Annotated in this window: 51 protein-coding genes (2 of these 51 only partly in view); 16 read left to right on the top strand and 35 right to left on the bottom strand. The window is 73.7% G+C overall.

Translation table 11 applies throughout. The features are described 5' to 3' along the window. The 3 genes in view from pqqB to ACWDD9_RS16560 are tightly spaced (at most 52 nt apart) and all read right to left on the bottom strand, a layout consistent with a single transcriptional unit that may run on beyond the window. Window positions 1-149, bottom strand: the 5' portion of a protein-coding gene (gene pqqB, locus ACWDD9_RS16570; RefSeq protein ID WP_117486598.1) for a pyrroloquinoline quinone biosynthesis protein PqqB. 664 nt of this gene lie to the left of the window's left edge; only the first 149 of its 813 coding nucleotides appear in the window; its start codon is at window positions 147-149; its stop codon lies beyond the left edge, outside the window. A gap of 52 nt (window positions 150-201) precedes the next feature. Beyond that, complete coding sequence (locus ACWDD9_RS16565) at window positions 202-363, bottom strand: pyrroloquinoline quinone precursor peptide PqqA (protein ID WP_107418802.1); 162 nt, start codon at window positions 361-363, stop codon at window positions 202-204. 26 nt (window positions 364-389) lie between these two features. Then, window positions 390-1,847 (bottom strand): glucose/sorbosone family PQQ-dependent dehydrogenase, encoded by a 1,458-nt coding sequence (locus tag ACWDD9_RS16560; protein WP_049654681.1) that lies wholly within the window; start codon window positions 1,845-1,847, stop codon window positions 390-392. Between the two features lie 426 nt (window positions 1,848-2,273). Here ACWDD9_RS16560 and ACWDD9_RS16555 point away from each other — a divergent pair, with 426 nt between their 5' ends. After that, window positions 2,274-2,555 (top strand): hypothetical protein, encoded by a 282-nt coding sequence (locus tag ACWDD9_RS16555; protein WP_449811907.1) that lies wholly within the window; start codon window positions 2,274-2,276, stop codon window positions 2,553-2,555. Window positions 2,556-2,600: 45 nt separating this feature from the next. Here ACWDD9_RS16555 and ACWDD9_RS16550 read toward each other — a convergent pair whose 3' ends face one another. From ACWDD9_RS16550 to ACWDD9_RS16540, 3 genes are all read right to left on the bottom strand, one after another. Beyond that, window positions 2,601-2,948, bottom strand: coding sequence for a peptidoglycan-binding domain-containing protein (locus ACWDD9_RS16550; protein WP_449811906.1), 348 nt, complete (start codon window positions 2,946-2,948; stop codon window positions 2,601-2,603). 366 nt (window positions 2,949-3,314) lie between these two features. Then, on the bottom strand, window positions 3,315-3,884 hold the full coding sequence (locus tag ACWDD9_RS16545; RefSeq protein ID WP_375877002.1) for a hypothetical protein: 570 nt from the start codon (window positions 3,882-3,884) through the stop codon (window positions 3,315-3,317). A gap of 112 nt (window positions 3,885-3,996) precedes the next feature. Further along, the gene (locus tag ACWDD9_RS16540; protein WP_049654693.1) at window positions 3,997-4,227 is read right to left on the bottom strand and encodes a hypothetical protein; all 231 of its coding nucleotides are present in this window, start codon (window positions 4,225-4,227) and stop codon (window positions 3,997-3,999) included. Between the two features lie 126 nt (window positions 4,228-4,353). Here ACWDD9_RS16540 and ACWDD9_RS16535 point away from each other — a divergent pair, with 126 nt between their 5' ends. Beyond that, window positions 4,354-4,965 carry a hypothetical protein gene (locus ACWDD9_RS16535; protein WP_375877003.1) on the top strand — a complete coding sequence of 204 codons (612 nt, stop codon included), beginning with the start codon at window positions 4,354-4,356 and terminating at the stop codon, window positions 4,963-4,965. On the opposite strand, the gene ACWDD9_RS16530 is transcribed toward ACWDD9_RS16535, so the two are convergent. The 3 genes from ACWDD9_RS16530 to ACWDD9_RS16520 all read right to left on the bottom strand — a co-directional run bounded on the left by ACWDD9_RS16530 (window position 4,956) and on the right by ACWDD9_RS16520 (window position 9,986). Next, window positions 4,956-7,250: an acyltransferase family protein gene (locus tag ACWDD9_RS16530; RefSeq protein ID WP_449811905.1), complete on the bottom strand. Its 2,295-nt coding sequence runs from the start codon at window positions 7,248-7,250 to the stop codon at window positions 4,956-4,958. The two genes, ACWDD9_RS16535 and ACWDD9_RS16530, sit on opposite strands and share 10 nt — an antisense overlap. 136 nt (window positions 7,251-7,386) lie before the next feature. Continuing rightward, window positions 7,387-9,126 carry a glycosyltransferase family 2 protein gene (locus ACWDD9_RS16525; protein WP_449811904.1) on the bottom strand — a complete coding sequence of 580 codons (1,740 nt, stop codon included), beginning with the start codon at window positions 9,124-9,126 and terminating at the stop codon, window positions 7,387-7,389. A gap of 281 nt (window positions 9,127-9,407) precedes the next feature. Further along, window positions 9,408-9,986 (bottom strand): GNAT family N-acetyltransferase, encoded by a 579-nt coding sequence (locus tag ACWDD9_RS16520; RefSeq protein WP_375877005.1) that lies wholly within the window; start codon window positions 9,984-9,986, stop codon window positions 9,408-9,410. Window positions 9,987-10,343: 357 nt separating this feature from the next. Between ACWDD9_RS16520 and ACWDD9_RS16515 the strand changes: the two genes are divergently transcribed. Beyond that, the gene (locus ACWDD9_RS16515) at window positions 10,344-11,240 is read left to right on the top strand and encodes a lysozyme (protein ID WP_449811903.1); all 897 of its coding nucleotides are present in this window, start codon (window positions 10,344-10,346) and stop codon (window positions 11,238-11,240) included. Window positions 11,241-11,307: 67 nt separating this feature from the next. Here ACWDD9_RS16515 and ACWDD9_RS16510 read toward each other — a convergent pair whose 3' ends face one another. Continuing rightward, window positions 11,308-13,143, bottom strand: a complete 1,836-nt coding sequence (locus ACWDD9_RS16510) for a M1 family aminopeptidase (RefSeq protein WP_449811902.1) — start codon at window positions 13,141-13,143, stop codon at window positions 11,308-11,310. 110 nt (window positions 13,144-13,253) lie between these two features. After that, the gene (locus ACWDD9_RS16505) at window positions 13,254-13,883 is read right to left on the bottom strand and encodes a maleylpyruvate isomerase N-terminal domain-containing protein (protein WP_449811901.1); all 630 of its coding nucleotides are present in this window, start codon (window positions 13,881-13,883) and stop codon (window positions 13,254-13,256) included. Between the two features lie 342 nt (window positions 13,884-14,225). Here ACWDD9_RS16505 and ACWDD9_RS16500 point away from each other — a divergent pair, with 342 nt between their 5' ends. The 3 genes from ACWDD9_RS16500 to ACWDD9_RS16490 all read left to right on the top strand — a co-directional run bounded on the left by ACWDD9_RS16500 (window position 14,226) and on the right by ACWDD9_RS16490 (window position 16,460). Then, entirely contained in the window at window positions 14,226-14,948 is a 723-nt protein-coding gene (locus tag ACWDD9_RS16500; RefSeq protein WP_117486606.1) for a TetR/AcrR family transcriptional regulator, read from the top strand. Between the two features lie 94 nt (window positions 14,949-15,042). Then, the gene (locus ACWDD9_RS16495; protein WP_049658719.1) at window positions 15,043-15,372 is read left to right on the top strand and encodes a hypothetical protein; all 330 of its coding nucleotides are present in this window, start codon (window positions 15,043-15,045) and stop codon (window positions 15,370-15,372) included. Window positions 15,373-15,386: 14 nt separating this feature from the next. Next, entirely contained in the window at window positions 15,387-16,460 is a 1,074-nt protein-coding gene (locus tag ACWDD9_RS16490) for a M14 family metallopeptidase (RefSeq protein ID WP_449811900.1), read from the top strand. Window positions 16,461-16,552: 92 nt separating this feature from the next. Here ACWDD9_RS16490 and ACWDD9_RS16485 read toward each other — a convergent pair whose 3' ends face one another. The 4 genes from ACWDD9_RS16485 to ACWDD9_RS16470 all read right to left on the bottom strand — a co-directional run bounded on the left by ACWDD9_RS16485 (window position 16,553) and on the right by ACWDD9_RS16470 (window position 20,001). Then, window positions 16,553-17,932: a hypothetical protein gene (locus ACWDD9_RS16485; protein ID WP_449811899.1), complete on the bottom strand. Its 1,380-nt coding sequence runs from the start codon at window positions 17,930-17,932 to the stop codon at window positions 16,553-16,555. A gap of 6 nt (window positions 17,933-17,938) precedes the next feature. Next, window positions 17,939-18,709 (bottom strand): hypothetical protein, encoded by a 771-nt coding sequence (locus ACWDD9_RS16480; protein WP_074003672.1) that lies wholly within the window; start codon window positions 18,707-18,709, stop codon window positions 17,939-17,941. 18 nt (window positions 18,710-18,727) lie between these two features. After that, window positions 18,728-19,009, bottom strand: a complete 282-nt coding sequence (locus tag ACWDD9_RS16475) for a hypothetical protein (RefSeq protein ID WP_049658726.1) — start codon at window positions 19,007-19,009, stop codon at window positions 18,728-18,730. 365 nt (window positions 19,010-19,374) lie between these two features. Then, window positions 19,375-20,001 (bottom strand): TetR/AcrR family transcriptional regulator, encoded by a 627-nt coding sequence (locus ACWDD9_RS16470; RefSeq protein WP_449811898.1) that lies wholly within the window; start codon window positions 19,999-20,001, stop codon window positions 19,375-19,377. Window positions 20,002-20,193: 192 nt separating this feature from the next. Here ACWDD9_RS16470 and ACWDD9_RS16465 point away from each other — a divergent pair, with 192 nt between their 5' ends. After that, a complete protein-coding gene (locus ACWDD9_RS16465) occupies window positions 20,194-20,952 on the top strand; it encodes an SDR family oxidoreductase (protein WP_049660627.1) in 759 nt (252 codons plus the stop codon). An 8-nt stretch (window positions 20,953-20,960) separates the two neighbouring features. On the opposite strand, the gene ACWDD9_RS16460 is transcribed toward ACWDD9_RS16465, so the two are convergent. Beyond that, window positions 20,961-21,782, bottom strand: coding sequence for an NAD(P)H-binding protein (locus ACWDD9_RS16460; protein WP_449811897.1), 822 nt, complete (start codon window positions 21,780-21,782; stop codon window positions 20,961-20,963). Window positions 21,783-21,879: 97 nt separating this feature from the next. Here ACWDD9_RS16460 and ACWDD9_RS16455 point away from each other — a divergent pair, with 97 nt between their 5' ends. Further along, complete coding sequence (locus tag ACWDD9_RS16455) at window positions 21,880-22,293, top strand: winged helix-turn-helix transcriptional regulator (protein ID WP_074003676.1); 414 nt, start codon at window positions 21,880-21,882, stop codon at window positions 22,291-22,293. A 33-nt stretch (window positions 22,294-22,326) separates the two neighbouring features. Here ACWDD9_RS16455 and ACWDD9_RS16450 read toward each other — a convergent pair whose 3' ends face one another. The 4 genes from ACWDD9_RS16450 to ACWDD9_RS16435 all read right to left on the bottom strand — a co-directional run bounded on the left by ACWDD9_RS16450 (window position 22,327) and on the right by ACWDD9_RS16435 (window position 26,372). Beyond that, the gene (locus ACWDD9_RS16450) at window positions 22,327-23,610 is read right to left on the bottom strand and encodes an alpha/beta hydrolase family protein (RefSeq protein ID WP_449811896.1); all 1,284 of its coding nucleotides are present in this window, start codon (window positions 23,608-23,610) and stop codon (window positions 22,327-22,329) included. Window positions 23,611-23,730: 120 nt separating this feature from the next. Next, window positions 23,731-24,945 carry an acyl-CoA dehydrogenase family protein gene (locus ACWDD9_RS16445; RefSeq protein ID WP_449811895.1) on the bottom strand — a complete coding sequence of 405 codons (1,215 nt, stop codon included), beginning with the start codon at window positions 24,943-24,945 and terminating at the stop codon, window positions 23,731-23,733. A gap of 6 nt (window positions 24,946-24,951) precedes the next feature. After that, a complete protein-coding gene (locus ACWDD9_RS16440; protein ID WP_449811894.1) occupies window positions 24,952-25,980 on the bottom strand; it encodes a phosphotransferase family protein in 1,029 nt (342 codons plus the stop codon). Window positions 25,981-26,150: 170 nt separating this feature from the next. Continuing rightward, window positions 26,151-26,372, bottom strand: coding sequence for a hypothetical protein (locus ACWDD9_RS16435; RefSeq protein ID WP_387824120.1), 222 nt, complete (start codon window positions 26,370-26,372; stop codon window positions 26,151-26,153). A 466-nt stretch (window positions 26,373-26,838) separates the two neighbouring features. Here ACWDD9_RS16435 and ACWDD9_RS16430 point away from each other — a divergent pair, with 466 nt between their 5' ends. Then, window positions 26,839-28,062: a polysaccharide deacetylase family protein gene (locus ACWDD9_RS16430; protein ID WP_416874138.1), complete on the top strand. Its 1,224-nt coding sequence runs from the start codon at window positions 26,839-26,841 to the stop codon at window positions 28,060-28,062. An 80-nt stretch (window positions 28,063-28,142) separates the two neighbouring features. Here the strand turns inward: ACWDD9_RS16430 and ACWDD9_RS16425 are convergent, their stop codons facing one another. Next, window positions 28,143-28,955: an isocitrate lyase/PEP mutase family protein gene (locus ACWDD9_RS16425; protein WP_449811893.1), complete on the bottom strand. Its 813-nt coding sequence runs from the start codon at window positions 28,953-28,955 to the stop codon at window positions 28,143-28,145. Window positions 28,956-29,099: 144 nt separating this feature from the next. After that, complete coding sequence (locus ACWDD9_RS16420) at window positions 29,100-29,843, bottom strand: hypothetical protein (protein ID WP_449811892.1); 744 nt, start codon at window positions 29,841-29,843, stop codon at window positions 29,100-29,102. Between the two features lie 234 nt (window positions 29,844-30,077). Between ACWDD9_RS16420 and ACWDD9_RS16415 the strand changes: the two genes are divergently transcribed. Next, complete coding sequence (locus tag ACWDD9_RS16415) at window positions 30,078-31,082, top strand: LuxR family transcriptional regulator (RefSeq protein ID WP_049651889.1); 1,005 nt, start codon at window positions 30,078-30,080, stop codon at window positions 31,080-31,082. Window positions 31,083-31,169: 87 nt separating this feature from the next. On the opposite strand, the gene ACWDD9_RS16410 is transcribed toward ACWDD9_RS16415, so the two are convergent. Next, on the bottom strand, window positions 31,170-34,238 hold the full coding sequence (locus tag ACWDD9_RS16410; RefSeq protein WP_449811891.1) for a hypothetical protein: 3,069 nt from the start codon (window positions 34,236-34,238) through the stop codon (window positions 31,170-31,172). A 247-nt stretch (window positions 34,239-34,485) separates the two neighbouring features. Continuing rightward, window positions 34,486-35,694 (bottom strand): RICIN domain-containing protein, encoded by a 1,209-nt coding sequence (locus tag ACWDD9_RS16405; RefSeq protein ID WP_449811890.1) that lies wholly within the window; start codon window positions 35,692-35,694, stop codon window positions 34,486-34,488. 403 nt (window positions 35,695-36,097) lie between these two features. Here ACWDD9_RS16405 and ACWDD9_RS16400 point away from each other — a divergent pair, with 403 nt between their 5' ends. Continuing rightward, on the top strand, window positions 36,098-36,568 hold the full coding sequence (locus ACWDD9_RS16400) for a hypothetical protein (RefSeq protein WP_380781786.1): 471 nt from the start codon (window positions 36,098-36,100) through the stop codon (window positions 36,566-36,568). A 90-nt stretch (window positions 36,569-36,658) separates the two neighbouring features. Here ACWDD9_RS16400 and ACWDD9_RS16395 read toward each other — a convergent pair whose 3' ends face one another. Next, entirely contained in the window at window positions 36,659-36,880 is a 222-nt protein-coding gene (locus tag ACWDD9_RS16395) for a GNAT family N-acetyltransferase (protein WP_387824270.1), read from the bottom strand. 16 nt (window positions 36,881-36,896) lie between these two features. On the opposite strand from ACWDD9_RS16395, the gene ACWDD9_RS16390 reads away from it, so the two are divergent. Continuing rightward, window positions 36,897-37,349, top strand: coding sequence for a TetR family transcriptional regulator (locus ACWDD9_RS16390; RefSeq protein ID WP_449811916.1), 453 nt, complete (start codon window positions 36,897-36,899; stop codon window positions 37,347-37,349). Window positions 37,350-37,627: 278 nt separating this feature from the next. On the opposite strand, the gene ACWDD9_RS16385 is transcribed toward ACWDD9_RS16390, so the two are convergent. Next, window positions 37,628-40,615: an ATP-binding protein gene (locus tag ACWDD9_RS16385; RefSeq protein WP_449811889.1), complete on the bottom strand. Its 2,988-nt coding sequence runs from the start codon at window positions 40,613-40,615 to the stop codon at window positions 37,628-37,630. A 192-nt stretch (window positions 40,616-40,807) separates the two neighbouring features. After that, complete coding sequence (locus ACWDD9_RS16380; protein ID WP_449811888.1) at window positions 40,808-42,958, bottom strand: transglycosylase domain-containing protein; 2,151 nt, start codon at window positions 42,956-42,958, stop codon at window positions 40,808-40,810. Window positions 42,959-43,184: 226 nt separating this feature from the next. On the opposite strand from ACWDD9_RS16380, the gene ACWDD9_RS16375 reads away from it, so the two are divergent. Both ACWDD9_RS16375 and ACWDD9_RS16370 read left to right on the top strand, forming a co-directional pair. After that, window positions 43,185-44,312: a hypothetical protein gene (locus ACWDD9_RS16375; protein ID WP_074003687.1), complete on the top strand. Its 1,128-nt coding sequence runs from the start codon at window positions 43,185-43,187 to the stop codon at window positions 44,310-44,312. Between the two features lie 267 nt (window positions 44,313-44,579). Further along, complete coding sequence (locus ACWDD9_RS16370) at window positions 44,580-45,116, top strand: GNAT family N-acetyltransferase (RefSeq protein ID WP_074003688.1); 537 nt, start codon at window positions 44,580-44,582, stop codon at window positions 45,114-45,116. A gap of 89 nt (window positions 45,117-45,205) precedes the next feature. Here the strand turns inward: ACWDD9_RS16370 and ACWDD9_RS16365 are convergent, their stop codons facing one another. The 4 genes from ACWDD9_RS16365 to ACWDD9_RS16350 form a co-directional block, all read right to left on the bottom strand. Next, on the bottom strand, window positions 45,206-46,105 hold the full coding sequence (locus tag ACWDD9_RS16365; protein WP_049650681.1) for a Gfo/Idh/MocA family protein: 900 nt from the start codon (window positions 46,103-46,105) through the stop codon (window positions 45,206-45,208). 107 nt (window positions 46,106-46,212) lie between these two features. Then, window positions 46,213-46,884, bottom strand: coding sequence for an O-methyltransferase (locus tag ACWDD9_RS16360; protein WP_449811887.1), 672 nt, complete (start codon window positions 46,882-46,884; stop codon window positions 46,213-46,215). 114 nt (window positions 46,885-46,998) lie between these two features. Then, on the bottom strand, window positions 46,999-47,664 hold the full coding sequence (locus ACWDD9_RS16355) for a DedA family protein (RefSeq protein WP_049650679.1): 666 nt from the start codon (window positions 47,662-47,664) through the stop codon (window positions 46,999-47,001). A 202-nt stretch (window positions 47,665-47,866) separates the two neighbouring features. Beyond that, complete coding sequence (locus ACWDD9_RS16350) at window positions 47,867-48,682, bottom strand: class I SAM-dependent methyltransferase (protein WP_074003691.1); 816 nt, start codon at window positions 48,680-48,682, stop codon at window positions 47,867-47,869. A 339-nt stretch (window positions 48,683-49,021) separates the two neighbouring features. Here ACWDD9_RS16350 and ACWDD9_RS16345 point away from each other — a divergent pair, with 339 nt between their 5' ends. Next, complete coding sequence (locus ACWDD9_RS16345) at window positions 49,022-49,162, top strand: hypothetical protein (protein WP_375873678.1); 141 nt, start codon at window positions 49,022-49,024, stop codon at window positions 49,160-49,162. A gap of 61 nt (window positions 49,163-49,223) precedes the next feature. Here ACWDD9_RS16345 and ACWDD9_RS16340 read toward each other — a convergent pair whose 3' ends face one another. The 4 genes from ACWDD9_RS16340 to ACWDD9_RS16325 form a co-directional block, all read right to left on the bottom strand. Then, window positions 49,224-49,763: a hypothetical protein gene (locus ACWDD9_RS16340; protein WP_449811915.1), complete on the bottom strand. Its 540-nt coding sequence runs from the start codon at window positions 49,761-49,763 to the stop codon at window positions 49,224-49,226. A 104-nt stretch (window positions 49,764-49,867) separates the two neighbouring features. Beyond that, the gene (locus ACWDD9_RS16335; RefSeq protein WP_449811914.1) at window positions 49,868-50,662 is read right to left on the bottom strand and encodes a spermidine synthase; all 795 of its coding nucleotides are present in this window, start codon (window positions 50,660-50,662) and stop codon (window positions 49,868-49,870) included. An 89-nt stretch (window positions 50,663-50,751) separates the two neighbouring features. Continuing rightward, entirely contained in the window at window positions 50,752-51,723 is a 972-nt protein-coding gene (locus ACWDD9_RS16330) for an alpha/beta hydrolase (RefSeq protein WP_375873677.1), read from the bottom strand. 109 nt (window positions 51,724-51,832) lie between these two features. Continuing rightward, entirely contained in the window at window positions 51,833-53,674 is a 1,842-nt protein-coding gene (locus ACWDD9_RS16325; protein WP_449811886.1) for an NB-ARC domain-containing protein, read from the bottom strand. A gap of 96 nt (window positions 53,675-53,770) precedes the next feature. Between ACWDD9_RS16325 and ACWDD9_RS16320 the strand changes: the two genes are divergently transcribed. Continuing rightward, window positions 53,771-55,001: the 5' portion of a selenium-binding protein SBP56-related protein gene (locus ACWDD9_RS16320; RefSeq protein ID WP_375873675.1), read on the top strand. 173 nt of this gene lie beyond the right edge of the window; the window shows 1,231 of its 1,404 coding nt (coding positions 1-1,231); it begins with the start codon at window positions 53,771-53,773; its stop codon lies beyond the right edge, outside the window.

The raw sequence follows: 55,001 nt of genomic DNA, 5'->3' as shown, positions 1-55,001 counted from the left end.
TACACCCGGCCGGGCTCGGTCTCCACGGCGACGGACGCGTGCAGCCGCCGGCGCGACGGAACCGCGCGTGCCCCGGCACAGCCGGGGCACGCACAGTTCCACTGCGGGACACCGCCGCCGGCTGCCGTACCGAGTACGTGCAGTCGCACAGCGCTTCCTCCCTCTTCGAGTGGTGGTCCTACCAGTGCGGTGCGGTGGCCGCTACCGCTTGGCGAGGTAGTACGCCGAGACCTCCAGAGACGCCTCCACCACCTGGTAGCTCGGCTTGCGCCAACGGGCGCCTTCCGTCGGGGTGTTCGGCCGGTCGGTGGTGCGCTCCCGGGACTGCCGGGCACGCCTGGGCTGTTCCTCGTGACGGGTCATGACTGTCTCACCTCCGTGTCGGGGCTTCACTGCGTCGTGTTGTGGTCGTAGGGGACGGCGAGGATCGCGCCCGGATTCGCCAGGTGGGTGGTCGGGGTACCGCCGTCGCCGCGGACCATGTGCTGGCCTTCGCTGTCGGTGGCGATGTACAGCGTCTTGCCGTCCGGGCTGAGGGCGACGTCGCGGTAGCGGTTGACGGTCCGGAAGAGCTCCTCGTACTTCTTGCCGTCCTTGGAGAGCCGGAAGACGGTGCCGTTCTTCAGCGAGGTGACGAGGACGTCGTCCCCGTACACCTTGAGGCTGCCGGGCGCCATGGTCGGCCAGCACATGTAGGCGGAGGCGGCGTCGGGGCAGACCGGCGTGGTGCCGAAGTTGTGCCCGCTCTCGACGGTCGTCCCGTACGTGCTGAGCGGGGAGACCATGTCCTTGGTGAAGTCCGTCTCCTTCGTCGTCGGCACCTCGGCCGGCGGCGTGTTCGGGTCCGGGTTGTAGGTGAGCTTCTCGCAACCGCCCTTGGCCTGCGACCAGTTGGAGTAGACGTACGCCTTGTCGTCCTTCCACCCGGCGACGTTGGGCCAGCCGTAGTTGCCGCCCTTCGTGATGAGGTTGAACTCGTCGTCGGTGAGCGGGCCGTTCTCGGCCGTGTAGAGGTCCTTGCCGCCGAAGTCCATGCCGTCCGGGTTGCGCATGCCGTAGGCGTAGATGTGGCTGCGGGCGCCGTTCAGCTCGGGGTTGTCGTCGGGGACGGAGCCGTCCGGGTTGATGCGGAGCACCTTGCCCTGGTACAGCGACCAGTCCGAGGCGGCGACCTGGGCGGCGGTCGGTAGGTCCTGCGCGTGGTTCGGCAGACAGTAGTCGGCCATGTAGTTGTGGCCCTGGTCGCCGATCGAGTAGTAGAGCTTGCCGTCCTGTCCGTACCGGATCCGGGCCGACTGGTGCTGGTTGTGCCCCGGCAGCCCCGTCAGGATGGGCTGTTCGTCGGAGAGCACGCCGTCCTTCGCGGTGTAGCGGACGATCTTCGTGGCCGAGTCGTTGCCGTTCTTGTAGGTGTAGGCGAGGTAGAGGTAGTCGCTGCCCTTGCCCTTGCCGAAGTCCGGGTGCAACGCGAAGCCCAGGACGCCGTCCTGTCCGTCCTGACTGTGGAAGGCCTTTCCCGTGAGGTCGAGGGCGGTGCTCTTGGCGCCGCTCTGCGGGTCGACCCGGGTGATCTTGAGCCCGGACTTCTCGCTGACCCAGAGCCGGCCGTCGGGGGCGTAGGCGAGCTCGAACGGGTCTCCCAGCCCGTCCGTCACCACCTTCACCTGCGTCTGCGGCGCCTGGGCGGCCTGGGACTGGGGTGCCTGGGACTGCACGGGCTCGGCGGTGACGACGGCGGGCTTCTGCGCGGCGGTGCTGCCGCCGGACGCCGCTCCCCCGTTGTCGGAGCACGACGTGATCAGCGCGGCGGCGGGGATCAGGGCCAGTGCGACCGGGAGCTTTCTCATGATGCCTCCCACTCGTCATGACGACGAGTGTCTGGTTTCCGAATGACCGGATTCGGCGATTCCGTACGGGACCGGACCCGCACAGTGCGGGCGCCCGGCGAGCGGGCCATCGCCGACGGTGGGGGGCGCCACCGGCGGCGTACGGCCGCCCGGCGTCCCGATCCTCACCGTAGGTCGGGCCCCCCGGATCCGCACCCCTCGTTGACCCGGTCGCGTGGCCCGGGGGGCGGGGTCCTGCTCGACAGCAGCGCGGCGAAAAGGCCGCGATGGCGCGGGCCAGGATCACCGCGTGGCGGCGCGGGCGCTTCGCATCCATCCGATCGCACCCCGGTCGTCGCAGCTGCGCCTGCCCCTCCCGTCCACGGCTTCCCCTGGCATCATGGACGGGAACTGACTCTCAGTCAGCTCCCCATCACAGGAGGCGGGATGGCGTTCCGGTTCCACTTCACCGGCGAGGACCTGGCGCGCACCAGGGTCGCGGGGGCGATGGCGGCGATGGTGGAGCTGAACGTGGCGGTGCGCGTCCTGCGGGAGGGCTGTACGACCGGGGACGTCGCCGCCGCCGTCCGCATCTCCGCGGCGAGCGCCGGCGAGCACACGACGGTACTGCGGGCGGCCGAGCTGGTCACCACCCTGCGGGACCGCAACACGGCGATCCACACCGCCACCGCGGCCGGGCTGACGCTCCTCGCCGCCGCTACGGGCTGAGGCCCAGCCCCGTGCGGGCGGGGCCGGGCCTCAGTCGACCGAGCGTCAGCAGGCGAAACCGGAGCGCGCGGTCCACTTGTCGAGCTGCGCCCAGGTCCTGGGGCCGACCAGGCCGTCCTTCGGGAGGCCGACACAGCCCTGGAACCTCTTCACCTCGCTCAGTGTGCCGCTGCCGAAGATGCCGTCGCGGGTCAGGTTGCTGCTCTTCATCGAGTTGTAGAGCTCGCACTGCAGCTGCTTGACGGCCGTCGAGTTGTCGCCGTACGACAGGAACGGCTCGCTGCTGGTGTAGTTGCACCGCACGGATGCCTGCGCGGAGGCGGCGGGCGCGGCGGCGACGCCGATGGAGAGCGCGAGTGCGGCGACGCCGAGGGCGGCGGTGATCCTCTTCATGGGACTGTCCCCTTTCAGGGGTCGTCGGGAAGGCGGGTGCACGGTGGCGGCACCCGGAAGGACGCCGGTCCGGTACGGTGCGGGACCGGCCGGAGACCATCCCCCGCGGTCTCCGACCGGTGTTCCCCGGCCCGGCACAGCCATCGTGCCGACGGCCCCGGGGCGGTGTCGCCTCGCTTCGGCCTCACCCGAATCACGGACAATCGGGGCTTCCTCCGCACACGGCGCGAATGCCGCTCGCCGTGGCCCCGGAGGATCGAGGCCGTGGTCGCCGCCGACGAACGGGCCAACGGGCCCGTCGAGTCGGTACCTACCGAAAGGGCCGCGGGCACAGCCCGGTTCGCCCGTAGGGGGCGGGGCCGAGGCTCACGCCCCCGTGCTGGACGGCGAGTTGACCCGCTGCGGCGCCGCGTCCGGGCGGCCGGTCTCCTCGGCCTCCCGGACGACCACCGCGTCCCCGGCGGCGGCCGCGCTCGCGAAGAAGTCCCGCAGCTCGCGCAGGTCGTGGACGACGAGCGCCGCCCAGGTCTCGGACCAGGGCGTCGGGTAGCCGAGGTGCGCGGCCGTGCGGGCGAGCACGCTGTTCTGCTGGCGGACGAGTTCGCCGAGCGCCGAGCCGCGCAGGAAGGCGGAGGCCGCCACGACCTGTTCGGGGCGCAGCACCGGCATGGCGCCGCACGGCAGTGCCCCGTCCGGTTCGTGCCGCCCGCCGCCGTAGACGGGCAGTCGGGCGGCCGGGTCGGGGTGCAGCCCGTTCTCGGTGAGCGCGAGTTCCATCAGGACGGCGGTGCGCCGCACACCGAGGGCGAGCCCGGCGGCGGCCAGCCGGTCGTACCGGAGGTCGCGGTCGCGGGGCACGAGTTCGCCGAGTTCCTCCGGCGAGCAGGTGTCCACGGCCTGACCCGGCAGGCGGCGCCAGAAGTGATCCACACTCACCCGCCCAGCGTAACGAAGTCGCGGGGTGCCGATCCCGCGCCGAGCCGTTCAGACCTCGTCAAACCGGGGTTCGGGCCCCGTCAGGCCGCGTTCGGGCCCAGTCGGACCGCGTTCAGGCCTCGCCGGCGTGCCAGGCCGGCCATTCCCAGGGGCGGTCGGCCCAGTGGACCCGTTGGGGGTCGCGCGGGTCGAGGTCGGGGAAGAGCTGGTGGACGCGCGGCTCGAACTCCTCCGGTGCGAGCGGCTCCCAGCCGTGGCCCTCGAAGCGGACGAGGCGGTAGCGGCTGTCGGTGCGGAACTCGGCCACCTCGACCAGGGGGGTGGCCGTGCTGTTGGTCTCCATGCCCCCCAGCATGTGGCGCGGTGGCAATCAACGCCCGTCCAGACCCCTCTTCCGGGTCATGTCCCGGCGTCGGCGCGCTCGTTGAGCACAGCAAGGTTCTAGGGGGGCCGCTGGAAGGACGAGCACATGACTGGGCAGCCCACCGGAGGGCAGTGGCAGTGGCCGCAGAACGCTTGGCAGCCGCCGCCGGTTCCGACAGATCCGCTACCGCCGTGGTCCACCGCCACACCGCCGAGGCGCCTGTCGCGCAAGGCCTGGACGGCCGCGATGGTCGGCACGGGCGCCGTGCTGGCGTCCGTCCTGGCGATGTGCGGGCCGGGGTCGGGTGACGAGCTCAGCGTGGCGGCGCTGCCGGACGCCTCACCCACCGCCTCGGACTCGACGGCGGCGCGGCTGCTGCCGGTCTCCCCGTCGCCGGTCACGCCGGCGCCGTCCCCGCTGCCGCCGCCCACCCCGGGCGCGGCGGTCCCGGTGACCGGGCCGGGCACGGCGACGGCCGCGCCCGGTGCCGGGGGCAGCGCGACGCCCGACGCCCAGCACGCCTCGGCGAGTGCGCGCCCCAAGCCGGGGCACAGCCCGCACACCAGCACGCCGGCCCGTGGCCCGTCGGGCGCGCCCGCCCCGGCGAGTACCGGGGCGGGCGGCGGCCAGAACACCATCTGCGACCAGGCCGAGCGGGCGGGCCACTGGCCGCCCGGCTCGGACCAGGCCCGGGTCTGCCACAGCCTCTACGGCTGAACCGGCTGACCCGGCAGCTCCGGCTGAATCTGCTGGACCGGCCGGTCCGACGTCGGCCCGGGAGCCGCAGACGCGGCCGGAGCGCCCGGACCCGCCGGAGCCGCGGACGCCCCCGGGGCGCCCAGCAGCCCCCTGTCCAGCCGGGGCGCCAGCACCCGCGCCAGGGTGTCGGTGATGTGACCGGTGTCCCGGTACAGCACCACGCCCTCCAGCACGGCCGGGCAGGAGGGCCCGGTGCCGGGGCAGAGCAGCGGGCCGAGGTCGAGGGTCCGTACCCCGTACCGGGCGGCGAGCCCGCCGTCCAGTACGGGGTCGGGCTCGAAGGCGGTGTCGCGCGGGAAGAAGCAGGCGTCGGAGCGCCCGTCGGAGGCGGCCAGGCAGGTCGGGATGTCCTTGCCGGGCATCGGGGTGTCGCCGAGGTAGGCGAGCGGGGCGCCGAGCGCGGTGAGCCGGTCCAGGGTGCGGGTCCAGCCCTCGGTGCGCTCCTCCGGGCTGCCGTAGCGGTTGAGGCCCGCCATCAGGACCAGCCGCGGCTTGGGCCCGGAGGCCAGCCGGGTGAGGGTGTTCTCGCGCCAGCGGTCGCACTCCTCGAAGGTCCGGCCGAGCACGTTGTTGCGCACGGTGAGGGTGGCCAGCGGGCAGCCGGGCTTGACCAGCACCTCCAGGGCCCAGTGCCGCTGCTCGGCGAGGGCGAGGCCGGCGGAGATCCACTGCCCGGCGTGCGAGTCGCCGAGCAGCACGATCCGGTCGGGGCTGTCCTCGGCGCCGAAGAGGCAGCGCGGGCTGCTGTCGGCGTTGAGCGGGATCTCGCAGCCCTTGCCGGGCGGGAAGTCCTCCCGGGCCCGGGCCAGCGAGGGTGTCAGGGTGAGCACCCGGGTGCCGGGGGCGAGCAGGCCCGGGCCGTCGGCGGCTCCGGCGGGCGCCGCGACGGGCCCGGAGGAGGGGTCGCCGAGGGCCCGTACGGTGCCGCCGCCGAGGGTGAGCGCGGCGATCAGCGGGATGACCAGGGCGCTGGCGCCGACGGCGAGCCCGCGCCGGGGTGCCGGGCTGCTGCCGTACCGCAGCGGCTGTTCGACCAGCCGCAGGGTGAGCCAGGCGGGCAGCGCGCTGGCGGCGGTGAGCGCGAGCAGGGTGGTCCAGGGCAGGGCGCCGTACCGGGCCTGGGCGATGGTCAGCACCGGCCAGTGCCACAGGTACCAGGCGTACGAGAGCCGTCCGGCGGCGCGCAGCGGGCGGGTGGCGAGCAGCCGCCCGGCGTCGGCGGCGCCGGGGCCGCCGTGCCCGGCGCCGTGTCCGGCGAGCAGGACGGCGGCGGTGCCGAGAACGGGCAGCAGCGCGGCGGCACCGGGGAAGGGGGTTTCGCGGTCGTACAGGACCACCGGTGCGAGCACGGCCGCGAGGCCGAGCCAGCCGACCACCCGCAGCGACCACACCACCGGGCGCCGCTCGGCGCGGGAGAGCAGGGCCGGGCCGGCCAGCGCCGCGCAGGCGCCGGCCGCGAACTCCCAGAGCCGGCTGCCGGTGGAGAAGTAGGCGAGCGGCGCGGAGGTGGCCGTCCAGCGCAGGCAGAGCGCCAGGGAGACGCCGCCGACGGCCACCGTGGCGAGGGTGATCGCGAGGGTGCGGCGGCGCCCGTGCAGGTAGCGGGCGAGGCCGAGCAGCAGCACGCCCCAGAGCAGGTAGAACTGGTTCTCCACGCCCAGCGACCAGAAGTGCTGCAGCGGGCTGGGGTCGTGTTCGGCGGCCAGGTAGTCGGTCCGCTGGCCGACGAAGCGCCAGTTGGCGAACTGTCCGGCGGAGGCGATCAGGTCGCGGGCGAGGTCGGTGCCGCGCAGCGGGTCGAGCAGGGCGCCGCCGGCGACGGCGGTGGCGACGAGCACGGTGGCGGCGGCGGGCAGGATCCGCCGGGCGCGGCGGGCGGCGAAGTCCCACAGGCCGAGCGGGCGGCCGACGAGCAGGCCGGTGATCAGGAAGCCGGAGATGACGAAGAAGACGTCGACGCCGACGAAGCCGCCGGTCAGGCCGGGGACGGCGGAGTGGAAGGCGAGGACGGAGAGCACGGCGACGCCGCGCAGCCCCTCGATGTCGGGGCGGAAGGCGGTGCGCCGGCGGGCCTGCCCGCTCTCGGCGACGGTGGCGCGCTGCGGGGCGGCGAGTTCCCGGTCGACCCGGACGACGCCGGGCAGCAGGTCGACGCCTGGGCCGGACGCGGCGGAGGTCGGAACGGAGGGCTGGACGTCAGCGGAAGAGGAGGACGACGACGGTGGTGGTACGGCCGTTGACACGGCGGTGCTCCTTGCAGGGCTGGCAGCGGTTTGTCGGGCCCGCCGGGCCGATGGGGCGGCCGGGCGGTGTCCGCGCCGGTGGGGCGACGCGCAAGGAAACGCAACAGGCAGGTGTTGCAGTGGAAGTGACGGTCCGTCAGAAGATCAGCGGGTCGGCCCAGCCGGAGGCCAGCAGCCCGCACAGCAGCAGCGCGGCGGTGACGGCGACGGCCTCGGCCCGTCCGAACCCGAGGTCGGAGCGGCCCGGTGCGGGCGCGGCGACCTCACCGACGGCGGCGCCCTTGCCCCCGTTGGTCCCGTTCAGCAGCGGCCACAGCTCCCGGATCAGCGGGACCATGGTGTAGGTGGTGAGCGCGAGCAGTCCGGCGAGCGCCCAGTACGGCCGCCAGCCGTACAGCAGCGCGGCCCGGACCAGCCCGGCGGCGCCCGCGAGGACGACGAGCCCGAGCCAGGCGACCCCGATCCGGGCGACGGTGCGGGCGAGCGTGCTGCCGCCGGAGACGGCGCCGGTGGGCACCCAGTCGGCGGAGCGGCGGCGCAGCGCGTGCGCGATGGCGACCACGTGGCAGAGCCCGCCGAGGAGTTGGACCCGGGTGACCTCGAAGCGCCAGCGGGTCCGGGACATCGCGGGCAGCAGCACCAGGGCGACCCAGATCGGCGGCAGGAACGGCAGCACCTGCCAGGGCTGGATCTCCTCGGGCCGGAAGAACAGCATGATCAGGGCGGGCAGCGGTACGGCGAAGACGTTCACCGCGCTGGTGACGTAGCCGAGGATGCCGTTCCAGAAGCAGAGCCGGGCGGACTTCGGCAGCGGGCCGCGGCGGAAGTCCGGGTCGCGGACGAGCGCCAGGGAGCCGAGGCACCAGCGGTACTGCTGGCTGATGAAGGCGGGCAGGCCGGTGGGCGACATGCCCTTGGCGACCAGCGCGGGGACGTAGCGGGTGGACCATCCGGCGCGGGCGAGGGCCAGGCCGGTGTAGAGGTCCTCGCTGTGGTCGATCTCGGCGAAGCCGCCGATCCGCTGCAGCGCGGCGCGGCGGTACAGGGCGTTGGTGCCGCAGCAGACGGTGCCGTCCTGCGCGTCCCGGGAGGGCTGGATCCAGCGGTAGAAGATCTCCTGGGTCGCTCCCGCGGCGCGTTCGAGCCAGGACATGTCGGCGTCCGTGTCGAAGCACTGCGGGCTCTGCACGATGCCGACCCCGGGGTTGTCGAGGTAGGGCACCAGGTGGTGCAGGAAGTCGGGGCGGGGGCAGAAGTCGGCGTCCAGGACGGCGACGATCTCGCCGGTGCCCTCGGCCAGGCCGTGGTTGAGGTTGCCGGCCTTCTTGAACCGGCCCCGGTCGGGGCGGGCGTGGTAGCGGAAGCCGTAGGACTCGGCGAGTTCGCGCACCTCGGGGCGGCCGGCGTCGTCGAGGACCAGGACGGTCAGCTCACCGGGCCACTGGACGGCCGCGGTGTACCGGTAGGCGTTGTCCAGGACGGCCAGCGGTTCGCCGGCGGTCGGCAGCAGCAGGTCCACGCTCGGGGCGCGGGCGGGGCTCCAGGCGCGCAGCAGCAGGTCGTGCGAGTCGCGGGTGAAGCGCCGGGCGCGCTGGCCGTCGGTGAGCGAGAGCAGCCAGGTGGCCGCGTTGAGCACGGTGAGCACCAGGAAGGGCCAGAGCAGCGGCTTGCTGAGGGCGAACAGGCCGAGCGTGGCGGTGGCTCCCGCGTAGGAGAGGGTGGCGCAGAGCAGCACCCAGCGGCGCTGCGGGCCGAAGTACCAGTAGAGCTCCTCGTCGTCGGGCGGACTGGGCAGCCGGTGGCCGTCGGGGTCCGCGGGTGTCCGGCGCGGACCGGTGTCGGGTGCGGGCATGGCGGTGCCATGGAGAACGGGCATGCGGAAATGGCCCCCCTGGGCAGCGGACGGAACGTGGCCGTTCGCGCTCAGCCTCTCACATTGGCCTAGACCAATAATGAACGAGGTATGACATCTCCGCATCGCCCCAGCTCAGCGAGTTGACGGCGGATCACCTGCGGAAACCCGGTCCAGCGGAACTGAACCGAACCCCGAGGGCGGGCCGTTTCCGAGGCCGTCAACCACCGGTACGACTACTGGTACGACCGCCCGGACGACCCGGCCCCGGCCTCCGCACAGCCGTCAACTTCCGTACACGGACGTCAATTCCCCGCGGACTCCGCCTTCAACTCCTTGACGAGGTGCGCGAACCGGAGGTCCGGCCGCCGCGGGATGCCGAAGCGCTCGTCGCCGTACGGGAACGGGCTGAACTCGCCGGTGCGCCGGAAGCCGCGCCGCTCGTACCAGGCGATCAGCTCGGCGCGCTGCTCGATCACCGTCATCTCCATCGCGCCGACGCCCCACTCCTCGCCCGCCACCCGCTCCGCCTCGGCCAGCACGGCCCGGCCGATGCCGCCGCCCTGGAGCCCGGGACGCACCGAGAACATGCCGAAGTAGGCCAGCCCGCCGCGCCGCTCCAGCTGGCAGCAGGCGACCAGCTCGCCGTCCCGCTCGGCGAGCAGCACCACGCCGTCGGGGTGGCCCACGGCCTCGGCGACGGCCTCCGGGTTGGTGCGCCGGCCGCCCAGCAGGTCCGCCTCCGTGGTCCACCCGGCCCGGCTGGAATCGCCCCGGTAGGCGGACTCGACCAGCGCGACCAGCGCCGGGACGTCGGCGGGCGTGGCGGGCCGGAACACGGGCTCCCCGGCGGGCCGGGCGAAGTCGGTGGCGGTCTCGATCATGGGTGGTCTCTCCTCACGTGCAGGGGGCCGCCCGTGGTGGCCGGCCCGCGGGCATCGTGCCACAGCGCCCCCGCCGCACCCGGCGCCGCCTCCGCTGCCCGCCCCTCCCCCGGCCCCCTCCGCCGGCTCCTCCGTCGCCCCCGCCGCCGATCCCTCCCCGGGGCCGGCCGCACCGGCAGAACCGGCAACGCCGGTTGCCGGTCATGGCGTTCCGACCGAGGTGACGTGCGTTCACCATGTGAAAAAAGATGCCTGGTGGCGGTGCCAGGTACATGGCTACTCTGCGGTACGGCCGGTCAGACCCCGGCCGAACCGGGTCATTTCGACCTTCCCCACGCTCGGACCAGAGGAGTGCTCATGCCCCGCTCTTCCCGCTCCGCCCGCACCACAGCCACCGCAGCAGCCGCCAGACCGGCCCGCCGCCGACTGCCCGCACTGGCCGCCCTCGCCGCCGCGACCGCCCTGGTCGCCGGCGCCGCCGCCCCCGCGTACGCGGCCGACCCCGCCCCGGTCGCCCCCCTCGCCGAGGGCCGTCCCGGCTTCCACCCCGAGCAGGACTTCGCCGGCTCCACCGTCGCCGCCCGCGAGGGGCGAAGCACCGCCGCCCCGTTCGCCTCCCTCGCCGCCACCCAGACCCCGGGCCTGGACGTCTCCGGCTACCAGGGCAACGTCAACTGGTCCTCGGTGGCGGCCAACGGCGCCAAGTTCGCCTACGTCAAGGCGACCGAGGGCACCGGCTACACCAACCCGTCCTTCGCCCAGCAGTACAACGGCTCGTACAACGCCGGCCTGGTCCGCGGCGCCTACCACTTCGCGCTGCCGAACGCCTCCTCCGGCGCCACCCAGGCCAACTACTTCGTCAGCCACGGCGGCGGCTGGTCCGCCGACGGCAAGACCCTGCCGCCCGCACTGGACATCGAGTACAACCCCTACGGCGCCACCTGCTACGGCCTCAGCCAGAGCGCCATGGTCAGCTGGATCCGCGACTTCAGCAACACCGTGCACTCCCGCACCGGCCGCTACCCCACCATCTACACCACCACCAACTGGTGGAGCCAGTGCACCGGCGACAACGGCGGCTTCGGCACCACCAATCCGCTCTGGATAGCCCGCTACGCCTCCTCCGTCGGCACCCTGCCGAACGGCTGGGGCTACCAGACCTTCTGGCAGTTCGCCGACTCCGGCACCTTCCCCGGTGACCAGAACTACTTCAACGGCGCGGCCGACCGCCTCCGCGCCCTCGCCCTGGGCTGACCCCGCGCAAGAACGTCGCCCCCGGCCTGGACCGGGGGCGACGTCCGGGATGTACGGATGTCCGGGCTCAGCCGTCGATGCGGTGCTGGCTCCAGAAGGAGCTCAGGTCCACCGTGGTGGCGGCCTGGGCCGCGGCCTTGAACTCCGCGGTGGTGGAGACGCCGTACCAGTGCGCCTGCGCGTAGTTCCGCAGCAGCGTGGTCATCGCGCTGTCGCCGATCGTCCGGCGCAGGTCGTGCAGGGCGCACTTGCCGTAGCCGTAGACGACCGTCGAGTAGCGCGAGGAGTTGGCGTCCCAGTACGCCATCGAGTTGGTGATCCGCTCCGCCGAGGACGCCCAGGAGACGCTGTTCCAGCAGCCGTTGCCAGTCTTGCCGAGGGCGAGGTCGGTGGCGTAGTCGGTGAAGGCCTCGTCCAGCCAGGGGCCGTTGTACTCGTCGTCGCCGACGATGCCGTACCACCACTGGTGGCCGATCTCATGGGTGAGCGCCGTGGTGCTGACCAGGTCGAGGACGAAGCCCGGGTACTCCATGCCGCCGAACCAGAAGTTGTTGTCGAGCACCGCGTCCAACTCGCCGTACGGGTAGGCGCCGAAGCGCTGGGCGTGGGCGTCGACCGCCGAGGTCGCGGTGGAGAGCATCGACTGGGAGTCGGCCGCGCTGATCCCCGCCACCGAGTAGACGTTGACCTTCACCCCGGCGGCGGAGGTGCCGGAGATCTTCGTGAACGGCCCGGCGCCCCAGGCGAAGTCGCGCACCTTGCTCGCGGTCGCCTTGGTGACGGTCCGCCCGGCCGTGCCGGGGGTGTCCACCGAGGTGCCGGTCGCGGGCACCAGCAGACCGCTCGGGTGGTCCAGGGTGACGGCGAAGTCCGCGGCCACCGAGTAGAAGGACTCGCCGTTGTTGGTGTACGGGTCGAGGTGCCAGCCGACCGCGTCCCGTATCGCCAGGACGGGCAGGGCGTTGCCGAGGAAGTTGTACGCGCCGTCGTGGCCGAAGCGGTCCGCGCCGCTCGGCACGGTGATGCCGAGGTCGAAGGCGACGGTGCCGCTCTGGCCCTGGGCGAGCGGGGCCGGCAGGGTGATCTTGAGCGCGGTGCAGTTCACCGTGAGCGGTGAGGGCGTGCCGCCGGTCACGTTGGTCACCGTGATCGGGGTGCTGGGGCAGCTGCCGTGGGCGTTGTCCCACAGCCGCAGGTACACCTCGTTCAGCGGGTCGGGCGAGGCGTTGGTGAAGGTCACGCTCTCGTGCCCGGTCCAACTGCCGCCGGAGGAGTCGCTGGTGAGGCCGACGGTGTACGTCGGCGCGACCGGGGTGCGGGTCGGGTCGCCGGGCTGGGGCGACGTGCCGCCGCCGGAGACGTCCAGGGTGACGTCGTCCAGCACGAAGCTGGTCTGCAGGCTGGCGTCCTCGACGCCGGTGAAGGCGAGCGTCACGGACTGGCCGGCGAAGGCGGAGACGTCGAGCGTCTTGTGCACGTACCCGGCCTTCGCGTCCAGGTTGGAGTAGGTGGCCAGGGTGGTGGAGCCGAGTTTGACGGTCAGCTTGTCGTACGCGGTGCTGCCGGTCGTCTCGGCGGTGTCGACGTGCAGCCAGAACCCGAGCGTCGCGGTGCCGCACCCGGCGGGGAGGGTGACGGACTGCGAGAGCGTGTCGGTGTGGCTGGAGCCGTAGCCGTCGAGCCAGGCGTAGGAGCTGCCGGAGTGGGCGCTCTGGCCGGTGTCGGCGGTGATCGCGCCGCTCGGCGCCGACCAGGACGAACCACCGGACTCGAAACCGCCGTTGGCCACCACCTGGGCGGGTGTGCAGTCCGCGGCGCTCGCCACATTGGGGGTGGCGAGCGCCGCGAGGCCGGTCGCCGCGAACAGGGCGGCGCCGGTCAGGGCAGGCAGGAGTCTTCTCATCGGAGCCTCTCGTGGGGAGCGGGCCGGGAGCAGCAGCGTGACAGCAAACCCGCACCTTTGAAAGGCTCATGACATGAGACGCATACGCCTCACCCCACCCGACGGAAGCCCTACCGCAGCACCGGGAGCACCGCCTCGGCGCTACGGCCGGTCGCCGCCTCGATGAAGGCCACCGGGTCGGCCACCTCCGCCAGCAGGGCACGGGTGAAGTGCAGCGCCCCCTCGGCGGGCGGCGGGCCGCCGACGGCCGCGATCAGGTCGAGCAGGTGGACGGTCGCCTCCATCAGCGCCACCTCGCCGAGCGCGCCGACCGTCACGCTGCCGAGCAGCGGGTGCGCCACCGTGGCCCCCGGCGGCAGGTCCGCGAGGCCGGCCAGCGCCGCCGGGCCCTCGACGCCGAACCGGGCGATCAGCACGGCGGGTTCGGCCACCTCGGCGGTCCGCTTCGCCGCCTCGGCGACCTGCCCGGCGGCGGTGTGGGCGATGCCGCCCGGCCGGTTGTAGGCCCGCAGGATGCCGGCCCCGTCGGCCACCTCGGCCAGCGTGTCCAGGACGGCCGCGCGCAGCCCGGTGAACATCTCCGGCACCGGTGCCACGTGCGCGAACAGCTCCCGTACGGTCCACTCGGGCAGCCGGGTGGGCCGGTCCCAGTCCTCGGCGGCCAGGGCCGCGCCCCGCTCCGCCCAGGAGGTCCAGGCCTCCGCCAACAGCACGCGCACGGGATCGTTCTGACTGTTCATCGGCTCTCCTCGGGACGGTGATCACGGGATCGCCCCACGCTATCCCGGGCCCGCGGAAAGCCGTTTGCCACCCCCGCCCCGGGCCGTCACCATCGACCCATGACCGTCTCCGCCACACCCCGGTCGCCGCCCCCACCACCCCCCGCCCGGTCATCTGACCAGCGGGATCGGCAGCACCGCCGCCGCGCGGCCGCGTGCCCGTTTACGTCCTATTCCTCCCTTGTATCCTGGTTCTGTATCCGCTGAGTGACATCCGCCGAAGACCCAGCCCGGCAGCGGGCCCCGCGCCCAAGCCGAGCCGACCGCCCGACGACGCCGCCACCGACCCGGAGGAGTGCGGAGATGGCCGAGCAGGACGCCCCCGAGAGGCGGGGCCGGCTGAGCCGCCCGCTGGTACTGGGCGCCGCCGTGGCCCTGGTCGACCGCGAGGGCCTGGCCGCGCTGACCATGCGCAGGCTGGCCGCCGATCTCGGCGTGGAGTCGATGGCCCTGTACCGCTATACCCCGGGCAAGGAGGCACTGATCGACGGCCTGGTCGAGGCCTACTTCGACGAGATCAACGCCCGGCTGCGGGCCGGCGCCGCCCGCGGCCCGCACGAGGACGGCTGGCGCGCCGAACTGCGCCGGATCGCCCGGGCGTTCGCCGCCACCGCGCACGCCCACCCCGAGATCCTGCCGCTGGTCGCGACCCGCCCGCTGGCCGTCCCGGTGGCCCGCCGCCCGGCCTCGGTGCTGGAGCTCACCGAGCACATCCTGGCCGTGCTCGGCCGGGCCGGCTTCGACGACGCCGGCGCGCTGACCGTCTACCGCACCTTCGTCGCCTGGAACCTCGGCTGCCTGCTGGTGGACAAGCGCCAGGTGGTCGACAACCCGAACGAGCCGGACCCGGCCCTGCGGCTCGGCCTGCACCGGCTGCCCGCCGCCGACTACCCCAGGCTGCGCGCCCTGGTGCCCCGGTTCTCCGACTTCGACGACGAGGCCGAGATGCTGAGCGGCCTGGACAGCCTGCTCGACGGGATGCCCGAGCCGCCCCTTGACGGCTTCTACGGCGGCGACGCATCCTGAGGATACGAGGTACACGTCGGACATATCCGCTCGAATCCGGCACCGCTGAGCCGGCCGTGGGCCGCGCTCCCCCGGCGCCCGAGAAGAGGTCGCCATGTCCGCCGTTCCCACCCGACCGCCCCGACCCGACATCCTGCGACTCCGCGTCACCGCCAGGGACCCGGAGGTCCTGCGCGCCCTGCTGCGCGAGGCCCGCCCCGACACCGGTGGCCGCCCGCACGTCGAACCGGACGGCAGCGTCGGCATCGACGTCTACGCCCCGGAGGACCGGATCGCCGCCCTCGAACGCGAGGGCGTCACCGTCACTCGGATCGGCAACGCCAGCGAGGCCGGCCGCGCCGCCCAGGCCGAGGTCGGCACCGGCGACCGGTTCGCCGCCGCCGACGCCGTCCCGCACGGCCTCGCCGCCAAGCCCGCCGGCTGACCCGGGAGGTCGTCATGCCGTACCTGAACATCACCGAGGTCGAGTCCGCCGTGGCCAGCCTGGCCTCCGCCTACCCCGGCACGTCCGAACTGCTCACCCTGCCCGAGCCCTCCATCGAGGGCCGCACCGCCCACGCCCTCAAGATCGGTGCACCGGCCCCGGTCCCCAAGAGCTGCGTGATGATGATCGGCGGTGTGCACGCCCGTGAATGGGGCAGCTGCGAGATCCTCGTCCACCTCGCCGCCGACCTGCTGGAGGCCCAGCGCGACGGCACCGGCCTCGGCTACGGCGGCACCGTCTTCACCGCCGACCAGGTCCGCAACCTGCTCCAGCGGCTGGACCTGGTGTTCTTCCCGCTGGTCAACCCGGACGGCCGACTGTTCAGCCAGACCGCCGCCCCGATGTGGCGCAAGAACCGCAACCCGGCCAACGCCGGCGGCAGCACGAACCCCGACTGCGTCGGTGTCGACCTCAACCGCAACTACGACTTCCTCTTCGACTTCGCCACCGCCTTCGCCCCGACCGCCACCCCGCAGGTGTCGGCCGACCCGTGCGACCAGCAGGTCTACGAGGGCCCGAGCGCCTTCTCCGAGCCCGAGACCCGCAACGTCCGCTGGCTGCTGGACCAGTTCCCGCGGACCGGGTGGTTCGTCGACGTGCACAGCTACTCCCAGGACATGCTCTACAACTGGGGCGACGACGAGAACCAGTCGGTCACCCCCGCCATGAACTTCCGCAACAGCCAGTACGACGGCAAGCGCGGCCTGCCCGGCGACGTCGCGTACGCGGAGTACATCCCCAAGACCGACGCCGACACCGCCGTGCTGCTCGCCGAGGCCTTCTGCCAGGGCCTGCACGGCGTGCGCGGCCTGGCGTACAAGCCGCTGAGCGGCTTCCACCTGTACCCGACCAGCGGCACCAGCGACGACTACGTCTTCGCCCGCCACTTCGTCGACCCCGAGCAGGGGAAGGTGCTCGGCTTCACCGTCGAGTGGGGCACGCAGTTCCACCCGCCGTGGGCCGAGATGCAGCGGATCGTCCTCGACGTGGACGCCGGGCTGGTGCGGTTCTGCCTGGCCACCGCCTGAACCCCTGCCCCGAAAGCCACAGTGCCCGACAGCAGGGCGCCCGCCACGACCGGTCGTGGCGGGCGCCTTGGGATGCGGGGGTGCGCGGGTGCTCAGGCGGCCCGGTGGAAGAAGAACGGGTCGATGGACGGCGGCACCCGGGTGACCCCGTCCGAGCTGAGCAGCTGGTGGGTGGTGAAGTTGGCGTTGCGCTGGTAGGTCACACCCACCGGGAAGTTGGCCCGGTCGGGGGTGTTGTTGCCGGCGAAGACGCCGTAGAAGTCCCTTCCGACCGTGACCATCCGGAGGTAGTCGCCGAGGTACGGCAGCTGCGTCCCGGCCGGCGGCACGTCGCCCGGGGCCTGGTGCAGCACATGGCTCTCCGTCGTCCCGAAGCCGTCGCTGGTCAGCTCCAGCACCGTCGACCACTGGTTGTGGACCAGCTGCTGGTAGACCAGCCCGACCAGGCCGTCGGAGTTGACCGCCAGCGACGGGTTCTTGCCGTTGACCACGTCCGGGCGGGCCGCGGCCCAGGTCTGGCCCCGGTCCGCCGAGTGACGGCTGTGCAGCACGTAGTCGGTGGGGGCGGTTCCGCCGAGGTTGTCGCAGTAGGCGATCCAGACGCTGTTGGAGTCGGTGGGGTCCACGGCGACGGCCAGGTCCGCACCGGTGCGCTCCTGGCCCAGCGACCGCTGGTGCGGGTTGAACCGGGCCTTGCGGCCGGTGACCACGCGCTGGCCGACGTCGCCGACGGCCGAGTCGAGGAGGTCCTCGAAGGGGTTCGGTCCGACGCCGCCCTTGTCGTCACGGGTCATCACGACGTCGAAGGTGATCAGGGCCCCCGCGCCGGTGGCGGTCACGCTCAGGAAGGCGACGTAGATCGTGCCGTCCGGGTGCGCGGCGATCCGCACCGGCGGCCCGTCGAAGAGCGTGCCGGTGTGCCGGTCGAGCTTGACGGGCGCGAAACCGGCCGGAGCGGGCCCGGTGCCGGCGTCGTTCGAGACGTCCACGGTGGCGGTGCCGCCGGGCTGGGCGACGTCGTTGCTGCCGATGTACACCCGGTCGCCGCTGCCACCGTTCGCCGCGACGGTGGTGGCGACGACCCAGGGCTGGTCCTCCCCGCTCCGGTCGACGAGCACGGCCATCGGCGTGCTCGCGGTGATGTCCGGTGCGCGCAGGATCTGCAGGTCGCCGCTCTGGCCGTTGAGGATGCCGGTGTAGAGCCGGCCCCCCGCCCCGCCGAAGCCGACGCTGATGTCCCCGGTGCCGAGCGCCCCGTTGCCCGGGACGACGCTGTTCAGCACCCAGGTGTCCCCACCGTCCGTCGAGACGTAGACGGGGGCGAGCGGCCCGTTCATCGGGTCGGGGGTGAAGGCGGTCGCGACCATCTCCAGCGGGTTCTCCGGGTCGACCGCGAGGTTGGGCTCACTGTCCAGGTTGGTGTCGCCGCTCAGCGCCTTCGGGGTGATGTTGACGACCTTGATGGTGGGCATGTCGGCTCACCTCCGTTCCCGCAGCACGGCGAGCCTCTGCGCCGGCTGGTAGTCCTCGGGGTGGAGCAGCCGGTACGGCGCCCGCGCGGCGAGCTCGCCCCCGGTGGCGTGCAGCAGCCACAGGCCCAGCTGCCCGGGCGTCGGTTTGGGCACCGCGCGCCAGCGGATGTCCCCGCTCGCCGGGTAGAGCACGGTGGTCGGTCCGGGGGCGGCGCCGCCGGACTCGACGAGCGAGACGTCGAGTGTGGCCCGCCACCAGTGCGGGTCGTGCTCGGAGTACTCGGCCAGGCCGAGGTCCTCCAGGCCGACCACGGTGGCGACCACGACGGCGTCCGCCTCGGCGGCGTGCGCGGCCAGGTCCTGGTCGCGGATCTCCCGCTGCACCGAGGAGAAGGGGAGTTCGTCGGCCGTGGTGGCGGCCAGCGAGACGTGCTGCCGGACGGCGTCGGCCGGCAGCCGGCCGACCTCGGCCACGCCCAGGCCCTCCCCGTAGACCATCCCCCTGGTGAAGAAGGCCGCCGTGTCGCCGACCTTCAACAGCTCGGCGTCGGTGGCCAGTTGGACGGTGACCTCGCTGCCGCCGAGCTGCCGGAAGGCCGCGGGTGCGTGCAGCACCTGGTCCACCCGGACCACGGCGGTCCGTTCGTTCCTGGCCTCGGCCGGCAGGGCGGCGAGCGAGGTGCCGCCGACCCTGGTGACGGTGCCGAGGAAGCTCAGCGGCGCACTCCGGACGAGGTCGGTCAGCCGGGGTGCGGCGGCTGGTGCGGTGTCGGTCATGACGGTCCTCCGATCCGCTCACCGCGCGGCACGGACCGGGGCCGGGTGCGCCCGGCGCCACTCGGTCCGCGCGCCGAGCGCGCACCCGGCGGTGACGGCGGCCGCGAGCGCGACCACCAGCCACTCCGCGGCGCCGCTGCCGGCGTCCGGGTCGAGGCCGAGCAGCGTCTCGATCCACTGCGGCCACACCAGGGTGAGCAGGAACAGGAGCCCGGACAGCGCGCCGAGGGCCGTCTCCAGCCAGAATCGCGGGCGCACCGGGCTCGGTCGTCGATGGGCGGGGGCTTGTTGGGAAGGCATTGCCGCGCCTCCCCTCTCCCTCCACCCGGGCCGCGCCCGGCGCGCCACGCGCGCCGTCCCGGTGCCGCCGGGCCGCACGGGCCCGCGACACGGCCGGCCGGACCGGCCCGGGTCGGGGTCTGCTCCCGTCGGCGCCGCCGGTCGGGGGCGTGGCCGCCGCGGGAGGGTGCTGCTGGGGGCGCGGCGCGGGGCCGCGCGGGGGGCCGTCTCTCGGGGCCGGGTGGCACCGAACATCGTCGGCGCCGTACGTCTACGAGGCACACGTACGAGGGACACGTACTGCGTATACGAGTCTGCTCGCCTCGTCGCAGCAGGTCAAGGGACCCGGAGCGGTCCGGGCGGCACGGGCGGCACGGGGCGCCGGCTCAGACCCGGGCGCCGAGCATCCGCAGGACCAGCTCCGCGTAGCGGCGCCCGAGCTCCTCCGGCGTCTCGGAGGAGTTGTCGGTGTACCAGCGGGAGACGTCGATGCCCAGCGAGGTGACCGCGCGGGCCGCCGTCCGCACCTCCGCCACCTGGAACTCCCCCGCCGCCACGCCCGCCTCGATCAGCGCGCTGACCTCGCGCTCGATGTCCAGCCGCAGCGCCGCGACCACCGCGTAGGCGTCCTCGGGCAGCGCGTGCAGCTCGTAGTTGACCACCCGGCCGACCGTCCGGGCCCGGGCGTGCCAGGCGGTGAACTGCTCGACCAGCCCCCGCATCCGCTCGGCCGGTCCGCCCCCGCCGGCCACCGCGCCCCGGACCAGGGTCAGCGTGGCGGCGTGCCCGGCCCGGCTGATCTCGGCCAGCAGCGCGGCCTTCGACTGGTAGTGGATGTACAGCGCGGCCGGACTCATCCCCGCCGCCGTGGCGATGTCCCGGGTGGTGGTGGCGTGGAAGCCGCGCTCCGCGAACGACTCGACGGCGGCCTGGAGCAGCCGGTACGCCGCTTCGGGGCGGGCGTCGGCGCCGGGCAGGGTCGGCCAGAGGTCGGCGAGCGGGGTGCTGGTCATGGCGTCATCCTCCCAGAGAAACTCGTACAGGCTTTCGCGCCGGCCACCCCTCGGCCCGACCCCCGGCCCGGGCCGGCGTGCGACGGGCAAGCGGTCGGCGGACTGTTGACAGCCTCCCGCACCGACAGCATGCTGAGCAAGCGCTTAGTCAGCTGACAGCAGGGATCCCCCGCACGAAAGGCAGGACGCTCCGTGGTGCACTCCTTCAAGGGCCGGGTGGCCGTCGTCACCGGATCGAGCCGGGGCATCGGCCTCGGCATCGCCCGCGAGCTGGTCGACCGCGGGGCCAGGGTCTGCCTCACCGCCCGCAACCCGGAGCCGCTGGCCGAGGCCGTCCGCGACCTGGGCGGCCCGGAGAACGCGATCGCCGTCGCGGGCAAGGCCGACGACCCGGCGCACCAGGAGGAGACGGTCGCCCGTACCCTGGAGGCCTTCGGCCGGCTGGACCACCTGGTCAACAACACCGGCATCAACCCGGTCTACGGGCCGGTCCTCGACACCGACGAGGCCGCCGCCGCCAAGATCCTCGCCGTCAACGTGCTGGCCCCGCTGGCCTGGACCCGCCGCGCGCACGCCGCGTGGCTGGGCGAGCACGGCGGCTCGGTCGTCAACGTCGCCTCCATCGCGGGCATCCGCTCCTCGCTCGGGATCGGCATGTACGGCGTCAGCAAGGCCGCGCTGATCCGGCTCACCACCGAACTCGCCGCCGAGCTGGGCCCCCAGGGCATCCGGGTCAACGCCGTCGCCCCCGCCGTGGTCAAGACCAGGTTCGCCGAGGCCCTGTACGAGGGCCGCGAGGAGAAGGTCGCCAAGGCCTACCCGCTCGGCCGCCTCGGCGTCCCCGAGGACATCGCCGGCGCCGTCGCCTTCCTGCTCTCCCCCGACGCCGGCTGGATCACCGGCCAGACCCTGGTCGTGGACGGCGGGGTCACCCTGGGAGGCGGCATGTGACCCGGAGGTCACCGCCCCTCGGCGATGACCTCCAGGGCCGGGCGGGGCGCGCGGCCGAGCAGGGCCGCGAGGTCGCCCGGCCCGCCCGGGCCGGCGAGGAAGCCGTGGGCGATCGCCGAGTAGGTGCCCACCACCATCGGCACCTGGAAGTCCCGGGCGTCCGAGGCCGCCACCGCCGCCCGGGCCTCCGTCAGCCGTCCCGGCCGGTACGCGGCGCCGAGCGCCTCGGCCACCTCCGCGCCGCCCACCGCCCGCTCCCCCACCAGCTCGTACGTCCGGCCCGCGTGCCCGTCGGGCGCCAGGGCGACGTTCACCGCCGCCTCGGCCAGGTCCGCCCGGGCCACCGCCGCGAGCCGCCCGTCGCCGAGCGGGGCGCTGATCACCCCGTCCGGGCCGGGGGCGGCGATCGCGCCCAGGAACTCGGCGTACAGGCCGTTGCGCAGCACCGTCCAGCGCAGCGTGGCGGACTCGCGCAGCCGCCGCTCGGTCCAGCGGTGGGCGAGGGCGTAGGGCAGGTGGTCGCCGTCGCCGGAGAGGCTGGTGTAGACCACGTGATCGACGCCCGCCCGCTCCGCCGCCCCGATCGCGGCGCCGTGCCGGGCGATCACCACGTCGTCCTCGGCGGCGCCGGCCGAGATCAGCAGCAGGGTCCGCACCCCGGTGAAGGCCTCCGCCAGTGTCCGCGGCCGGTCGAAGTCCACCAGCCGGGCCGGGACGCCCTCCGGCACCCGCTGCGGTGTGCGCGAGCCCGCGACGACGCCCTCCCGCCCGGCGAGCCGCTCCAGTACGAGCGCGCCCAGGCCTCCGTTGACTCCGGTGACGAGCAGCATGGGGTTCCTCCAGGGATGGTCGGTCGAGCAGATGATCGTTCGTCGGCTTCGCGACCATCCTCGGTAGCCTGGGCGTCCGGCGTAAGGAGGCACTTCCATGTCAGCAGGGCACACCGCGGTAACCACCCCCCGCCCGGTGGTCTGGTGCGAGGACGGCGTGGACTGCGGGATCCGCGACCTGCTGGACCGCCTGGGCGACAAGTGGTCCGTCCTCACCGTCGTCGAACTCGCCCAGGGCGTACGGCGGTTCCGCGAGCTGCAGCGCGCGCTGCCGGGCATCTCGCAGCGGATGCTCACCCTGACCGTGCGCCGGCTGGAACGGGACGGCATGGTCTCGCGGACCGTCCACCCGACCGTCCCGCCGCAGGTGGAGTACGAGCTGACGCCGCTCGGCCACAGCCTGACCCACCTGGTGCGGGCGATGACGGACTGGTCGTACGACCACCACGACGCGATCGTCGACTCCCGGCGGCGGTGGGACGGGGCCAACCCGGGCTCCGGGATCCGCTGACCCCGTCCGGTGCCCCCGGCACGCCGGGCCCGGCTACCGCTCGTACGCCATCTCCGGGAAGCGCGCCGAGGGCCCGTCCAGCAGGTGGTCGTCCTGGCCGCGCAGCCAGCGGTCGAAGAAGGACGCGACGTAGCTGCGGGTGGCGAGTTCGGCCCGGCCGGGGCGGATGTCGCCGACGTCCTTGCGCAGCTGGTCGGCGCCGAGCACGCCCTGCCGGGCGAGCTGCGGGAGCAGCGGCTGGGCGTCGGTGTACGAGCCGTGCCGGGAGCCGGTGAGGGTGACGTCGGCGTGCCAGCCGGTGCTGTGCCGCCACAGGGCGTTCCAGCCGGGCTGGTCGCGGTAGCCGCCGGAGTCCTCGCTGCCGGTGCCCATCAGCAGGAACGGCCGGTCGAGGCCGTCCTCGGCGACGCTGGGCAGGAAGACGCCGGTGTGGCCGTCGGGGCTGGGGAAGTGCAGCTGGCCGTCCATGTTGATCCCGGCCGCGATCCGCGGGTCGTCGTGCATGGTCTGGAGCGCGGTGAAGCCGCCCGCCGACTGGCCGACCATGCCGATCCGGCCGAGGTCGAGGGCCCCGGCGACCCCGGCGGGCAGGCCCGGCCGCTCACCGAGCGCGGCGAGCTGGTCCAGCACGAAGCGGGTGTCGGTCACCCGGGTGTCCATCGCCTTGCGCAGCACCGCGCCGACGTCCAGGTCGGGCTGCCCGAGCATGCCGGGGAGCACCGAGGGGGCCAGGTCGCCGCCGGGGAAAGCGACTTCGGAGGCCTCGTAGGTGTGGTCGACGGTGACCACCAGGTAGCCGCGCGAGGCGAGGTCCTCGACCAGCGCCGTCCCCCAGGTGCGCGGGTCGCCGAGCCCGGGCGAGTAGAGCACCACCGGGCGCGGGCCGCCGGGCAGCGCCGGGGCGTCCCGGCGGGCGTGGGTGCGGATGGCCGACCAGTCGGTGCGGCCGGGCGTGGTGCCGTAGTTGAGCAGGCCGACGCCGTCCGGGCCGTCGAAGTGCCGCCCGGCGGCGGGCTCCATGTACGGGGCCCGGTCGTCGCCGGCGGCCGGCCGGGAGGTCGGGTACCAGAGGCTGATCATCAGCTCGCGCCGCTGCCCGGGGTGCCAGGGGTCCTCCCGTGCGGTGTCGGTGAGGTGCACGGCGGTGGTCCCGATCGGGTACGGCCCGCTGGGCTCCGGCAGCCAGGCCCGGGCCTGCCGCCCAGGGCCCGTCTCCCCCGGCGGCGGCAGGACCGCCCCCGCGGCCGTGCCGATCGTGCCCACCGCCGCTGCCGCCGCCAGCACCGCCGCCGCCACCGCCCGTCCCGGAATTCCCATGGTGTCCCTCCGTGTTCCGATCGATCGAACACGCAGGACACTACGGTCGGGAACGGGCCGCCGCCGTCATACCTGGGGGCCAACCGGCCCCGGAATACCCGGGTGTCACACCCCTACGGGTCAGCGCCGGTACTGCCGCAGTTCCCTCCGGGCCAGCGAGCGCTTGTGCACCTCGTCCGGGCCGTCGGCCAGCCGCAGGGTGCGGTTGCCGGCCCAGAGCTGGGCGAGCGGGGTGTCCTGGCTGACGCCCGCCGCGCCGTGCGCCTGGACGGCCTTGTCCAGGATCCACTCGACGGTGCGCGGGGTGGCGATCTTGATCGCCTGGATCTCGGTGTGCGCCCCCCGGTTGCCGACGGTGTCCATCAGCCAGGCGGTCTTCAGCACCAGCAGCCGCAGCTGCTCGATCCGCACCCGGGACTCGGCGATCCAGTCCTGCACCACGCCCTGCTCGGCCAGCGGCTTCCCGAAGGCCACCCGCTCGTTGGCCCGACGGCACATCAGCTCCAGCGCCCGCTCGGCGATGCCGACGGCCCGCATGCAGTGGTGGATCCGGCCGGGGCCGAGCCGGGCCTGGGCGATGGCGAAGCCCGTACCCTCCTCGCCGATCAGGTTCCCCACCGGGACGCGGACGTCCTCGAACAGCACCTCGGCGTGGCCGCCGTGGTCGGCGTCGTCGTACCCGAACACCGTCATGCCGCGCCGGACGGTCACGCCCGGGGTGTCGCGCGGGACGAGCAGCATGCTCTGCCGGCGGTGCGGCTCGGCGGCCGGATCGGTCTTGCCCATCACGATGAGGATCCGGCAGTCGGGGTTCATCGCCCCGGTGATGTACCACTTGCGGCCGTTGACCACGTACGCGTCGCCGTCCCGCTCGATCCGGGTGGCGATGTTGGTGGCGTCCGAGGACGCGACCTCGGGCTCGGTCATCGCGAAGGCCGAGCGGATCCGGCCGTCGAGGAGGGGGCGCAGCCAGCGCTCGCGCTGCTCGGCGCTGCCGAACTGGGCGAGCAGCTCCATGTTGCCGGTGTCGGGCGCCGCGCAGTTGAGCGCGGGCGGGGCCAACTGGATGCTGCGGCCGGTGATTTCGGCGAGCGGGGCGTACTGGAGGTTGGTGAGGCCGGCCCCGAGCTCACCAGGCAGGAAGAGGTTCCAGAGTTTCTGCTTGCGGGCCGCGGCCTGGAGGTCGGCGATGACCGGGGGGACGGCCCAGCGGTCGCGGGCCGGGTCGGCGAGCTGGGCGGCGAGGACGGGCTCGGCGGGGTACACGTGCTCGTCCATGAACGCGAGCAGCTGCTCGCGGAGTTCTTCCGTCCGGGCGTCGTAGGCGAAGTCCATCGGTTCTCAGCTCTCCTTGAGGGTGCTCAGGCCGTGCCGGGCGAGGATCGGGGCCATCTCGCCGGCGCGCTCGAAGCCGGCGCCCAGGGTGCGGCCCTGCCGGAAGCGGTAGTGGATGCCCTCGGCGACGGCGGCGAGCTTGAACGAGGCGAAGGCGACGTACCAGTCGAGGTCCTCGGCCCGGCGGCCGGTCGCGTCGGCGTAGCGGGAGACGATCTCATCGGCCTTCGGGAAGCCTGGGGCGGTCATGGCGGAGGGGATGATGCCGCCGCCGACGCCCGCGAGTTCGGTGTACATCACCAGCAGGCCGATGTCGGTGAGCGGGTCGCCGAGGGTGGACATCTCCCAGTCCAGGACGGCCGTGATGGTGTCGGCGTCGTCGACCAGGACGTTGTCGAGGCGGTAGTCGCCGTGCACGAGCGCGGGCGCGGGCGAGGCCGGCAGGCGCTCGGCGAGCCTGGCGTGCAGGCGGTCGAGCTCGGGCAGGTCGCGGCTGCGGGAGGCGGCCAGCTGCTTGGACCAGCGGCGCAGCTGGCGCTCAAGGTAGCCCTCGGGCCGGCCGAAGTCGGCGAGGCCGACGGCGGCCGGGTCGATCCGGTGCAGGGTGGCGAGGGTGTCGACCAGCCGCTGCCCGAGCGCGTGCACCCGCCGCTCGCCGAGGGCGGCGAGCGGGGCGACGTCCCGGTGGGCGGTGCCGGGGACGTACTCCATCAGGTACCAGGGGGCGCCGAGGGTCTCGTCGTCCGGGTCGAGCAGGAGCGTCCGGGGCACGGGCACCCCGGTGTCGCGCAGCGCCGTCATCACCCGGTACTCGCGGCCCATGTCGTGGGCGGTGGCGAGGACGTGCCCGAGCGGCGGGCGCCGCAGGACCCAGCGGGAGGCGCCGTCGCCCAGGACGTACGTCAGGTTCGAGCGGCCCCCTTCGACGAGGTCGGCCCGCAGCGGCCCCTGGAGGAGGCCGGGCAGCTCGCGCTCCAGCCGGGACCGGAGACGGACCAGGTCCAGTCCGGGCGGGTCGACGGGGGTCTCGGCCATCGGGCGGCTCCTCGGGGTGGATCCTCATTGACTAAGCGCTTGCTTAGCATTCAGCCCGAGGATGTCCCCTGTCAATGCCGCGAAGCCCGTCCGGGGCCCTCCGGCGGGAACGGCGACGCCCGGGTGGCGGTTCGGACGAACCGCCACCCGGGCGCGTCGAAGGGTCGGGTCTAGCGGGGCGCGGCGGGCTGGGTGGCGCCGGCCACGCCGTAGACGGTGACGGCGGGCTTGGGGACCGAGGCGGGCGCGGCGGTCGCGGCACCGGCGGCGGCGACCGCGACGCCGGTGAGCACGCAGGCGGCCACCGCGGCGGCCCCCGCCGCGGCGGCGAGCCGGCTGCGGACGCTCGTGGTCGAGGGACGGTCCAGCGGGCGGTAGTACGTCCTGTTCATGGCACACCAGTCCAATCGGGAAGGTCCACGGGACGCCGCACGAGGGCCGTGGGGCGCCGGAGGTTCGCTGAGCTGGAGCGACCCTAGCCGGGGCCGGAACGGCTGGGCACGTAGCGCCATGCCCATGCCACGAACTTGGCCGAAACCCGCGTGACGCCCGATCAGTCGCTGAACCCGTCGGCGGCCGCGGCCGTTGCGGTGGCGGCGACGATGAACCACCCCTCACCCCCACACCCTCCGGGGGCCTCCACCGGAGCCCGCTCGGCGCGCCATCTCCCATGCTCCACAAGGGAGTTGCTCACCCGGCCCACCCCCACCAAAGCCACACCTTCCCGACCTCGACAGAGGTCGATCAAAAGTGTTCTGATGATCACATTCATCGATCATCTTCTGAACAGCTCCTGATTGAAGATCAGAGAAATGGGGTCCCGTGCGGACTGCTCGCGGCTCGGCCATCCTGCTGGCGATGGGGGTCCTCGGGGCCTCCGCCCTGGCGACGGGATGCGACGGCACACCGAGCAGACCCACCGCCACCACCGGCACCACCCCGCCCAGCCCCGCCCCGAGCACCACCACCGAGGCCCCCGCCCCGCCACCGCCCGCCCCCACCCCCACCTGGGACGGCCAGGTCAAGGTGCTCGGAGACGGCTCCACCTCCGACACCGGCCCGCAGCCCAAGCAGCCCGTGCCGGAGAAGCTCAAGCCCGGGGAGAAGCCGCCGCAGTTCGTCGTCTTCTCCTGGGACGGGGCGCTGGAGGGCGACGACCGCCAGTTCTCCCGCTTCCGCAAGCTCGGCGCCGAGAACAACGCCCAGATGACCTTCTTCCTGAGCGGCCTCTACACCCTCCCCAAGTCCAAGAGCACGCTCTACAAGCCGCCGCAGCACAAGCCCGGCGACGCCTCCATCGACTACGCCACCGACCCCCACATCAAGGACACCCTGGAACAGCTGCGCCTCGCCTGGCTCGACGGCAACGAGATCGGCACCCACTTCAACGGGCACTTCTGCAACGCCAAGGGCGGCGGCGAGTGGAGCACCGAGGAGTGGAAGAGCGAACTCGACCAGGCCGTCTCCTTCGTCACCAACTGGAAGACCAACACCGGCTTCAAGGACCTCCCGCCGCTCCCCTTCGACTACACCAAGGAACTGGTCGGCGGCCGTGCCCCCTGCCTGGAGGGCCAGAAGAACCTGCTGCCGGCCGAGAAGGCGACCGGCTTCCGCTACGACGCCAGCTCCCCGGGCGAGTTCCAGGTCTGGCCGACGAAGAAGGAGGGCATCTGGAACTTCCCGCTGCAGCTGCTCCCCACCCCCGGCAAGTCCACCCAGAGCCTCTCGATGGACTTCAACTTCCTGGCGAACCAGTCCGGGAACACCACCAACGGCGACCCCAAGAAGTACGACACCTGGGAGAAGGAGACCCGCGAGAGCTACCTCGCCGGCTTCGAACGCGTCTACAACGGCAGCCGCGCCCCGCTGTTCATCGGGAACCACTTCGAGTCCTGGAACGGCGGCATCTACATGCAGGCCATCGAGGACGTGATGAAGGGCGTCTGCAAGCGCGACGGCGTCCGCTGCGTCTCCTTCCGCCAGGTCGCCGACTGGCTCGACGCCCAGGACCCGAAGGTCCTCGACCAGCTCCGCCAACTCGACCCCGCCCAACCGGCCGACTGGTCCCGCCTGGCCAAGTAGCCCGGCGGACCGCCACCGGAGACCCGGCGCCCGTGCGCCGGCGCCGGGTCTCCAACCGGACCGCCGCAGCCGGGGCGCGGTCAGCCGCTCATGGTGAACAGGCCGTTGAGCTCCGGGTAGTCGATGGTCCGCTGGAGGGAGTCGTAGCCGCCGGCGCGGTGCAGGTCGAGGGCCGCCTGCCGGGCAGCGGCGTAGGCGGCCTGTGCCACCCCCGAGCCGAGGCTGACCCGGGCCACGCCCAGGGCTCCCAGTTCGTCCACCGGCGCGGTGCCCGGCCCCGCCATGAGGTTGAGGGGCACCGTCAGACCCGCGGCCAGGTCCTTGATGACGCCGGGGTCCGTGACACCGGGGACGAAGATCCCGTCCGCGCCGGCGTCCACGTAGGAGCGCGCCCGTCCCATCGTCTCCCGCAGCCGGGTGGCGGGGTCGCCCAGTCCGAGCAGGTAGGTGTCGACGCGGGCGTTGACGAACAGGTCGACGCCCGCCCGCCGCGCCGCACCGCGGGCGGCCGCGATCCGGCCGGCGAGCGCGCCCGGCGGGCGGGTGCCGTCCTCGATGTTGACGCCCACCACGCCGGCCTCCAGCACCCGCGTGACGGTCTCCGCGACCTCGGCCGGACTCTGTCCGTAGCCGCCCTCGATGTCTACGGTCACCGGGACGGCGACTGCCGCCGCGATGCGGGCGATGGCCTCCAGCACCGAGCCCCGGGGAACGCGGTCCCCGTCCGGGGCGCCGAGCGACCAGGCCACCCCGGCACTGGTGGTGGCGATCGCGGCCGCCCCCGCGGCCTCGATGACGCGGGCGCTGGCCACGTCCCAGGCGTTCGCGAGCGCGAGCGGCCGAGCGGGATTGTGGAGGGAGCGGAAGAGCGCGGACTTGCTGGCGTTGATCATGCCCCCAAGGCAACCAGCGGCCGCCACCGTTGTCCGGCGGAAAACCGACACCAACGACCGTAGGCCCAGGCCGCCTGAGCGCCGGGCGGGGCGGTCACGGGGCAGCCGCGGGGCGTCGCCGGCAGGGGGCCAGGGCTAAGGGCGCTACGGCCAGGGGTAGCCCACCTGTTCGGGTTCGTAGCCTCCGCAGAGCTCGGCGGTGGCACGGGGGTCGCCCGCGGTCAGCCGCGCTTCGAGGCGCTCGGCCTGGTCCGACGGGTCCTCCGCGGAGATCGGGAGGATCATCGAGAACTGGGCCCAGGGCAGATCCGTCTCCTCCCGGCCGGGGGGATGCCGCAGGATGACGTCGATCCGGTCGGGTTCCAGGCGGGAGGCCCAGACGGCCTCCACCTCGCACTCCCACCTGGCGAGCCAGTCCTCGCGTCCCCTCAGCCCTTCCTCCAGCAGCGTCGCGACCACTGCCCCCGGCCACTCCCAGCCGCGGTCCGCTTCGGCTCGCAGCACCTCGGCCTCGTACTGGTCCGCGGCGAACCGGAACTCCGGCAGGTCGAAGCCCCGTTCGGCCGGGTCGCGCCAGCCGGCCCAGACGACGTGCTCTCCGTCCCGACCGACCGTCACGTACAGGGTGCTGCAGCACTGTTCCAGGCCGCACCCGGACACACCGAGCCGGACCTCCCGGGGCACGGCCGTGGCGTGCAAGCGCCCGCCCCGGCCCAGGAGGTACCGGGGGCCTGATCCGATGAACCGGGGGCCGCCCGATTCCCTGTTGCGGAGGGTCAGTTCGGCCAGGAGGTCCCGGCCGCTGACGACCGGGCGGACCTCCAGGTAGCCCTCGCCGGGCGGCGGGCAGAGGATGTTCAGGTCGAGGATGTCCGGTTCCGTGGCCACCGGCCCATGATCCCGGAGCCTTCCACCGCTGTCATGCGGATTTCGCCCGGCCTGCGCCCAGGGCGGCGGTTCGGACCGCCCCTGGCCCTCTCCGCCCCCGGGGAGGGAGCCTCCGCGCTGCCGTTCGGTGCGTGGGTGGGGCGCGAACTGTCGTGCTAGCTTCACCGGATGGGGCGACGTGGGGTGGCGGGGCGGGCGGCGATCGAGGGGGTGCGGGAGCTTGCCGGGGCGGGCTTGACAGCACCCGAGGTCTTCCGGCGGGCGGATGAACTGCTGCGGCCGGTGCTGGAGTTCGACGCCGTGTGCTGGCACACCGCGGATCCGGCGACCGGGTTGGTGAACTCGGTGCAGAGCGAGGACCTCACCCTGGACGCGTTCGAGCACGCCGTACGGCTGGAGGTGTGGGCGGACGACGTGGCGACCTTTCCCGAGATCCGGCGCAGCGGGGTGCAGGCCGAGACGCTGAGCCGGGCGACCCGGGGGTCGCTGCGGGAGAGTGTGCGGTTCCGGGAGCAGGTCAGGCCGGCCGGGTTCGGGGACGAGTTGCGGGCGGTGTTCGACGCGGCCGGGGGCATGTGGGGGTGCGCGGCGTTCCTACGGGCTCCGGACCGCGGTCCGTACCTGGAGGGCCAGCGGCAGCTCGCCGACGCCGCCGCCCGGCATCTGGGCAACGCGCTGAGGGCCTGTCACGTACCGGCGGGCCCGCCCGAGGAGGCGGATGCCGGGCCGGCGGTGCTGGTGCTGGACCGGCGCAACCGGCTGCAGGCGCTGTCCGGACCGGCCGAGGAGTTGCTCGCCCGGCTGGCCGACCCCACCCCGACCTCGTTGACCGTCCCGACCGGCGTGGCGATGGCCGCCGAGCAGGCCCGCCGGGCGGCGCACGGGCTGCCCGTCCCGCAGGCCCCGGTACGGGTGTGGAGCCGGGACGACCGCTGGTACCTGCTGCACGGTTCCGCCCTGCGCGACGGCGGGGCGGCGGGCGCGGTGACGGTGGTGGCCTCGCCCGCCTCGCCGGCCGAGGTGATGCCGCTGTACCTGGCCGCGTACGGGCTGACCGCCCGCGAGCGGGAGGTGGCGCTGCTGCTGGTGCGCGGCGGCGACACCCGGGACGTGTCCCGGGCCCTCGCGATGACGCCGTACACGGTGCAGGACCACCTGAAGTCGGTGTTCACCAAGACCGGGGTGGGCAGCCGCCAGGAGCTGATCGCGCGGATCATGCTCGGCGAGGGGCGCTGCTGACCCGCGCCGCGCGGCCGGCCCGAAGGCGCCCTCCCGATCGCCGCGCGGCGGTCGGGAGGGCGCCGTGCCGGACGGGCGGACGGGGTGTCAGCCCCAGTTGCCCACCAGCGGGATGTCGCCCGGGTTGCCGAACTTCCTGCTGTAGACCACCAGGTCGGAGTTCTCGGCGGCCCCGTAGAAGGTCTGGTCGCCGGGCCGGTACACGCCGATGGTCTCCTTGCCGCTGCCGTCCCAGTCACCCTTGACCGGGCGGTCGCCGGGGTTGCCGAACCTGACGCCCGGGCGCGGGTGTTCCGTCTCGTTGGAGTCGTTCAGGTAGAAGGTCTGGGTCTGCGGGTCGTAGACGGCGACGGTGGTGGTGCCGTTGCCGTCCCAGTCGCCGACCAGCGGCTTCCAGCCCTCGTTGCCCAGCTTGATCCGGTACCTGACGGTGGCGTTGTCGTCGGACAGGTAGAAGTACTGGTCGCTGGGCCGGTAGACGCCGACCGTGCTCCGCCCCTGCCCGCTCCAGTCGCCGACCAGCGGGACGTCACCGGGGGCCCCGAACGGGAAGGTGGCGGCCACGGTGGCGTTGTCGTAGGACAGTTGGAAGGTCGCGGTGTCGCGGTGGTAGACGCCGACGGTGTCGGTGCCCGGCCCGTTCCAGTGGCCCGTCAGCGGGACGACGTCGCCGCCACCGCCGCCGAACACGGCCTGGCCGGTGTACCAGCCGTTGTGGGCGGCCTGGCCGAAGCTGCCGTCCGAGGGCCGGTACACGCCCACCGAGGCGGGCGCCGGCGTGGGCGTGGCGTCGACCACGGCCTTGCCGATCCTCTGCTGCGCCGCGACGGTCAGCGGCACCTTGTTCGGCTGGTCCGGGCCGAGCCAGCGGAAGTTCTGCAGGTAGACGACCCGGGGGTCCTGCGCGGCGATCGCGCGGTACTCGGCGTTGTACGCCGCGATGTCGGCGTCGGTCTTGCCCGAGTAGCAGCCTTCGGCGACCCGGTACGCGTTGGTGGACTCCGGGAAGAGCATCAGGTGCTGGTCCGGCGAGGAGAGGAAGGTCTTCAGGTTCGCCAGCCGCCACTGGATCTCGCCGCGGCCCGCGCAGTAGTGGTCGAAGCCGACGATGTCGACGGTGGACGGGATCGGCGCGCCCTGCTCCGCGTTCCAGTGGTCGAGGCTCATGATCAGCTTCTTGTCCGGGAACGCGGCCCTGATCTGCTCGGCCTGGGTCTGGACCTGGGCGGGGCTGAGGCCGTGCGAGTAGGCCTCGTCCGTCATGTCGACGGCGCCGATCTTGTCGATGTTCGACCCGATGCGCCGCACCAGGTTCAGGAGGTTCTGCGCCGCGTTCGGGTTCGGGTTGACCTGCCAGTCACCCGGCGAGCGCGGGACCACCGTCTCCTGGTTGAGGTCGATCACGCAGGCGGCCGGCCGGCACTGGTCCAGGAACTCCAGGCGGGGGTCCTGGTCGCGCAGGTAGTTGTTGAAGTTGGTCCACTGCGCCACCTCCGGCGCGTGGTTGGCGCTGAAGTTCGGCTCGTTCGGGTCCCGGATGTCGAAGAACCCGTAGTAGCCGAGCCCGCCCAGCATGGAGACCCGCAGGTCGTCCGCCGTGGTGACCTGGCCGGCCGCCGAGTGGTGGGCGCCGAGCGAGACGTAGCCGTCGCGGGGCAGCTTGGCGGCGGTGCGGCCGGAGAACACCGTCGTGCCGTTGACCCTGACGGTCGCCTGCTGCCGGTCGCCGGTCGCCAGCGCGGCCGACACCTCGTAGGAGCCGGCCGGCGGGACGGCGGGCAGCGCGGTCGGGGTGCCGCCCTGGAAGAGCGTCAGCCCGCCGTCGGCCTGGACGCGCAGGCCGAGCGCGATGTCCTCGGCGTCGACGGCGCCCGTACCGCCCGAGGCGTTGCCGACGGCGAGGGAGGCCCAGTCCTGGCCGGAGGTGCTGCCGACCACGGGGGTCAGGACGGCGTGCACCGTGTAGGCGCCGCTCTGGACGTCCGAGGTGGCCGGCTTGTCGAGGCGGACGGCCGAGGTGCCCTTGGGGAAGGAGAGCACGTTCGGGTGGGCCGGGCTGTTGACCTGCACCGAGCCCGCCGGCGGGTCGAGGGCCAGGCCCTTGACGCCCGACACGGCGGTGTAGTTGGCGGAGATCAGGCTCGGCTGACGGGCGGCCAGGTCCTGGTTGAGGCCGTGGTCGGCGGTGGCGTTGGGCGCGCCGTCGAAGGTGTCGACGAACGGCTTGGCGCTGCGGGTGGCGCTGGTGTCGATCCGGCTGACGTTCAGGCCGTGGCCGGCGCCGTCACCGAAGGTGGTGACGCGGTTCGGGTCGGAGAGGTACGCGCCGAGGTAGAGGAACTCGCTGCCCGGCCAGCGGGTCACCCCGGCCGGCGCGGAGACGGTGAACGGGGTGCCGTTCACCGTCAGGGTGACGGCGCGGTCGGCGCCGGTGGAGACGGTGAGCGAGACGGCGTACTGCGCCGTGGGCGCCACCGTGCCGGTCCAGAAGGGGTTCTCGCCGCCGCCACCGTGGAAGAGGGCGAGCTTGCCGCCCGAGGTGACGGTCAGGCCGAGGTCGACGTCGCCGCCGGTGACGTAGCCGTTGCCGCGGTGGCTGCGGCTCAGCACGATCGAGCCCCAGTCGGCGCCGCCGGTGTCGCCGACGACCGGGTCGACCACCGTCGAGACGGTGTAGTGGCCGGTGCCGTCCGCGACGGCGGGCGCGCCGAGCATGATCGCGGAGACGCCCTTGGCGAACAGCAGCTTGTCGGGGTGGTCCGGATGACTGGTCTGGACGAACCACTGGTCGGGCGCGGTCGAGGTGTCCCAGCGGCCGGAGACCCGGGTGTAGGAGATCCCGTGCTGCCCGGCCGGGGGCGACTGCCGGGCGTCGAGGCCGACGTTCAGCCCGTACAGCGGGTCGGTGTCCTGGGCCGGGTCCAGCCGGAAGGTGTCCGCGAAGGCGCGCGTGGTGGTGAGGTCCACCGGGGCCGGGCCGGACCCGTCACCGGCCGGTGCGCCCGGTGCTGAGCCGGCGGGTGCTGAGCCGCTGGGTGCTGAGCCGGCGGGTGCGGCGGCCGCCGTGGTGGGTGCGAGGCCCGCGGGCAGCAGTGCCAGCGCGAGCGCCGAGGCGCCGGCGAGCAGCCCGCGGCCCAGGCGTTGAGTGAGTATCACCGAGTGTTCGTCTCCCGGTCGTCGAATCGGCGACGCGGGTGTGCGCCCCCGAGGGGAGAGCGGACACAGCGGTGTCGTACCCCAGCTCAGCGACCTTCCCCCCGGGCGGGATCATAGAGGGTGGGTACGAACGGCCGCGCCGGGTGTTCCGGCGCGGCCGTGGGCGGGTTGGCTCGTTCACACCCCGTAGGGCGTCGACACCTCGTACCTCATGACACCTCGTGGGGCGTTGACACCTGGTGGCTCGTCACACCTCGAAGGGCGTGATCGTCTGCTCGGCGCGCCCGTCGAAGACCTGCGCGGTCACCGGGTCGCCGCTGCCCCCGGAGGTGCTGGAAGTCATGGCCCAGCCGGCGGAGTTCACCACGGCCTCGTTCATCACGTCGTACGTCCACTGCTGGGCGGCCGAGCCGTCACACGCGGCGGGTGTGATCTGACCGCCGACGGAGGACGGCGCGGCCAGGCATTCGTTGCCCTCGGCGCTGCGCATGCTGCCGTCGCGGGCGAAGACGAACAGCTGGTTGCCGTTGGGCGATTCGGCGCAGCCGTAGGTGATCACGCCGGTGGCGCCGCCGCGGTCCAGACAGGCGCCGTTGGTGAAGCGCAGGGGCCAGCGGGCGGACTGGCCGAGACCGGTCTCGGTGATCAGCGTCCCGTCGTCCTGCTTCTGCTGCCGGACCATGTCCTGGCAGGTGCCGCTGGTCGACGTTCCCGTGTTCGCGGCGGTGAGGGTGCCGCCGTTGCCGGTCATCTTGCCCCACCGGTTCTCGGCGTACGCGTTGTCGTCGCACACGTACCGGGAGTCGTTCCAGTCGAAGTACTCCACCCAGCTGCTCCAACTGTGCTGGATCTTCGAGGAGTTCGGCAGCAGGGCCTCACCCAGGACGAAGCTGGTGCCGGCGGTCTCGTCGCTCACGGTGACCTTCGCCCAGTGGGTCACGGGGTCGATCTCCACGTGGAAGGCGTAGGTGTCCCCGGTGACGGGACGGCCGTGGTTGACGGTGGTGTTGGAGCACTGCAGGTGCTGGCCCTCACCCTCGTTGTTCCAGCAGTGCGAGCCCTCGGTCCCGTCCTTGAACTGGAGGTCCCTGTCGGCCCAGGTCGACCAGAGGAACTGTCCGCTGTTCTGCTTGCCGAGCTGGAAGCCGGTGTAGGAGAGGTTCCCGTCGAAGTTGAACTGGTGCGCCCAGTACACGTCGCCGTCTCCCGGGCTGGTGACCACGGTGTTGCGGAAGTCGACGTCCGTCACGGTGTCGGTGGTGTTGAAGGTCCAGTCCGAATAGGCGCCGGGCGTCTGACCGGTGGCCGTGATACCGGCGGCCGCCGGCAGGGCGGACGGCGTCGGAACGGCCTCGGCCGTCACGGCTCCGGTCCAGATCCCGGAGAGGGAGAGGAGGGCGGCGACGGTCGCCGGCCAGGCGGACGGGCGGGTTCGAGGACGGGCTGGGAATGACACGTGGGGCTCCTTGGGAGAATCGGGAGAAATCGAGCGGCCGAGCATCCACAAGATTTCTCCGGCCGGAGGCGCGCGGCAATCGGAAGCACTACGGAGCGTGACGGATTTCCTGCCGGATCCGCCCGAACGCCCTGGTCAGCGGGACGGTCCGGCGGGAGGTCCGGGCAGGGGCGGGCGGCGCGTGGGACGACCAACCGGACGCATCCGGCGACCGCCGTCCGGAGCATGGCCGGGCGGCGCCATGACGGTCAGTTGGGATCGTTTTCGGTCAGGTCCGTCGATGTATCGATCTGGATCTATCAGCGACCTGATCACCGCCGCTAAGGTGCGGCGCATCCCCGCTGTTACACCCTCCCCGCGCCGCACCGACGGCGGGGAGACGACCGATCGGAACGGTGTCGCCGTGACCACGATCCTCCGCAAGCTGATGACCCGTACGGGGAGGGCGGCCGCCACGGTCGCCGTGCTCGCGGCCGCCCTCACCGGCACGACGGCGGCCGGCACGGCCTCCGCGGCCTCCCCAGCCTCGGCGGCCGCCGCGGCCGGCGGCTGGAGCTGCTCCGGGGCGCCCGTCCCGGCCGGCTACGTCATCACCATGTACAACGCCGGCGGCTGCAACAACCACGGCTCGTGGTACCAGCGGCCCGCGCAGGACCGCCTCTGGACCTGCTCCGGCTCGCCGATCGTCTCCGGCTACGTGCTGACCAACTACGACTCCCGGGGGTGCAGCGGCGTCGGCGCCTGGTACCACGAGCTGGTCCGCAACGGCGTCTGGACCTGCCCGTACTCGCCGATCCCGGCCGGGTACCGCAGCACCACCTACGACGCGCGCGGCTGCAGCGGCCTCGGCGCCTGGCTCACCGTGAAGATCTGAGCGGCGGGAACCGCCGGACGGGACGGCGGTGGGCGACGGCGCGCGCCGAGCACGGGGGCGAACCCGCGCGCCCGCCCGACCGCCGTCCCCTCAGAACCGCAGGTCCATCCGCTGCTCGACCGCGTCGACGCCGAACTTGCGGGCCGGGCGGGAGACGGTGAGCTCGAACCCGGCCGTCGCGTAGAGGTGGTGGGCGGCGCCGAGTCCCTCGACCGTCCAGAGCAGCACGCCCTCGTACGCACGGGCCCGGGCCTCGTCCAGGGCCGTCTCCAGCATCCGGCGGCCCAGCCCCCGGCCCCTGGCGGCCGGGATCGGCTCCAGCCCGCGCGTGCTGCTGTACCTGCTCGGGTCGAAGGAGCAGCTGGTCCGGGAGGTCCTGGCGGTCGGACGGGCCGAGCAACTCGCGCTGCTGGAACGGTCCGAGGCCGAGGGCGGCAGCGCCCGCGAGACCCTCGACCTGCTCTGGGAGTGGCTGACGCAGCCCGAACACCGAGGGGCGCTGCGGCTGTTCTTCGAGGGGTACGTCCGCGCCTTCGGCCGGCGCGAGCCGTGGCCGGACTTCGGCACCGCCTCGCTGGAGGAGTGGCTGCCACCGCTGGAACGCGTCCTCGACGGCACCCGGGCGAACCCCACCGTGGTGCTCGCCGTCCTCCGCGGCCTGCTGCTGGACCTGCTCGCCGGGGTCGACGACGAGTCCGACAGCTCCGACAGCTCCGACGGGTCCCACGCCCGGCGCGTCCACGCCGCCTGGCACGCCTTCCTCGACGCCGCCCTCGCCTGAGCCCCGGCCCGGGCGACGGATCCCGTCGGCCGACAGATGTCGCGCACCGACGGATGCCGCGGTCCCGACGGCCGCACCTCCGGCCGGGTCCGTCCCCTGCGCGGACCCGACCGGCAGCCCATGCGGCGCGTACGGGACTGACGCGTACGCCTGTCCCGTGCCGTGGGGATCGAGCCTAGGCAGGGGCGCTTACCGATCGCTTACCAATCACTGACGGCTGCGGCCCGCGACCGGTACGGCCCCGGCTGCGGCAACGGCCCCGGCCCCGGCCCCGGCCACTACCGGACGTCGCTCAGCTCCCGCGCCTCCGTGAGCACCCGCGCGGCCGACTCCGGCAGCCCGGCCGCCTCGTAGGCCCGGCCGAGCGCCCGGAGCGCCTCCGCGAGGAAGGAGCGCCAGCCGCGGGCGCGCCACACCAGCACGGACTCCTCCAGGTGGGCGACGGCCGAGGCGCGGTCCCCCGCCGCCAGGTCCAGCTCCCCGAGGATGCCGAGGGCCTGGGCGAGGTGGTGCCCCAGGTCGAAGCGGCGGGCGATGGCCAGCGCGGCCTCGGCCGTCTCCCGGGCGCGGCCGTCGCCGGTGGCCGCGTACAGCGTGGCCAGGTACAGCAGCGAGAACGCCTCCACGTAGCGGTCCTTGAGCGAGCGGGCCATGGCGAGCGAGCGCAGGAGCAGCTCGCCGCCCCGCTCCACCTGGCCGGCCCGGCCGTGGGCGGCTCCCAGGAACTGGATCGCGGTCGCCTCGAAGCGGGTGTTGCCGATCAGCCGCGCCAGCCGCAGCGTCTCGGTGAGGTGCTCGATCGTGCGGTCGAGGTCCGTCTCCCCGTGGGCGATGGCGATGATCTGGTGCGCCCGGGCCTCGCCGCCCGGGTGGTCGTGGGCGGTGGCGAGGTCCAGGGCACGGTGGCCGGCGTCCAGGGCCTCCTGCGCGCGGCCCTGGGCGACCAGGCTCCAGGCCGTCAGGACGAGGGCGTCGGCGGCCCCGCGCTCCTCCCCGACCTCCTCGAACAGGCGCCGCAGGTGCCGCGCCCGCTCCTCCAGGGCGACCATCGTCTGGGCGCCGTCGGCCAGGTCGACGGCCGTGCCGGAGCCGTCGGCCGGGGTGGTCCAGGTCGTCACCTCGATCAGGCCGCGGGTGAGCACGGCGGTGCCCAGGCCGTCACCGGCCGACCGGCAGGCCTGGAGGACGGCCAGGTGGGTGGTGCGCCACTCGTCGTACAGGCCGCGCACGTCGCAGTACTTCTCCTGGCAGGCGGCGAGGTCCCAGGCCACCGGCACCATGCGCAGCGCGGCGGCCTGCCGGGCGCTCGCGTCCAGGGCCGGCTGCTCGGCGTCGAACCAGGCCATCGGGTCGTCCAGCAGCGCCGCCGCGACGCCGGACGGCATCGGGTGGCGCGGCGCGGTGCCGTGGATCGGCGCGAAGCACGGCCCGGGCACCTGGTCGGCCGCCTGCTCGGCCAGCCAGAGCCAGGCGCCGAAGGCCCGTCCGAGCGCGGCGGTGCGGGCGGAAGGCTCGTCCGCGGCCTCGGCGTGCTCGCGCGCGTACAGCCGGACGAGGTCGTGGAAGCGGTAGCGCAGGTGCGGCTCCGTACCGGTCTCCTGGAGGAGCTGGGCGTCGATCAGCTCCTCCAGCTGGCGCTCGGCCCGCTCCGGCGGGATGCCCGCCACCGCCGCCGCGACCCACGGCGCGAAGTCGGGCGCGTCGAGCAGTCCGAGCAGCCGGAACGTCCGGCGGGTCGGCTCCGGCAGCCGGGCGTAGCCGACGGCGAAGCCGGCCCGTACGGCCAGGTTCCCCGCGGCCAGTTCGTCGAGCCGGCGCCGTTCGTCGCGCAGCAGGTGCGCGAGCCGGGCCAGGGTCCAGCGCGGCCGGGCGGCCAGCCGGGCCCCGGCGATGCGGACGGCCAGCGGCATGCCGCCGCACAGCTCGACGATCTGGGCGGCGGCCACCGGCTCGGCGGCGACCCGGCGGTCCCCGAGGATGCGGCGCAGCAGCGTCCGGGCGTGGGGCGCGTCGAGTTCGTGCAGGTCGACGAGGTGCGAGCCGGGTAGCGCCGTGAGCGCGGCGCGGCTGGTGACCAGGACGGCCGGGCGGTCCGGCCCGTGCCCGGCCGGGTCCGCCGGGGTGCCCGGGAGCAGCGGGCCGATCTGCTGCTCCCCGGCGGCGTTGTCGAGCAGGACGAGCGTGCGGCGGCCGGCCAGCAGCGTGCGGTACAGCGCGGAACGCTCCTCCAGGGAGGCCGGGATCTCCCGGGGGTCCGCGCCGAGGGCGCGCAGGAAGGCGGCGAGGACGCCGGCCGGGTCGGCGGGCGTCTCGTCGGCCCCGCGCAGGTCCGCGTACAGCCGGCCGTCCGGGTAGTCGACGGCGGCGCGGTGGGCGCTGTGGACGGCCAGCGCCGTCTTGCCGATGCCGCCCATCCCGGCGATCACCGGCACCCGACCGGCCGCCAGGGCGTCCAGGACGAGCCGCACCTGCTCGTCACGACCGGTGAAGTCCGGGATGTCACGTGGGAGTTGGGAAGGCACCCGGGAGCACCCCGGAACGGCTCGGGCGTCCTCCCGGTCGTGCGCCAGCAGCGCCAGGAAGACGCTCTGCACCTGCTCGCCCGGCTCGATCCCCAGCTCCTCGGACAGCCGCCGGCGCAACGCCTGGAAGCGGCGCAACGCCTCCGCCGCCCGCCCGTCCGCCGCCAGCAGCTCCAGCAGGGCGGCCTGCACGGGCTCGTCGTACGGGTACTCCTCGGCGAGCGCCGTCAGCGCGGGAACGGCCGTCCGGGCCGCCCCGTCGGCCTGCGCGGCCCGGGCCAGGGCCAGGACCGCGGCACGCACCTCGTCCTCCACGGCGGCCACCAGCGGATCCTCCCGGTTCACCCGCTCCAGCCCGGCCAGCACCGGCCCGCGCCGCAACCCGATCGCCCCGGCCACATCCCCGTCGGCGGCGAACCCGCGGAACCGCCCGAGGTCCACCGCGCCCGGCCCGGTCACCAGCCGGTACCCCTGCGCGTCCGACTCCAGCACCACCGACTCGTCCCCGAACCCGCCGAGCCAGCCGCGCAGCCGCGACATCCCGGTGTGCACCGCACCCCGGCCGACCCGGTCCGCCTGCCCCGCCCACACCAGCTCCAGCAGCCGCCCCACCGACAGCCGCTCCCCCTCCGCCAGCAGCAGGACCCCCAACAGTCCCCGCAACACCGCGGCCCGCGGCAACGCCTGCGGCACGGAGTCCACGGCGACCGCCAGGGGCCCCAACAGCCCGAACGTCATCTTCATCCGCTGCATCCGCTTCAGTCCCTCAGAGCCCACGACCGCCCTCGGCCCGCCCACGACCCTAGTACGGACACGGCCCGACCGGCATTCACCAGCCCTCCCCGGACCGGGGCGCCCTACCTCTCACGCGAACGACGAAACGGCAAGGCGTGGCTGCCGGGCCCGTGAGGGTCTCGGGCCCGGCAGCCGACCGGCCTACTGTGCCGCCGTCTTCATGTAGGTGCTCCAGATGCGGGTCGGGAGGGCGGCGTCGGAGGTGTCCGGGGTGGCGCCGCCGAGGCCTTCGAGGGAGAGCAGCTTCATGTCCTTCAGGTCCGCGCGGAAGATGGTGACCGCCGTCGACAGCTGCCCGTTGTAGCCGACGAACCACCCTGCCGTACGGTCTGCGGTGGTGCCGGGTTTGGCGGCCAGGCCGGGGCCGGCCTCCGCTGCCGGTTTGGCGGCTCCGTCGCGGACGGAGCCCTTGAGCGCCGCGTCCACCTCGGCCGCGACCGACGGGGTCAGTGCCTGGGTGGCGGCGGGCAGGCGCAGGGGGAGCTGGGCGCCGTTGCGGGAGATCCTGAGGACGGAGTACGGGTCGGTGTGGCTGCCGCCGGCCGCGAAGGTGGCGTACGCGTCGGCGGTGCGGACGGCGCTGGGGGTGGAGTTGCCGACGCCGAGGGCGGGGACGAGTTCGCCCAGGCTGTTGGGGAGCAGGCCGAGGTCGGTGGCGGTCTTCTGCACCCGGTCCAGGCCGACGTCCATGCCGAGCTGCATCAGCGGGCCGTTGACGGACTGTTCGACCGCGTTCCGCAGGGTGACCGTGCCCCAGTTCCGCCTGCCGTCGTTGGCGGTCTTGACGATCTTCCCGTCCCGTCCCCAGTACGGCCCTTCCGGGGTCATCACGTTCACCCCGTCGTCGCCGTTGTAGGGGGTGGCGGGCGTCACCGGGGTGCGGTCGCCGCCCCGTTGGCGCTGCACTCCCTGGCCGAGGCCGGCGGCGTACACCACCGGGGTGAAGGCCGAACCGATCGGCACCGAGGTGGCGTTGGCGTTGTTGAAGCCCTGCTTGAGGTAGTCGGTGCCGCCGTAGAGCGCGACGATCCGGCCGTCCGGGGCCACCGAGGCGGCGCCGACCTTCAGGAGCTTGTCGGCCTCCCGGCTGTCCGGGTCGATCCCCGCGGTGCCCTCCCGTACGGCGGCGGCCAGGGCGTCGACCCTCGGCTTCTCGAAGGTGGTGCGGATCTGGTGGCCGCCGAGGTCGAACTGGGCCGGGGTGATGTCGCTGTGGCTCTCCACGTAGGCGCGGGCCATGTCCACCAGGTACCCGGTCTGGCCGCTCAGCCCCGCCGACTTCGGCTGCGGCCTGGGCTCGGGGAACACGGTGTACCGGGCGCGCTCGGCGGCGGACAGCTTGCCGACCTCCACCATCCGGTCCAGGATCCACGACCAGCGCTCCTCGGCCCGCTCCCGGTTCTCCGCGCTGACCGCCGGGTCGTACTGCCCGGCGCCCTTCAACAGCGCGGCCAGGAAGGCGCCTTCGCTCGGGTCGAGCTGGGAGACGTCCTTGCCGTAGTACGCCGCCGCGGCGCGCTCGATGCCGTAACTGCCGCGCCCGAACCAGCTGGTGTTGAGGTAGCCGGCCAGGATGTCCTGCTTGCTCATCCGGTCGTCCAGCTTGATCGCGATGACGATCTCGCTGAGTTTGCGGGACATGTCCTGGCGCTGGTTCAGGTAGATGTTCTTGACGTACTGCTGGGTGATGGTGGATCCGCCCTGGGTCTCACCGCCGGTGACCATCTGGACGACGGCGCGCCCGATGCCGGTGACGGAGATGCCCGGGTCGTCGTAGAAGGTCTCGTTCTCGGCGGCCAGCACCGCCCACTGCACCGGCTCCGGCACCTGGCCGAGCGGCACCTCCTGCCGGTTGGTCGGACCGATCCGCGCCATCTCGCTGCCGTCCGCCCAGTAGTAGACGTTGTTCTGCTGGGTGGCGAAGGAGTTCAGGTCCTCCGGGACGGCGGTGTGCGCGTAGAACCAGAGCAGCCAGCCGCTCAGCCCGGCCGCGCCCGTCCCGGCCACCAGCAGCAGCTGCCGCCAGGACGGGAGCCAGCGGCGGACGCCGCGCCGTCCGCGGCGCGGGTAGTCGATCCGCAGGGACGGGCGCCGGCCCCGGAACGGACGCGACCCGCGTAACGGCCGGGGGCGCGGGCGCGGCAGGAAACGTCGGCGTCGGCGCCCGGGCGTCTCCTTCTCGGCGGTCTCGCCGGCGGTCTTCTCGGCGGTCTCCTCGGCCACGCCCTCGGCCGTCTCCCCGGCCCCGTCTTCGGCCACGTCTTCGGCCCCGCCGTCTTGCTGAGCACGCACAGTCCGGTCTCCGATTCGCTCGTGGGCTGACCCTCCGTACACATAGACGTGATGAGAACATCAGTACGTATGCCTGGCTTTGGTGTGATCATGGTCATACTGCGCTCGACGGGTGGGACGTGAGCGTCCGACGGGCGGGCCGCGGACCGTGGACGAACAGCCCGCGGACGGCCGCCCGCGCGGAACCCGGTCCGCGCCAGCCCCGGCGTGCCGCCAGAATGGCGCCATGAGGATGATCCAGACCGCGCTCGGCACGCTGCTGCTCCTGCTGATCATCGGCAGCATCCTGCGCACGCTGGTCGTTCCGCGCGGCCTCTACTCGGCGCTGGTGATGCGGCTCTGGCGGGTGCTGCGCACGCTGCTGCGGCTGTCCGCCGGGCCGAACCGCGGCTACCTCGCGCAGGACCGGGCGCTCACCTGGCTGGCGCCGCTGGTGCTCCTCGGCATGCTCGGCGTCTGGCTCAGCTGCATGCTGACCGCCTACACCCTGTTGCTGCACGGCACCTCCGAGCTGAGCTGGTCGGTGTCCGTGCGCGAGGCCGGGTCCAGCCTGTTCACCCTCGGCTTCGCGAGCGGCGAGCGGCTCCACCTCTCCGCGATCGACTTCCTGGCCGCCGCCAGCGGCCCGCTGGTCATCGCCCTCCAGATCGCCTACCTGCCGACCCTCTACGCCGCCTACCAGCGCCGCGAGACCGAGGTGACCCTGCTGCAGTCCCGGGCCGGCGAGCCCGCCTGGGGCCCCGAGCTGCTGGCCCGCCAGTCCCTGGTGGACACCGAGACGGCGCTCCCCCAGCTCTACCGGGACTGGGAGCGGCTGGCCGCCGACATCGGCGAGAGCCACTCCAACTACCCGGTGCTGCTCTCCTTCCGCTCCCCGCAGCCCCACCGCAGCTGGGTGGTCGGGCTGATCGCCGTGATGGACGCCGCCGCCCTGCACCTGGCGCTCTGCCCGCGCTCGGCCCCGCCCGAGGCCCGGCTGGTGATCCGGGCCGGCTTCACCGCGATGCGCGACATCGGCCGCTCGCTGCGGATCGACTTCGAAGCGGACCCGGACCCAGACATCCCGATCCGGCTGACCTACGCCGAGTACCTGGGCGCCGTCGCAATGATCACCGCGGCCGGGTTCCCGCGCGAACGCCCGGTCGAGGACGCCTGGGCGCACTTCCACGGCTGGCGGGTCAACTACGAGGCGCTGGCGTACGAACTGGCCCGGCGCAGCGACGCCGTCCCGGCGCTGTGGACCGGCCCGCGCGACTTCCGCGCCCCCGTCATCCCGCCGAGCCGCCCCACCGACCGCCGCCCGTCCTCGACCCCGCCGCCGGGGACACCGCTGCCGCCGCTGCCGCCCGCCTGAACGGGCGGACCGGGCGGACGGGGCGGACGGGACCGACCCGGGCGGACCGGGTACACTCGTCCGCAGTACGTGCCGTTCAGGAGTACGCAGGAGCAGAGGAAGAAGAGGGAGGTGGGGTTGATGACCGCGCTCAAGGCCGCCATGCGCAGCGTCCGGGTCTCCCTCACGTCCCGGGCCGCGGCCTGACCTCCTCCTGTCCCGCCTCGCCGGGGGCGTGAGCCCGCGGGGCCCGCACGAACACTCCTCAGGAACGGATCTCCGTCCACCATGCGCAACTGGATCACGCGTGCCGAGACCGGCACCGACATCCCGACCATCCGCGACATCAACCTCGCCGCCTTCGGAACTCCCGCCGAGGCCGACCTCGTCGACGCGCTGCGCGCCGACGCCTCCTGGATCGAGGGCCTGTCCCTCGTCGCCACCACCGAGCACGGCACCGACGAGCAGGGCACTGGTGAGCACGGCACCGCCGTCGGCCACGCCCTGCTGACCCGCTGCCACATCGGCGACGTCCCGGCCCTGTGCCTGGCCCCGTGCGCCGTGCTCCCCGCGTACCAGCGCACCGGCGCCGGCTCCGCCGCCGTCCGCGCCGCACTGGACGCGGCACGGGACCTGGGCGAGCGCCACGTCGTCGTCCTGGGGCACCCGGACTACTACCCGCGGTTCGGCTTCACCCGCGCCTCCGCCCACGGCATCGGCCTGAGCATCGAGGTCCCGGACGAGGCGCTGATGGCCCTCGCCCTGGACGCCGGCCACCCGCTGCCCGCGGGCACCGTCCGGTACGCCGCGCCGTTCGGCATCTGACGGACGACGCCGGGCGGGGCACCTGGGTGCCCCGCCCGGCGTCCTTCCCTACTGTCAGGGACTGTCAGGGCCCTGCCCGACAGCAGGCCTCAGACGGCCACCGTGGCGCCGGTCGCCAGCGAACGCTCGGCGCCGACCAGGATCTCCACCACCCGCAGGCCGAAGTCCGCCCCGCACGGGTGCGGCTCGCCGGAGGCCGCCGAGGCCCGCAGGGCGTCCAGCGCCCGGTGCAGCGCCGCGGCCGGTCCCTCGCCGCGCGGGGGCAGCTGCACCACGCCGTGCTCGCCGCGCAGCTCCATGCCCGTCCCGCCGGCCGCGAGCGGCGCGGTCAGGCTGAGCGCGAGCGTGCTGGAGGCGCCGCCGGCGTGCCGCACCACCAGGTGGACGGTGTCCAGCGGGCCGGCCGCCGCCGTCACGTGCGTCGCGTCGCCCAGGACCGGCAGCAGGACGGACAGCGCGTGCGGGCCGACGTCCCACAGCGCGCCCTTCTCGACCCGCCACGGCGAGGCCGCGTACGGGCTGGTGCTGCCGGGCGCGAACACCGAGCCGAGCCAGTCCGAGCGGCCGGTGAACCAGCCGCCGAGCTCCGCCTGCCGCTCGATCCACGGGATCTGCTCGCCGCCGAAGCGCACGGTGAAGAAGACCACCGAGGCGACCTTGTGCTCGCGCACCGCCTCGGCCACGGCCTCGGCGTCCGGCACCGTCAGCGCGACCGGCTTGTCCAGCAGCAGGTGGCAGCCCGCCTCGGCGGCCCGCACGGCGAGGCCCGCCTGGACGGTCGGGGGCAGCGCGATGGAGACCGCGTCCACCTCGGCCAGCAGCCGGTCCAGGTCCGCGTACCCGGGCACGCCGTGCGCGGCGCCCAGCGCCTCGGCCGCCTCCGGTCGGCGGCCCCAGACGCCGGTGAACTCCAGCCCGGGGTGCTCGGCCAGGACGGGCGCGTGCACCCGCTCCGCCCAGGGGCCGGTTCCCAGCAGTCCGATCCGCACGATGTCTCCGTTTCCTTCGTGTTCTGTCGTGTTCCGTCGCGACGCCGCCGCATGGTCGCGACGCCGCCGCGTGCTCGCGGCGCGTGATTCGCGGCGCGCGCCCTGGTTCAGCCCCGGACGCGGGCCAGCGTGAAGCCGTCGTAGCCCTTGCTGCCGACCGTCTGCACCGAGGTCGCGGTGACCGTAGGCTCGGCCGCGATCAGCTCGTGCAGCGCCCGGGTGCCGACCACCGCCGGGTCGGTGCTGTCCGCGTCGGCGACCGCGCCGCCGCGCACCACGTTGTCGACGATGATCAGCGAGCCGGGCCTGGTCAGCTGGAGCGCCCGGCGGAAGTACTCCGGGTTGCTCGGCTTGTCGGCGTCGATGAAGACCAGGTCGAAGGGCTCCACGCCCTGCTCGACCAGCGCGGCCAGCGAGTCGGCGGCCCGGCCGACCCGTACCTCGGCGACCCCGGCCAGCCCGGCGGCCGCCAGGTTGCCCCGGGCGACCTCGGCGTGCCGGGGGTCCAGCTCCAGGGTGAGCAGGGTGCCGTCCGCGGGCAGCGCCCGGGCCAGCCAGATCGCGCTGTAGCCGCCGAGCGTGCCGACCTCCAGGATCCGCTTCGCACCCTGGGTCAGTGCCAGCAGGTGGAGCAGCTTGCCCTGGTTGGGGGCGACCGCGATCGTCGGCAGCCCGGCCGCGTCGGCGGCGGCGGTGGCGCCCTCCAGCACCGGGTCGTGTCCGACCAGTTGCTCGGAGAAGTAGGCGTCCACGGCGTCCCAGGTCGGCTGCGAAGACATCGGGCCCTCCAGAGTGCAAGATCGGCAGCTACCCGGCCGATGCTACTCCGAGGGCCCGAGGGCACCACGACGGTGGTTGTGGACGGCCGGTCGGACGACCGGCCGTACGGGAGGTCAGTCGGCGACCGGCTCCTTGGTCGCGGCGGCGGCCTTGGCGGCCTCCTCCGCCTCGATCTTGGCGTGCGTCTTGGCGGCGCGGCGCTTCATGATCCAGGCCGAGAGCAGGCCGATCACCAGGGCCGCCCCCAGGCCCGCCCAGGAGAACCGGGCCAGCCAGGGCTCGATGCTCTTGCCGACCTTGTAGACCAGCAGCGTCGTGCCGCCGGCCCAGACCACGCCGCCCAGCACGTTGGCGATCAGGAACTTCCAGTACGGCATCTTCAGCGCGCCCGCGAGCGGGCCGGCGAAGATGCGCAGCAGGGCGATGAACCGGCCGAAGAAGACCGCCCACATGCCCCACTTCTGGAAGGAGCGCTCGGCGGTGGCCAGGTGGGAGGGCCCGAAGTGCTTGGGGAACTTGCGTCCCAGCTTCTCGAAGAGCGGCTTGCCTCCCTTGCGCCCGATCGAGTAGCCGATCGAGTCGCCGATGATCGCGCCGGCGATCGCGCAGATGGCGACGCCCCACGGGCTCACCACACCCTTGACCGCCATCAGGGACGCCGTGACCAGGGCGATCTCGCCGGGCAGCGGAATGCCCAGCGACTCCAGCCCGATGATCAGACCGACCACGGCGTACACCGCTGTCGGCGGAATCCCCTCGATCCAGGCGTCGATGTGCAAGGCCAGTCCCTCCGTGGCAGGACGGGACCGGCCGCGCTCCCCCTGGAGCCGCGTGCCCGTCCCGGCAGTTCGTCCGATGGCGGCACCCAGGCCGCTCCCCCGGAAACGAGCCTAACGTGCCGGGCGGCCTGTCCCCCCGGCCGATCACCCGTGGTTACGACGTACGCCCCCGCGCCATGGTTCCAGCTCGACCACCGTTTCTTCAAGATTCGGCAAAAAGCAGTGCGACCACGGACGGGCGCTGCTTGATCCGGCGCGCGAACGGCAGCAGGGCGCTCACCGGCCACCGCCCGCCCTCCGGGTACACCTCGCGCACGTCGGTGACCCCCGGGTGCGCGGTGGCCAGCTCGCCGCGCTCGTCCGCGTCCATCCCGAACGGCATCGGCGGCGCCTGGTAGTACCGGTCCCGCAGCTTGCCCTCGACGGCCCGCCGACTGAACCAGCGCGGCACCGCGTCCAGCACCATCGCACCGCCCGGGAAGCGCTCGGCGCAGGCCGCGATCAGCGCGCGGACCTCCTGCGGCCGCAGGTACATCAGCAGGCCCTCGGTGCTGATCAGCACCCCGTTCGACGGGTCCACCTCGTCCATCCAGCCCGGGTCGGTGGCCGAGTGGGCGACGATCCGGTGCCGCTCGTCCGGCGGCAGCAGCCGCCGCCGCAGCGCGACCGTCTCCGGCAGGTCCACCGACAGCCAGCTCGCCCGCCCGTTGTCGACCCGCCAGGCCTGGGTCTCCAGGCCGTCCCCGAGCCCGACCACGGTGCCGCGCGGGCAGCGGGTCAGGAAGTCCGCCACCTCGCGGTCGAAGCAGGCGGCCCGCAACGCCTGGAGCTGGCTCACCAGAGCGTTCTCCCCGAACCGCGCCGCGAACGGATAGTCGATCCGCTCCACCAGCTCGACCGCCTTCGGGTCCGGCAGCACGGTGTCCGGCCGCCGCGCCTCCACCGCCCGGTGCCACAGCGTCCACAGCGCCGTCTCCGGTACCTGCCCCAGCTCCGGCCGCTCCCCGCCGCCACTCATCGCTCGCTCCTTCGGACGTGGTCCCGTCGCGGTCCGACTCATTCCGTCGCGTTCCCGCCGTGTTCCCGTCATGGGCATGAACCCGCCGATTCTGACACCCCGTCCGCACCTCCCCTCCCGCCGACGCGCCGACTCACCGACCCGTGGAGCTCTACGACGGCAACCATCGACCGGGCCTTCCAGGCGACCTGGAGCGCGCGAACTCGTTCTCCCGCGTGGGCACTTCTCACCCCACGGGGTGGAGAACCGAACGACGGAGAGCCACGTGCTCGAGCACCCGCGCGAACCCGGCACCCGGAACTCCTCGACTTCGCACTCCAGCACACCGGCAAACAGCTGATGGAACGCGGTGACCTCGCGCAGGCCCGGACCCATCTGCAGGAGGCGCTGCGGCTGCGGATCGCCAAGGGGGACGGCGAGTTGATCGAGTCCACCCAGGCCGCACTCGACAGGGTGGAGCTGCTGCTCGACCGCCCCTGACCGCCCCCTGCCGCTGACCCTGTCCCCGTTCTGCGCCAGGAGGCCGTAGCGGGCCCGGCGGTCAGCCCAGCCCGTTCGACCAGTCCGCCAGGAGGGCGAAGTCCTCCGCCGTCAGGCCGGCCTTCGGGTCGATGTGGTGGAGGAGTGCCGGGGCCGGGTGGTGGGCTTCGACCCAGGTGCGGTCGGCGTCCGTGATCAGGTCGTCGACCCAGGCGAACGGGCGGCCCTGCGCCCAGGTGACGATCTGTGGGGTCTTCCAGAAGACGCCGTCGTCCGGCTCGGGCCGTGGCTCGGACCAGGGGATGTACGGCAGGGCGGGCAGCCCGAGCAGGGGGGCGATGAAGGCGTTGGCCTCCTCCTGCCACGTCGTCGCCCATGCCAGGTCGAAGGGCAGCGCGGCGAGGGCCGGGCCGTGGGCCGGGTTGAGCCAGACCCGCAGGGGCTTCGGGGCCTTGTGGGGAAGGCCCCAGGCGGTGAGTCGGCGGCGCTCGGCCGCTTCCCAGCGTGGTGTCGTCAGCCGGTGGGTCCGGTAGCCCTCGGGCCGCCGGTAGGGCTTCGCCGCGCACGGGTTGAGCGGTCCGTCGACGTCCAGCAGGAGCAGCGGACGCACCGGCTCACCTCCCTTGGTCGTCCCCGCAGGCTACCGGCGGGGACGGGGACGGACCAGCGGATTTCCGCGCCAGGGGCCGTGAGGGGGTCGAGGGTTCAGCCGATGCTGAAGGCGCCGTCCGGCGGGGGCGGGGAGTCGGTGGCCTCGGCGTCGGTGACCGGGGCGGTCCGGCCGACCAGGGCGGCCAGGTCGTCCCCGTCGGTGAGCCGGGCCGGGAAGATGTCGCCCGCGAGCAGCCGGGTCAGCTCGGCCACCGGCAGCGGCGCGGTCGAGCCGGCCAGCAGGATGTTGCCGTACCGGCGGCCGCGCAGCACCGGTGCCTCCGCCACCAGGCAGACGTACGGGAACACCGCGCGCACCGTCGCCGCCTGCGCCTTGGCGAAGGCCAGCGGCGGGCCGTCCGCCAGGTTCGCCGCGTAGCAGCCGCCGGGGCGCAGCGCGGCGGCCGCCAGGCGCAGGAACTCCACCGAGGTGAGGTGGGCCGGGGTGCGCGAGCCGTGGAAGACGTCGGCGATCACCAGGTCCTGCGAGCCGGCCGGAGTCCCGGCGAGGGCCGCCCGGGCGTCGCCGACGGTCGCGGTGATGTCCGCGCCGGGGCCCTGCCAGGGCAGGTGTTCGGCGACCAGTTCCAGCAGCGGCCCGTCGACCTCCACCACCCGCTGCCGCGAGCCGGGCCGGGTGGCGGCCAGGTAGCGGGGCAGGGTGAGCGCGCCGCCGCCGAGGTGCAGCGCGTCCAGTGGCTGCCCGGCGGGGGCGAGGGCGTCGGCGAGGTGGCCGAGGCGCCGGGTGTACTCGAACTCCAGGTGGGTGGGGTCGGCGAGGTCGACGTAGGACTGCGGGGTGCCGTCCAGGGTGAGCAGCCAGCCGCCGTCCCGGTCGAGGTCGGGCATGAGCTTGGCGAAGCCCAGGTCGGTCCGCCGCCCGACCGGCACCGGCTCGTCCCGCTCGTCCCGCTCGTCCCGCGAATCGTGCTCGGAGGTCACGCGTGCTCTCCGACGGGCTCGACGTCGAGGTACGCGGCGAGCCAGTGGTCCAGCTCGGCGAACACCTCGGTGCGCGCGGCCTCCCCGGAGAGCACCAGGTCGTGCATGCCGCCCTTGATCCGCACGATGGTGACGTGCCGGCCCAGCCGCGGCCCCTGCGCGGCGATGTCGTCGGCGCGCAGCACGGCGTCGGCGTGGTGCAGCGCGCTGTGCCACTTGGTGGTGGAGATGGAGCGGGTCGAGGCCATCAGCAGCACCGGCACGTCGATGCCCAGTCCCCGGTGCAGCCGCCGGTGGCCCTGGTGGATCGCGGACAGCCAGCCCGCGTACAGCGGGAAGCTCTCGGGGCGCTTGAGGGTGAGGTCGAAGTCCCACTCGCCCTGGTGGTCCTTGTGCAGGCTGTGGGTGTAGTGCGGGTTGAGCGCGGACGGCAGGACGCGGGTCGGCGCCAGCCGCCCGAGCGCCGTGACGGCGGGGCCGCCGAGGGTGCGGACGGCGGGCCCGGCCGGCATCGACAGGAACGGCGAGTTGAGGAACAGCCCGTCCACCAGGCCGCGCCCGGCGCGCCGGGCGGCCCACAGCGCGCCGATCAGCCCGCCGGTGGAGTGCCCGTTCAGCAGCAGCTGCCGGTGCCCGTCGACCTCGCGGATGATCCGGACCGCCTCGTCGATCTCCTCGTCGTACTCGGCGAGGTCGCGGACGAAGTTCGGCGACTGGTGCGGCCGCAGGGAGCGGCCGTACTTGCGCAGGTCGAGGGCGTAGAAGGAGAAGCCGAGCGCGGCGTAGTGGTCGGCGAGGTTGGTCTGGAAGAAGTAGTCGTTGTACCCGTGGATGTAGAGCACGGCGCGCTCCGCCCCGGGCAGCGGCCGCCGGACGAGGGTCGCGCACACCGGTCCCTCGTCGTCCGGCCGCAGCGTCAGCTCGGCGGCCTCGTAGGGGGCACCCAGGATGTCTTCACGGAACTCCATCTGCTTGCCGCACCCGTCCTCTGCTCTGTCTGCCTGTACCGGCAGGTGGCCGCCTGTTCCTTCCCCGACCATACCGGCCGGTAGCCGCGGGCCGCTCGGCGGTGGGCTGTCATGTGTGGATCCACACTGCGGCGGCCCGGGTGGTGTCGGGGGCCCGCAGCCACCTGGCGTCCGCCCGCTCCACCCCGAGGGCCCGGAAGATCCCGCGGGCCTGCCCCTGCGCCCGGGCCGCCTCCTCGTTCCGGTCCAGTGCCCGGAGAGCCGATCCCGTGCTCTCCCAGGCCATGGCCTGGCAGAACCGGTCGTCGCACTCCTCGCAGAGCACACAGGCGCGTTCGAGGAACTCGAGTGCTTCATCGAGGCGGCCCATGACCCTCAGCCGCTCGCCGAGGTTGAGCAGCGCGATCGTCTCACCCTCCCGGTCACGACGGCTGCGCGCGACGGCGAGGGCACGTCGATGGGCTTCCACCGCCTCCTCGCAACGGCTCGCGAGGCCGAGCGAGATCCCGTGGTTGTTCCAGACCTCCGCTTCGACGTCGCTGGTCCCCATGGAGTCGGCCGCCCTCAGTGCCGCCTCCGTGACGGCGATCGCCAGATCGGCCCTGCCGCCGTGGATCAGCCCCGGCACCACCACGGGCGAGAGGCGCGCGACCCCTCGGTGGATTCCGACCTCCGCCAGCCCCAGGATCATGGCCACCATGTTGGCGCGCTCGCGGTCCAGCCAGGCCAGTGCGGCGGCCCGTTCCGGGAATGGGCCGGCGTCCGAGCGCCCGGGCGATGACGCGGCCCGCCGGTTGGCGGCGTGGGCGGTCGTCACGTAGTACTCCGTCAACCGGCTCAGCCCGCGCGCCCCCAGCTCCGGGTCCTTCCCCAGCTGTTCCAGCGCGTAGAGCCGGACCAGGTCGTGCAGGTACCACCGGCCCTTCGACGGGCTCTGCTCGATCAGTGCGGCGCCGACCAGTTGGGCGAACAGGGGCCGGGTCTCACGGACCGTCCTTCCGATGAGCGCCGCCCCGGCTTCGGTCGAGACGTCGCGTCCGACGCAGACCGGGAGGAACCGGAAGAGCTCGGCCTGCGCGGGGGTGAGGCGACGGTAGGAGCGGTCCAGGGTGAGGCGGATGCCGGTCTCGCCGTCGTGCAGGAGGTCGAGGCGGCCCATACCCCCGGCCAGGTCGTCGGCGAGTTCGGCCGCCCCGAGGTGCTGGTCGAGGATCAGTTGGGCGGCGGCGAGCCTCAGTGCCAGAGGGAGGTGGCCGCAGAGTCTCGCGGTGCGCCGGCCGCCCTCCGCGTCGATGGCGACGCGCCCGTCCGCTGGTCGGGCGGCCCGGACGGCGGTGTCGAGGAGGGTGACGGCCGCCTCGGGGCCGAGGACGCCGAGGCGGTGGAGGCGGGCGCCGAGGCCGGGGAGGGTTTCGCGGGAGGTGACCAGGAGGCGGTGGCGGGTGGCGGGCGGTGGCTGGAGGGGGCGGACCTGGTCGGCGGCGGAGGCGTTGTCGGCGATGACCAGCACGCCGCCGCCGTGCTGCTCCAGTCGGGCGCGGTAGAGGGTGGCGCGGCTCTCCCGCTCCGGCGGGATGTGTTCGGCGGGGACGCCGAGGGCCCGGAGCAGGGTGTCGAGGGCCTGTCCGGCCTCGACCGGGGTCTCGTCGTAGCCGCGGAGGTCGACGAAGAGGGCGGCGGAGTAGTGGCCCTCGCCGAGCAGCGCGTGGCCGGCGGCGAGCGCGAGGGTGGTCTTGCCGATGCCGCCGAGGCCGGTGACCGTCACCGTCGACGGGCCGTCCGGGACCAGCAGGGCGCGGAGTTCGGCGAGGTCCTGGGCGCGTCCGGTGAAGGCGGAGGTGACCGGCGGCAGCCCCGCGATCGTCGGCGGGCGCGCGGTGACCGAGACGTGCGCCGTGTCCGCCTGGACGACCGGGGCGTGGAAGGCTCCCCCGCGAATGCTGTTGTGCACCCCGTGAGCGTAGTCGCCCGCCCCTCGTGCGCCTGCTGTGCGCCGGTGGTTCTGTGGAACGCTTCCGGGACAGACCAGGCGAGTTGGGGAGTTTGCATGCAGCACGGGCACACCGATCCGTCGCTCTACCGTTCGGCCGCCGAGGCGATCGCCGCCCCGCCGGAGAGGCTGGCGTACGTGGCCGGGTTCGACCGGTCGGGGCGGCGGCCGGACGCGTTGCTGAGCGTCGACACCGATCCGGACTCGGCGAGCTACGGGAAGGTCCTGAACTTCGCCGAACTTCCCACGCTCGGCGACGAGTTGCACCACTTCGGCTGGAACGCCTGCTCCAGCGCCCTCGCCCACGCCTGCCACGAGAACCCGGAGCGGCGCTACCTGCTGCTGCCCGGGCTGCGCTCCTCCCGGCTGCACGTCATGGACACCTACCCCGACCCGGTCCGCCCGCGGCTGGTCAAGACGGTGGAGGCGAAGGAGCTCGCCGCCAAGGCGGGCTACTCGCGCCCGCACACCCTGCACTGCGGCCCCGACGGCGTCTTCCTGTCCTGCCTGGGCGGCGGCGACGGCAACGACGGCCCGGGCGGGGTGGCACTGCTCGACCACACCACCTTCGAGGTGCTGCGCGCCTGGGAGACCGAGCGCGGGCCGCAGCACTTCGCCTACGACGTCTGGTGGCACCTGGGCACCAACGTGGGCATCACCAGCGAGTGGGGCACCCCGTCGATGGTCGAGGGCGGGGTGGTGCCGGAGCTCCTGCTCGGGCGCAAGTACGGCCACGCGCTGCACTTCTGGGAGCTGGACTCCGGCCGCCACCTCCAGCGGGTGGACCTCGGCGACCAGTACCAGATGGTGCTGGAGCTGCGCCCGGCGCACGACCCGCAGGCGGAGTGGGGGTTCGCCGGGGTGGTCACCAACGTCGAGGACCTGTCCTCCTCGGTCTGGCTCTGGTACCGGGACGGGCCGGCGTTCACCGCGCGCAAGGTGATCGAGATCCCCGCCGAGCCGGCCGCGGCCGAGGACCTGCCGCCCGCGCTGCGGCCGTTCGGCGCGGTGCCGCCGCTGGTCACCGACATCAACCTGTCGGTGGACGACCGCTGGCTGTACGTGTCGGCCTGGGGCACCGGCGAGCTGTTCCAGTACGACGTCTCGGACCCGTTCCACCCCCGGCTGGCCGGCTCGGTGCGGCTCGGCGGGATCACCGCCCGCACCCCGCACCCGGCGGAGCCCGGCCGTCCGCTGAGCGGGGCGCCGCAGATGGTGGAGATCAGCCGGGACGGCCGGCGGGTCTACCTCACCAACTCGCTCTACGGCGCCTGGGACGACCAGTTCT

The organism is Kitasatospora sp. NPDC001119, assembly GCF_053598475.1.
This window is presented reverse-complemented; position numbering and strand designations above follow the sequence as displayed.

What these genes read in the sequence shown, in the direction of transcription:
- ACWDD9_RS16565 (WP_107418802.1), bottom strand. Translation starts at nt 363, where the DNA reads ATGACCCGTCACGAGGAACAGCCCAGGCGTGCCCGGCAGTCCCGGGAG.
- ACWDD9_RS16560 (WP_049654681.1), bottom strand. Translation starts at nt 1,847, where the DNA reads ATGAGAAAGCTCCCGGTCGCACTGGCCCTGATCCCCGCCGCCGCGCTG.
- ACWDD9_RS16555 (WP_449811907.1), top strand. Translation starts at nt 2,274, where the DNA reads ATGGCGTTCCGGTTCCACTTCACCGGCGAGGACCTGGCGCGCACCAGG.
- ACWDD9_RS16550 (WP_449811906.1), bottom strand. Translation starts at nt 2,948, where the DNA reads ATGAAGAGGATCACCGCCGCCCTCGGCGTCGCCGCACTCGCGCTCTCC.
- ACWDD9_RS16540 (WP_049654693.1), bottom strand. Translation starts at nt 4,227, where the DNA reads ATGGAGACCAACAGCACGGCCACCCCCCTGGTCGAGGTGGCCGAGTTC.
- ACWDD9_RS16535 (WP_375877003.1), top strand. Translation starts at nt 4,354, where the DNA reads ATGACTGGGCAGCCCACCGGAGGGCAGTGGCAGTGGCCGCAGAACGCT.
- ACWDD9_RS16525 (WP_449811904.1), bottom strand. Translation starts at nt 9,126, where the DNA reads ATGCCCGTTCTCCATGGCACCGCCATGCCCGCACCCGACACCGGTCCG.
- ACWDD9_RS16520 (WP_375877005.1), bottom strand. Translation starts at nt 9,986, where the DNA reads ATGATCGAGACCGCCACCGACTTCGCCCGGCCCGCCGGGGAGCCCGTG.
- ACWDD9_RS16515 (WP_449811903.1), top strand. Translation starts at nt 10,344, where the DNA reads ATGCCCCGCTCTTCCCGCTCCGCCCGCACCACAGCCACCGCAGCAGCC.
- ACWDD9_RS16510 (WP_449811902.1), bottom strand. Translation starts at nt 13,143, where the DNA reads ATGAGAAGACTCCTGCCTGCCCTGACCGGCGCCGCCCTGTTCGCGGCG.
- ACWDD9_RS16505 (WP_449811901.1), bottom strand. Translation starts at nt 13,883, where the DNA reads ATGAACAGTCAGAACGATCCCGTGCGCGTGCTGTTGGCGGAGGCCTGG.
- ACWDD9_RS16500 (WP_117486606.1), top strand. Translation starts at nt 14,226, where the DNA reads ATGGCCGAGCAGGACGCCCCCGAGAGGCGGGGCCGGCTGAGCCGCCCG.
- ACWDD9_RS16495 (WP_049658719.1), top strand. Translation starts at nt 15,043, where the DNA reads ATGTCCGCCGTTCCCACCCGACCGCCCCGACCCGACATCCTGCGACTC.
- ACWDD9_RS16490 (WP_449811900.1), top strand. Translation starts at nt 15,387, where the DNA reads ATGCCGTACCTGAACATCACCGAGGTCGAGTCCGCCGTGGCCAGCCTG.
- ACWDD9_RS16485 (WP_449811899.1), bottom strand. Translation starts at nt 17,932, where the DNA reads ATGCCCACCATCAAGGTCGTCAACATCACCCCGAAGGCGCTGAGCGGC.
- ACWDD9_RS16480 (WP_074003672.1), bottom strand. Translation starts at nt 18,709, where the DNA reads ATGACCGACACCGCACCAGCCGCCGCACCCCGGCTGACCGACCTCGTC.
- ACWDD9_RS16475 (WP_049658726.1), bottom strand. Translation starts at nt 19,009, where the DNA reads ATGCCTTCCCAACAAGCCCCCGCCCATCGACGACCGAGCCCGGTGCGC.
- ACWDD9_RS16470 (WP_449811898.1), bottom strand. Translation starts at nt 20,001, where the DNA reads ATGACCAGCACCCCGCTCGCCGACCTCTGGCCGACCCTGCCCGGCGCC.
- ACWDD9_RS16460 (WP_449811897.1), bottom strand. Translation starts at nt 21,782, where the DNA reads ATGCTGCTCGTCACCGGAGTCAACGGAGGCCTGGGCGCGCTCGTACTG.
- ACWDD9_RS16455 (WP_074003676.1), top strand. Translation starts at nt 21,880, where the DNA reads ATGTCAGCAGGGCACACCGCGGTAACCACCCCCCGCCCGGTGGTCTGG.
- ACWDD9_RS16450 (WP_449811896.1), bottom strand. Translation starts at nt 23,610, where the DNA reads ATGGGAATTCCGGGACGGGCGGTGGCGGCGGCGGTGCTGGCGGCGGCA.
- ACWDD9_RS16445 (WP_449811895.1), bottom strand. Translation starts at nt 24,945, where the DNA reads ATGGACTTCGCCTACGACGCCCGGACGGAAGAACTCCGCGAGCAGCTG.
- ACWDD9_RS16440 (WP_449811894.1), bottom strand. Translation starts at nt 25,980, where the DNA reads ATGGCCGAGACCCCCGTCGACCCGCCCGGACTGGACCTGGTCCGTCTC.
- ACWDD9_RS16435 (WP_387824120.1), bottom strand. Translation starts at nt 26,372, where the DNA reads ATGAACAGGACGTACTACCGCCCGCTGGACCGTCCCTCGACCACGAGC.
- ACWDD9_RS16430 (WP_416874138.1), top strand. Translation starts at nt 26,839, where the DNA reads ATGGGGGTCCTCGGGGCCTCCGCCCTGGCGACGGGATGCGACGGCACA.
- ACWDD9_RS16425 (WP_449811893.1), bottom strand. Translation starts at nt 28,955, where the DNA reads ATGATCAACGCCAGCAAGTCCGCGCTCTTCCGCTCCCTCCACAATCCC.
- ACWDD9_RS16385 (WP_449811889.1), bottom strand. Translation starts at nt 40,615, where the DNA reads ATGAAGATGACGTTCGGGCTGTTGGGGCCCCTGGCGGTCGCCGTGGAC.
- ACWDD9_RS16375 (WP_074003687.1), top strand. Translation starts at nt 43,185, where the DNA reads ATGAGGATGATCCAGACCGCGCTCGGCACGCTGCTGCTCCTGCTGATC.
- ACWDD9_RS16370 (WP_074003688.1), top strand. Translation starts at nt 44,580, where the DNA reads ATGCGCAACTGGATCACGCGTGCCGAGACCGGCACCGACATCCCGACC.
- ACWDD9_RS16360 (WP_449811887.1), bottom strand. Translation starts at nt 46,884, where the DNA reads ATGTCTTCGCAGCCGACCTGGGACGCCGTGGACGCCTACTTCTCCGAG.
- ACWDD9_RS16350 (WP_074003691.1), bottom strand. Translation starts at nt 48,682, where the DNA reads ATGAGTGGCGGCGGGGAGCGGCCGGAGCTGGGGCAGGTACCGGAGACG.
- ACWDD9_RS16345 (WP_375873678.1), top strand. Translation starts at nt 49,022, where the DNA reads ATGGAACGCGGTGACCTCGCGCAGGCCCGGACCCATCTGCAGGAGGCG.
- ACWDD9_RS16335 (WP_449811914.1), bottom strand. Translation starts at nt 50,662, where the DNA reads ATGCCCGACCTCGACCGGGACGGCGGCTGGCTGCTCACCCTGGACGGC.
- ACWDD9_RS16330 (WP_375873677.1), bottom strand. Translation starts at nt 51,723, where the DNA reads ATGGAGTTCCGTGAAGACATCCTGGGTGCCCCCTACGAGGCCGCCGAG.